This is a genomic window from aff. Roholtiella sp. LEGE 12411 (assembly GCF_015206995.1).
Lineage (GTDB): Bacteria > Cyanobacteriota > Cyanobacteriia > Cyanobacteriales > Nostocaceae > Komarekiella.
On sequence record NZ_JADEXR010000033.1, the window covers coordinates 1 to 50,898 of the forward strand.

Genomic DNA, 50,898 nt, shown 5'->3' on the forward strand with positions numbered 1-50,898 from the left:
TGACCGTCGAACAAAGATTTCTGGGGCACAATGGAAACGAGAAAATGTTCCTCAAGTCCTGGCTCATCGCTCTGCTTACCTCAATGGATTATTGTCAGTTTGAGCCACTTCAAAAAGTGAGATGCTCCCCTGCTACGTCTCTACTTAATTCCCATTCTTACTATTAATTTCTTGCAAATCAAGCGCATAATTCAAGCGGAGAACGTTGACTCCCGGCTCGCCAAAAATCCATAAAAATCTATCATCAGTATACTTATTAATTAAACGTATAATCTCGTTTTCTTCTACTCCACGCGCACGAGCAACCCGTTCCAATTGTTGCCGTGCTGCCTTTAATGAAATATGGGGGTCTAAGCCAGAGCCAGAAGTATAAATTAAATCAGCGATCGGTTGAATATTTTCTTCTCGTAATTGATTAGCCTGCTCTACAATTCGGTTCAGTAGTTCTGGATTGCTAGCAGCGAGATTACTAGCGCCAGATATACCAGTTGGTCTGGCTCTTTTTCCTTGACTATATCTAACAGTACTGGGACGAGGATGAAAATATCGCTCAGATGTGAACACCTGACCAATCAAAACTGAACCAATTGGTTCATTCTTTAAATTCGGCATAATACTGCCATTAGCTTGAAATGGAAAAAAAACTTGACCCACTACAAGGATTACGAGAGGATATATGATTGCAGTCAGTAACCAAAGCACCAGAGTTATGCAAATTGCTCTGATAGTTTCTCTAATAATAGACATAAAAAAGTTTCCACTTGTTATTAGAATTTTGTGTTTAATTTTTAATTATTTTAGAAGCGTTCTGGTTGAAAAACTACGACAAACCAGTAAATTATAAGTGCCAGCGCCATAAACCCCAAGATACCAATTGCCCAGGCAGAACATCGTTATATGGTGTTATTAACAACATAAACAGCTAGAGCAACTACCACATTCAAACACAGCAAGATAAAAATAGCGAGTGGTAAGTGTTGTTTACATCCTTGCGATCCAACCAAGGAAATTGTCTGCATCACATTTATTGGTAAAAACTTGTTTAATAAACCAACTTGTCTGATAACTCTCTTTATTCTTTGCATTCTTGCTATCTTGGCAGTTAATTTATGAGAAAAATCTGAGCAGTAAAAGCCACTACTCAGAAGTTTGGATAATTTTGAATTGCTTAAGCCAATCCCACAACTGTGATTAGCATATCTATTAACTTTATGGCGATAAACGGTGCAATCACTCCACCTAAGCCATAAATCAAGATATTGCGTTGTAAGAGCTGATTAGCTGTCAAGGGTCGAAACTGGACACCTTTCAAAGCCAAGGGAATCAAAGCTGGAATAATCAAAGCATTATAAATCAGTGCCGATAGTACGGCAGAATTAACACTGGTCAAATTCATAATATTTAAGCTTTGCAGGTTAGCAGCGGCAAAGACCACTGGGATAATTGCAAAGTACTTAGCAATATCATTGGCGATGGAAAATGTAGTCAATGCTCCGCGAGTAATCAGCAATTGTTTGCCAATGCTGACGATATCGATCAGCTTTGTGGGATCAGAGTCCAAATCCACCATGTTGGCGGCTTCTTTTGCTGCTTGAGTGCCTGTATTCATGGCTACGCCGACATTAGCTTGGGCTAACGCTGGAGCATCGTTAGTGCCGTCCCCTGTCATGGCAACCAGTTTACCTGCTGCTTGTTCTCTTTGAATGGCGCTGATTTTATCTTCTGGTGTCGCTTCGGCAATGAAGTCATCTACCCCAGCTTCTTTGGCAATAACAGAAGCTGTAATCCGGTTGTCCCCAGTCAGCATGATGGTACGCACTCCCATCCGTCGCAGTTGCTCAAAGCGATCGCGGATACCAGGTTTAACAATATCTTTAAGATAGATCACCCCGTAGATTTCGTTATCCAGGCACACTCCTAGGGGTGTACCTCCCAGTTGTGAAACTCTTTCGTAAGTGGCATCTAGTTCCGGGGTGTCGCGTCCATTGTGGGAACGTACAAACCCTTTAATAGCTCCAACCGCTCCTTTGCGTGCTTCATGTCCACCTGGTAAGTTAGTGCCACTCATGCGTGTTTTGGCAGAAAAATTCACTCCTTGGGCTTGATTGGGGTCGAAATCAAACCTAGCACCTAACCTTTCTGCCAATCGAACAATAGATTTACCTTCTGGTGTATCGTCAAACACACTAGCTGCCCAAGCTACATTAGCAATTTCTTCCATTGAGTGACCGTTGATCGGGATAAATTCCTCAGCCAAACGGTTGCCAAGAGTAATCGTACCTGTTTTGTCAAGAACTAAAGTGTTGACATCGCCACAGGCTTCGACTGCTCTTCCCGAAGTGGCAATGACGTTAAATTGGGCAACTCTATCCATACCAGCAATCCCAATGGAACTCAGTAACCCGCCAATGGTTGTAGGAATTAGCGCTACCAACAAAGCAATTAAAATTGGTATGCTGACTGGACTATTGACGTAGTAGGCAAGTGCGGGCAAGGTTACTATAACAAACAGAAACACTAAGCTGAGAACTGCCAATAACACCGTTAAGGCGATTTCATTTGGTGTTTTGCTGCGTTCTGCTCCTTCTACCAAGGCAATCATCCGGTCAATAAATCCTTTGCCTGGATCAGCAGTGATGCGAATAATCAATTCATCAGAAATAATGCGCGTACCGCCAGTCACGGAACTGGCAACATCTGAGCCTGATTCCTTGAGAACTGGTGCAGATTCCCCAGTAACTGCTGATTCATCCACTGAGGCGACGCCCATAATTACGTCTCCATCGGCGGGAATGATATCACCAGCAACGACGTAAATGGTATCACCTTGTTTAAGATTGGTGGACGCGACTTCACTAATTAAACCATCGGGAGCGAGTTTTTTAGCAATGGTTTCTGACTGCGTTGAACGCAAGGTATCGGCTTGGGCTTTACCTCGCCCTTCAGCCACGGCTTCCGCAAAATTGGCAAACCAAACTGTGAAGAATAAAATCCCTGTTAACAAACCGTTGAAAAGTTGCGGGTTTTTCTGCAAATCTGGGCCAAATAAGTTGGGATCAATAGTTACTGTTAGGGTGATGATTGTCCCAACCCAAACTAAAAACATCACTGGGTTTTTGATTGCATACTTGGGATTGAGCTTGATAAAAGCATCCCTAATTGCTCTGAGATAAAGTCCTTTAGTATTTATTTTCGCCTTTTTGCGTGCTTGGCGGCGATCGCCAGGACGAGAACTTGGGCGTCTAGCTTTCGAGGAGGTAGTTGACACCGTATTTATATATTGAGTGAGGAGGGGAGGAGTGGGGGAGTGGGGGAGTAATTTTGAATTGTTTGTTTCGTTTTCTTTCTATCTTCTTGTCACCTTATAGCAATTCTCATCTGAATGAGGTACACCGGTAGGGGCACGCCAATGCCGTGCCCTGTGATTAATTATTTTTTTGTACCTTACCCATGGGGGAACCGCTATATTTGCCTATCTTCCCTTTTCTGCTCCTCTTCTAATTGCCAGATGCTAACTTAAAACCCTCGGCTATGGGGCCTAAAGCCAAAACTGGAAAGAAAGTCAGCACTCCCAAAATTAGAGTTACTCCAGCTGTGACACCAGTAAATACCAGAGAATCGGTTTTTAGGGTACCAGGGGTTTCGGGTACTGCTTGTTTACCAGACATACTGTCAGCTAACAGCAGGATGGCAATCATCGGAATGTAGCGCCCTCCTAACAAGCCAACTAGAGTACTCAAGTTCCACCATAAAGTGTTATCCTTCAATCCCTCTAAGCCAGAGCCATTGTTTGCCCCTGCTGAGGCATATTCATAAACTACTTGGGAAATGCCGTGATAACCAGGGTTGCTAATTCCAGATAGGGAGATCGGATAAGCTAATGCGATCGCACTGGGAATCAAAATTACAATTGGGTGAATCAGTAGCACTACACTGGCGAGGACGATTTCCCGCTTTTCTATTTTGCGCCCTAAAAACTCTGGGGTGCGCCCTACCATTAGCCCAGTTAGAAACACGGTGAGAATTAGGTAAATGAATAGATAAGCTGTCCCAGTTCCCTGACCACCCCAGATAACTTGGATAAACAGGTTGAATAAAGTAGAAAATAGTCCTTGCGGCATCAAAGAATCGTGCATCCCGTTGACAGCACCACACATGGTTGCGGTAGTCATAACCGCCCACAATGCGGTTTGTGCCCAGCCAAACCGGACTTCTTTGCCCTCCAAATTGGGCTGATCTAATCCGAAGGTGGCGTTGACAAGGGGGTTTCCTTGTAGTTCTCCTACGGCTGTTACCCCAATCAAAATTACAAAAATCACAAACACCATCCAGAAAAGCAGCCAAGCCTGTTTGATGTTATTGGCAAACAAACCGTAGGTGTAAATCAAGGCGGCTGGAATCGAAATCATGGCGATGGTTTCTATTAAGTTAGAAGCGCCATTAGGATTTTCAAAGGGGTGGGCTGAGTTAACGCTAAAAAAGCCGCCGCCATTCTCGCCCAACATTTTAATCATCTCAAATGATGCCACTGGGCCTCTGGCAAGATACTGTGTCCCTCCGTCCAAGGTCTTCACAACCAGAGTTCCAGCTAATGTTTGCGGTACACCGACTATAAGCAACGCGATCGCTCCGATAATCGAAATTGGCAGCAATATTCGCGTGATTGCACGGGTGAGATCGACGTAAAAGTTCCCTAGTCCTCTACCTGTTAACCCCCGAATAAAGGCAATTCCTACGGCTAACCCGGTGGCTGCTGAGGTAAACATCAAAAAGCCTAAAGCCGCTACCTGGCTAAAATAGCTTAAGGTTGTTTCGCCAGAGTAGTGTTGCTGGTCGGTATTCGTCAGAAAGGAAATGGTGGTGTGTAGCAAAATATCCCATTTGGGCGCACCGAAACCATTGGGATTCCAGGGTAAGATTCTTTGAAAATATAACAGTAAATAGACGGAGAGTCCCATCATCAGATTGGTGTATAATACTGCCCGGATATACTGCCAACCAGTCATATCATCTTTTCTACGTACACCCGCAAGTACGTAAAGGCTGCGCTCTATTGGGTTCATTAACAGATCAAGCTGTGTTTTTTCTTCTAAGAACACACTCGCCATGTATTTTCCCAATACTGGAGTGATTGCTATAACGATACACAACGTTAAGCCAATTTGTAAGAAACCTTGTCCCATGTATTTCGTGCTCAATTAAACTTAAGTGCTAGCAAGCCAATTCTTAGAAATAACAGACTATCTAGATATTTGTTAAATTTTATGTGAAGATTATTTAACTTTTACTCTTATTCATTTATATTGCAAGTTAGTATTATTTGTTTATACAATATATTTTTAATGTTTGCTACTTTCAAAGATATAAACATCAAAAATAATTTTATTACACTTTAATAGTTTTTTGTATAAAGTTACACTATTTTTTGCACATACCTCTAACCGGAACTAAAGATAGTAAAGAATTAAATTATAGACTCAATATTCTTTATAGGAATAATTTAGATATTGGATATTTTTTCTGAGATTAGCTAAATATTGATCATATTAAATTAGCAAAAATTCATTCCACATCGAATTTATTTTAGCTAAAAATATTATCTATCTAAACAATTAGATTTTAAGTCTTAAAAAAGATATATAAAGACAGAAGTGGGGAAGTGGGAAGTGGGAAGTGGGAAGTGGGGGAGAGAATAATTAATGACTAATGACTAATGACTAATGACTAAATTGTTGATTAATTAGCAAATATAAAATTGCTACAAATTAAATTAATATCGCTACAACAACCTCTGAGGTATTATAAGCCTTTAAAACAGCTAAGTATGAGTCGATGTTATAAACCTGGCTTGGGCTATATTTAGGCTTAATTTTTGTTTAAGTCTCGTTAGCTGGTAAGCTAAAACACATTTAAATTGCACAATCATTCATGAGGGCTGTCATCCGTCATTTGTCATTAGTCGAAAGTATTTACAAAGGACGCATGACAAATGATTAATGACGGTTTTAGCCAGTGAATGTGCAACTTGGACGCACATTAGCTTATTAGATTGGGTAGACTTATGCATCTACCGATGTTATGTAACTATTGGAACTTGTGAAAGAAAGCGAAGTAGAAGTACTAAAACTCGAAGAGCGAGCAATTTTACTTCCAGTGATTGCACTAGCCCTAGCTCTTGCATAAGCTGTACTTATGGTCAAGTTACCGTAATATTTAACTCTTGCTAGGGTTTGAGCATCGGTATTAGTAAACCGACCTTCAGCCAGGGCTACTGCATCAGCTACGGCATATCCAGATCCGGTTCTTGTTATGGTGTCAGTGCGAGCAGAGATATTCCCAGCTACTACGGTACTGGCTTCGGTAACATGTTTTAGATAACTTAAGTCTTTAATCTCCAAATTCTTTACCTAAAACTAATCTTGGGCTTAATTTAGATACAGTTCTGTCTTTTTAAATCCAAATAAACATCTAGTTTCTGATACTTTAGAAACTAGGAAACCACTGGTAGCTCATAACTATTGAGCATTCAGCGGTTTTTGTATTAATAGTCTTCTAATCAATATTGATGGTTTAAGGTGTTTCGTAGTAAGGTGCTTCAGCGCTAAAGCACCAATTACTGATCAAAATTAATGAGATAGACCACTAAATTAGTTAGTTAGTTCAAATTCCAGCTTCACAATGCTCACTAAAATTTAATAGGGAAAAACATTAGTGTTACTCAAGAATTTCCCTTGAAATCTTAATATGGCAATGGCAAGAGCTTGAGACTACTAACCTGCTCGGTTGATCACAGCAGCAGAGGTGCTACTAGAGAAGGAATCACCCAAGTAGCGGGTTGCAGCTACTGTATCAGCCTTTGTGAAAGAGTATGTGGGGTCGTTAGTAAAGTTTTGTGCATCACCCTTAGCGCCAGCAGCAGCACTGTTGTTTCGGGTAAAGGGATCTATGACAGAAGTTTGAAAGCGATTGAAGGTATCGAAATTAACAGAAATGCGGTCAGTTTCGCTATAAGAGCGAGGCCGGATAGTACCACCTTGGATACTAATAGCTTCCTCAGCAATTTCTAAGATGTTCAAATCAGAAATAATCATTGTGTTTCTCCTAATGGCTATATTCTAGTTTTTCGGAAGCCTGTTGTAACCAATTTCTCTTTAATGGCTACATTTCTAATATAAACTATTTGGCGAATAAGTCAACGATTTTTAAATTGTTTCTAATAAAAATAACTAATGTTATTTTTTGATTTTTAAGGCTTTAGATAATTGTTTAAAAATTATTTCGCGACGGAAATTAGACGATAATATATAACTTTAAATCGCCCCAAAAGACTTTATATAATTTTATTTTTATTGATTAACTCAGTTCGTGCTTAATCAAAAAACAATGTTTAAAAGCGATAGGCTAAGAGTTTTTTTTGCATATACTTACAATCTCCAGTAATTTTCAGATAAAGTTACTCTGTCTAACCAGAATGTGGAAAAACTATCAGCTATAAAAATGTCTGATGCTCAATTAGCTATTGGTTGCAAATTGGCATTTGAGTCTAACCGAGTGTCTATTTCCATGAACTCAATTTGTTGCTGTAACCAAGCAGAAAACAATTCGGTAATAATTCTTTGATGTAATTGCTCATCTAATTGGGGTTGAATGATTTCATCAACTTCAATCAGATGAACTCCTTTTGTAGTCTGAATAGGTTTGAGAATTTCTGGAGCAGAAGCAGCAAATACAGCCGCTGCAATTTCCGGACGAAAATCTTTACGATGCCGGAGTCCTTGATATCCATAAGCACGGCGGAGTTCTGGTTCTTGGATGTATAAACGAGCAATTTCTGGAAAGCTGATTTCACCTTCCTCCAATGCGTAAAACAGTTCTAAAGCCAAGTCTCTATCAGTAAAAATGACTTCATAGGTGATGGCGGTAATATAATCTAGTTGGTGTTCATAGAAGAACTTTTCAACTTGATGTGAAAATAGATGATTAGCTAACTTCATTGAAAGGACTTTGTTGTAAATTAACTCTTCAAACTCTTTGAAAGAGAGATGATGTTTTTTCAGCCAAATCCAGGTGTCTTTAGCTTTTACGAGTTTCTGATCTAATCGCAGTTGATCACATTCCTGCTGTAGTTCTTCTTCATCAACTTGAATACCTACATCTTGGGCTACTTCCGTAATAATTTTTTGAGTAGCGATCGCCTCCACTACACCAGCAAATTGGCAAGAGAGTTTGAGACTGTGAATGATATCTGAATCGGAAATTTTCAGAAGTTTGTGCATGATGCAATCCATCGCCTAACTTGGTTATTTATCTCATCTATTTTCTGGCTAATGACTAAATCTCTAAACCGCCTTTTTGCAGTTTCCGAAATGGATCTAAAACAAAGTCAATCATGCGCCTCTGGCGAATAATTACTTCAGCGGTTGCTGTTTGACCGGCAGTTAATGGAATACGTTTATCGCCATTTTGGACATACTGCTGCTCTAGGGCGATTTCTAATTCAAAAGTTTCTATGTTTCCTGGGGATGTTTGGCTAACTTTAGAGTCTGGAGAGATCCAAGTAACTTTCCCTTGGACAACACCATATTCTTGGAAAGGATAAGCATCGAACTTGATTTTGACCGGCATTCCTACTTTTAAGAAGCCACTATCCTGATTAGGCATATTAGCTCTGAGTAGAATACCAACATTTTTAGGCGCAATTTGGGCAATCCTCTGACCAGGTTGTACTACTTCTCCCGGCTTTTTAGTAGGTAGCTCAAAAATCACCCCATCAATAGGCGATCGCACTATTCGTTGCTGCATTTGAAGTTTGATGGACATTATCTGGCTTTTGACTTGAGCCATTTCCGATTGCAGCCCAGCAATTTTTGTTTGTAAGTCTTTTAGTTGTTCTTGACTCTTGAGCATAGCCAGCTTCCCTGCTTGTACTACGCTTTGATAGCTACTTTGTTCTTCTTGTAATCGGAGTTTTGCTTGCTCAATATCAGACTCAAACTGATTGATTGTTGCTTGATATCGACTTATCTCTTCAGTGAAGCGCAATTCTGCCTGCTTGATGTCGGATTGGGCTTTTTGATATAGTCGTCTGCTTTCTTGTGCTTCTTTTTTGAGTTGGTCTATTTGGGTTGCAGAAACTGCGCCATCCTTCTCAAGTTGACTAAAGCGTTTGACTTGCCTTAAATCTATACTCAAACGACTTTGAGCCGAATTCTGATCATTATGAGTGGTACTAATCTGCTGCTGCGCCTGACTAACTAATGCCTGTTTCTCTAACTTTTGTAAGTTATAGCTACTCTGTTTTGCATCCAGGTTTTGTTTTGCTTGGTTCACTTGGGACATTTTTTCTAAGTTTTGAGATTGGTTTTGTTGCTCCTGAACGCTAAGCGTTAACTGTAGTTGGTTTTTGAGGACATCCATTTGCGTCCATTGATTTTGCAATCCAGAGAACTTTGTCTGTGCTTGTTGGAGTTCGGTTTGCAATATATCAGACTCAAGTTCCAGTAAAATCTGTCCTGCTGTTACTGTCTCTCCTTCTTTGACACTGACAGCTTTAACACTTCCGCTTACTTGAGTGTCTAATTTTAGTGTTGCGCCTTGAGGTTCTATGCGTCCTCTGGCGCTTCCTGTCTCATCGACCTTCGAGAGCGTCGCCCAGGGGAAGACGATCACAGCAAAGCCGATCAGCACATATAAAACACCACGTGTCCAAGCTTTCGGTAGAGCATCTAGCAGTTCTTCAGTACCGTAATACCAATCTTTAGTATTACCTTCTGTGTTCTGCTCTTTAATTTCAGGAGATTCGTCTATTGGTGTCGGACTTTGATACTCATTTATGTTTTCGTTGGAAACTGTAGATGAGAAATTGCCAGATGTGTATGGCATAGTTTTATATTCCAGAAGCTATAGATGGAGGACTTGAGGCTCTCAGTAAACGCAAAGCGTAAAAAGAGTAACGAGAAGTTTTTCCGAAGAATATATAGTGGGGATGAAAAGTTTTTGATTACCTCTTCTTTAGACTTAACCAACTTGAGTCAGTTGTTGTTGGTTTAAATAGTAGTAATGACCTTTTTTGGTAATTAATTCGTCGTGAGTACCACTTTCCACTAATAGGCCGTGGTCTAAAACTAAAATCAGATCAGCGTTGCGGACAGTGGAAAGGCGGTGAGCAATAATTACACTGCTGCGCCCTTTAAGAATTGTTTTTAGATTGTTTTGAATAATACGTTCTGATTCGGAGTCTAAGTGACTGGTGGCTTCATCAAAAAGTAGCAAACGAGGATTTCCGAGTAAGGCACGGGCAATGGCTAGGCGTTGGCGTTGCCCCCCAGAGAGCATTCCGCCGCCTTCACCAATTTGGGATTCGTAACCCATTGGCAGTTGCTGAATAAATTCATCTGCTCCGGCTAATTGTGCTACCTGTATAATTTCTTCTAAAGAAACTTCCGGGTGAGCGATCGCAATATTTTCTCGAATGGTTCCACCAAATAAAAAAGTGTCTTGATCAACAACACCTATTTGAGAACGGAGCGATCGCAGGGAAATACTTGCGACGTCTTGACCATCAATTAATACTTTGCCATCTGTCGCAGGGTATAAACCTAAAATTAACTTGCCTAGGGTTGTTTTCCCTGAACCACTTCGTCCCACCACAGCCACCATTTGCTCAGGCTGGATTTCAAAACTGATATTTTCCAGCACGTTAATCTGACTTTCTGGGTGATAGCGGAAGGTAACATTCCCAAAGCGAATATGACCGCGAAATCTCCCTAGGGACTTCCGGGGTTTATTTTGCAAATCTTCTTCTGGTTCCGCCTCTAGGACATCGTTAATCCGCTCGGTGGAAATAATGATTTCCTGCAATTCATTCCACAGGAGTGAAAATCGTTGAAAAGGACTCAAGACGTTCCCCACCAACATGTTGAAAGCAACTAATTGTCCAACAGTGAGTTCCCCTTGAATCACTTGCGTTGCTCCAAACCACAGTAATGCTGTGTTCACAAAGACTTCGATAACACCACTGAGAATTTGCAGGCGGTTGCCAATTACCTGAGCATTAAAGCCTGTTTTGATCAAATTATTCAGCAATTCTTCCCAACGCCAGCGTACTGTCTGTTCAATGGCTAATGAGCGGACAGTACGAATTCCGGTCAAAGATTCTATGAGATAGCTGTTTTCTTTGGCTCCGGCATTAAAAATATCTCTGGAGATGCGGCGCAAAATACTTGTGCTAGCCAGCGCCAAGATGAAAAATGGCGGCACAGTGAACAGCACGAATAATGCCATGCGCCAGCTATACCAGAACATCATGCCTAGATAAATTACCAATGTCAGCATATCCAGCATGATCGACAGTGTTTGTCCGGTCAAGAAGCGCTGAATCTTCTGGTTTTCTTGAATGCGCGAGACGATATCCCCAACATAACGTGACTCAAAATACGAAAGGGGCAAGCGGAAGGTATGTTTAATAAAACCCACCAATAAAGAGACGCTAATGCGGTTAGCTGTGTGATCGAGCAGATATTGCCGCACTCCGTTCATGGCGATGCGGAACAAACCAAAAATGATCATCCCTAAACCCACGGCGTTTAAGGTTGCAACGCTACGTTGCACAAGTACTCGGTCTAGTAATAGTTGGGTAAATACTGGCGTTACCAGTCCAAATACCTGAATTAGTACTGAAGCAATGAAGACTTCTAAGAGTACTGGATAGTGAGGTTTGACCAACTCAAAAAATTTCCAAAAGCTTAGACTTTCGTCCTTGGTATCCTTGAGTTGGATTGTCGGTTGTAGTAACAGTGCATAATCACTCCAACCTGCTTTAAATTCTTTAGTAGTTAGAGTGCGTTGTCCGATGCCGGGATCGCTTATGATTACTCGCTTTTTCGTGATTTCATAGACAACGATGAAGTGTTTACCTTCCCAATGTGCGATCGCAGGCAGGGGTTGTTCTGCTAATTTATCAAGACTGGCTTTGACTGGACGGGTGGCAAAACCGAGGCTCTCGGCTGTTATTGCTAGAGCATGTAAAGATGCACCACTACGGTTGACGTTGGTCATTTCCCGCAGACGATTAATACTAAAGTGCTTGCCCCAATAACTCCCTACCATCACTAAACAAGCAGCGCCGCAGTCGGAAGCACTTTGTTGAGCATAGAAAGGATAGCGCCGGGTAAGGCGTCTCCACCAATGCCCCATTTGCACTTTTGGACTAGGAAAGTAAGGGCGTTGTTTTTTTGGTTGTTGTGGTGCAATCTGGGTGGGAAAGGGGATAATTTTCCTTTGCTGACTCAGTTTTGATAGTTGCAACCGACTCGGAGGATTTTCCTGGCGAGTAGTATTGGTGGGAGTTACATCCAAGTTGGTAAATAATGCCAATTCTGACCAATGTTGCAGTGCTGTTTGCCAATGAGAATTTTTTAATATGTACACAACTGAAGGTTGTGTGACTTGCCAACCCTCCGGTTGAGATATCTGCATTTCTGTAGCTGGGAGCTTGCGCCCATCTGCATTTGAGAGTTCGCCTCGATATAGCAGCCACAACTGACAATCTTGGTCAAAGTCTGACGGTAGGGAGCCAATTTCTAGATCACGCCTTTCAAATAAAGATAATGCTTCCAGAATGCCTGGTACAGATGTCGGACGCTGGGGTGAACTGCAACAATAAGCCAGTAATAAATCCCAAAGTTCAGCGCGAGCAAACAGGCGATCGCGAAGACTAGGATACTGATTCATCAAACCTTGCAGCATTTCACCAGGAAAATAGCAAAGCTTCAAACTATTAGAAGCTCTGGCTGTGTAAGCTTGCCATTCCTCTACAAACAGCGTCCCTTCACCAAACGAAGCCCCTGTTGTCAAAGTCGTGATTAGATTATCAGCACAATCCAAAAGCCTGACTTTGCCTGCCAAGACTACGTAAATTCCCGGTCTTGCCTCTGTTAATTGCCAAAACTGTTTTGCTAAAGGTGGTTCAACGATTTCTACCACAGCCAAGCAGTTTTCCAGGTCTTTGTCTGAAAACTGTTCACCAAAAAACGAGGTAACTTCTTTACCTAACTGATGCTTAGAAAATACGGTTAACACTTCCCTCACCTCCAAAGACGCGCTATGGAATAAAAAATCCTGATCTCGGCTTTTTCTGTACCCAGCTTGCTTAGGAAAACAACGATCCCGCCTTTACTCCAGGGAAATCTCAATACTGAACAAACAATTTTCGCATCTGTCTATTTATCTTGATCAGGGTGCATGGGTTATTAATCAATTTGCAGAATTTAGGTTAGCTCGCAAAATTAGCGTGGTAAGCTTTGTAACTCTTGATGCCAATTTTGCGACTAATATCAAAAATTGCTGATTATGAGGGGATCAGGGAGATTTTTGAGCCAAAATCTGGGTAGTAGCAGTCGGAGTATAGTAAAGCCCCTGACGCAAGCTTTGTAGCTTACTAAAGCTTGCTTTCTCACCGCTTGATTATCAGTAAGACTAAATGTCATAATTGTAACCAGTTTTGTGAATGGAATAACGCAGAAGCATGAAGCTGTCGCATCTGAATCGTGAAGTCCTCATAAGCCGAGATTTCACACACAAATGCACAGTAAGTTAGCCCACAAGGGTTAACTCTGTAGTCATCTAATACAAAACTAAAGCTGGGATTCTCCCCGTGGCATTTTGGGAGTCAAGGGGAGCAACTCCCGGTTAAACTCATAACTTAATCACTACCTTCCAGCATTTGGGAAGTCTAAAAGGTAAATCTAGTTTAACTGAGATGGTATTTAGTTAATTTTTGAAACAAATCCTTTTTATTCAGATAGACATCACAGTCTTATCATCTACAAGCAATATCATGTCACTCTTAATTGAACGCAGACTTTGGGGGACTGAGGTCAAGTACAAGTGTGACACCAGATAAATTAACTGACTAGCCGTAAAAGCCGTCAAAGGGAATCTTTGAAAGAGAAAATCACTAAATCAGTGATGTTTAAACACTGATTAGCACCTGTTACATGTATATTGTAAAATTGGAAACAGTTTGTCAAGACTTTATCTTCATTTTACAAATAACTTTTATTAAATTTACTCAATCTTTAGAAAAACGCTGTGTTAAATCTATTTTTTTGTGATAAAATAAAATAATTTTTAAACTTTCAACTAAATGTGCAAAAATAAAAATTAGTCGAGGAGAAGCGATCGCTAACAAATTTGCACTACCGTTTAACCTGTTGAAAAAGGTCTAGTTAAATATTTTGCTCCCTCTGAAAATCAACGCTTAAGGGTAGTCAAAACCATCAAAAAGTTAGTTAACAGCATTCATCTATTTATAGGAATTTTTGTATTCCATACTTGTTCAAATTCTGTTTTAGTAATTTCAAACTCTTGTATATCCTTTTCACCTATTCTTTGGTCACATAACATGCCGTAATTATCAGATAAATGGCTGCCATCATAGAATAATACGTTTCCGTTTTCGTAAACCTCTATCTGTCTGACTGCATGTAAATTATGACCGATTTCCATAAAGTAGGTGCTAGTACCCCAAGTCTCAAACTCTCCTCCAAGAGATTCATCCCAGGCCCATTTACAATATTTATTTGTTTTCAGTGATAAAGACATAATTTGTTGACTCCTTTCATAAATTGCTGCTCTCAAGCTACTCTGCGAGAATATAGATTGCGTAAGTCTAGGCAGGCGTGCTTTTAAAAATCAAATATAGAAAAATGCTCTTGCAAGTCTCTTACTACCAAAAGTTGGAGGCTACAAATCTAATTTTAACGCGTTAAGATTTGCCTCCCCTTTTTTTAACCTTGTTTGCTTACAGCGGTTTTCAATTGAGTAGACTAGAGCAAATAGTTTGTTGCTTGTAAGAGGATGTTTTAAGCCCTATTTTTACTACTAGCTAATTCTCTGGGTTCGTAGTGATGGCAAGCATTACAAGGGCCGTTGGGGTTGACAGCACAACGAATGTAACCAGATTGGGCATTAAATTTACAGCTGATGTCACCAATAAGATAACCTACCCCTTCGAGATAGTAGCGATCGCCCTCAACAAGTCTGGTGTTTTGCCGTACTCGCACCATTGGAGAATTCATAGCAGCTTGCCTTATCCGTGCGCGTGTCCGCAAATGGGTTTTACGAATTACCCATAAGGAAAACAGAGACGGTAAAAAACCAAGGGCAATCACCAAAAGTGTTCTAAACACCTTCTTTTTACCTCTTTTGTGCGCTGATTGATCGTCCCTGATGTTGCACTTTGGTAATTTACAGGAGTGCAAATTTTAGGGCAGTTCCGCCTTGTTGCCACCACAGTATAGTTGCAAATGGTAGCAGTGTGGCATTTGGCAATTCTGAGTAAGAAGTACTTTCTGCCACTTTAATCAGCATAACTGTTACAACCCAAGGGGTGAGCTGTTATTGAATTTTCATAATTTTAAGATTTGTTGATTAGCACCCTTTTGAGTAAGAGCGTTGTATTAGCCTCACTCTTATTTTTTCTGTGTCGCTGTGGTGTTAATCTTTTTTTTGTTTGCTGACGGAGTTGTTGCGCTAGCTGTGCTGCTTCCCTTTCTGCTCGGAATAAATCAACTTTTCGCATTGTCAGGATAAATGATTCGTCAGATTTTTGTTTTACACAAGGAACGCCAACCACGAAATACTCACAGATATTGTTGCATGACTTTTCTTTGAGAAATGATTGAGTTTTGAGTGTGCAAGCTATTGTCTTCAATTCCAATATTGCACCCTCTAACTCCTTTGCCATCTGGTTGATAAGTTCAGTTTGCGCTACTAAACGCTCCCACCCACTGATGACCTTTTCCTCTTGGGGTTGTAGCGGCACTATGGCAGTAGTCATAGTTGCAGGCTGTAACAGGGAAACTTTGAGCGAGATGAGATTTTTGTAGTTATCTTGGATTTTTTTCATAGTTCCTCTTGCTAGGCTACCTAACTTGTAAGGCATTTTAGCAGTAAATAGTATTTTTGTACTATAGACGAGGTTTTTAGTTTGAAATTAAGATGACAAGGAATAAATCAGTAAACCAAAGAAGTAGCTCTGATGTTGATGTAATCGGGGACTGGGAAAGATTTTACTCAATACCCAATACGCCGTGCAAAGGTGCATTTAATGATTCGGCGGCAATTAGTAGAAAAGTTATTCGATGCGGAACCGGGTTGGTTGGGGCCAAAGTTATACTAATTGTTGCAGCTGGCGGCGGTATGGAACTCATAACTTTTGGTCAAGCGCGATCGCACTGGCTCCTTACAGGCGTTGACCCTTCGGCAAAGATGCTGGCGATCGCCCAGGAAAAAGTAGCGCTACATGGGTACACTTCAGATATTCACACTATATTAATCAGCCACTTAGGCTATTAGCTACATTTTTAGTGTTGGTTAATACTTAAAGATTTTATATACAGTTTTAGCAAAATAGAATGTTGCCACTATCATTAGCTGGCAACGTTCTAAAATTAAGAAGTACTAAATTAATTTGAAAACTTTATGACTGCCAAAGTAGAAATTTACACTTGGAAAACTTGCCCGTTTTGCATCCGTGCTAAAAGTTTGCTGAATAACAAGGGAGTCGAATTTGTCGAATACAGTATTGATGGAGATGAGACAGCAAGGAACACAATGGCTCAAAGAGCAAACGGAAGACGCTCTTTACCACAAATCTTCATCAACGATGAGCATGTAGGCGGTTGTGATGATATTCATGCTTTAGACCGTCAAGGCAAACTTGATGAATTACTAGCTTTCAGCAATAGCGTATAGGTTTAGAAAGTATTGCTATGTCCGAGGATAAGGTGCTATGCATCTACCAGATTTTTGCTACAAAAACTATACCTGGACGATAAAACGTTATCTGGGAAATTAAACGCTTGTATTCAGCAGTACACATGTACGTCAATTAATGAGATCATCAAGAGATAATCTAAATTGAATAACCATTAAATTTTCTGGTGATTGAGGTAGAAAGCGTGAAACTGGCTTTTATAATTGATCCCATTCATCAGCTTGACCCGTGTCATGATACCAGCGTTGCCCTCATGGAAGCAGCGCAAATTCTAGGACACGAAGTTTGGGTGACTCAGGCAAATCTGCTGAGTGTGGTGGAGGGAAAAGCTTGGGCTGTCTTACAGCGAGTAGAACTTGTACCAGTACAGTTAGTAGAGGGAAACTGGGTAGCGGCGAATCCTTGGTACCAGTTGAGCGATGCCTACGGCAAGGGCGAAGCCCTACGCTCCTTGAGTTCCTTAGACACAATGGACGCCGTATTTATGCGGACAGATCCACCCATTAATGATTCCTACCTCTATGCCACGTACATTCTGGATTACATTGACCAGAACAAAACATTGGTGATTAACAGTCCTAGTGGCATCCGAGGGGCAAACGAAAAAATGTATGCCCTCCAGTTTAACAAAGCGATTCCAGAAACGATTGTCAGTGCCGATAAGCAGTTTATCCGGCAATTTGTCGAAGCCAAAGGGGCAACAGTTCTTAAACCTCTGGGTAACAAAGCTGGGGAAGGGATTTTATTTTTGCAATCAGGCGATCGCAACTTCAATTCCATTGTCGAACTCAGTACTCTCCAAGGTCGAGTGCCAGTAATGGTACAAACTTATTTACCAGAAGCAAAAGAGGGAGACAAGCGAATTATTTTGCTCAATGGCGAACCAATTGGTTCACTCAATCGGCTTTCTAGCGGTACTGATTTTCGCAATAATATGGCCACTGGTGGCACAGTCGCTTCAACCCGAATTACTCCAAGAGAGCATGAAATTTGTGCTCAAATCGCCGAACGCCTACGCCAAGACGGCTTAATTTTTGTAGGTATTGACGTTATCGGTGGCTACCTTACTGAAGTCAACGTTACCAGTCCCACTGGAATTCGTGAGATCGATCGACTTGATAGCACCCGCCTTGGTCATCAAGTAATTCAATGGGTTGAACAGACTCTACAAACAAAAAACTAAAATAATTTATACTGCTCTTTGCTTGTTTGTTGGTGTTTTACAGCAGTAATTAATACTGATATTCAGCATAAGCAGTTGAAAAATAGTTATGTGTTTAAACTCCAGCAAAGCTAGAGAAGAGATGATTACAAACTGCATCTATTTCGACTAGAGGCAGCAATAGGACAATGGATGGCGAGGGTAGATGTAGCGATGTCTACGACGGGCTACGCCTACGCATCCGTAGTTGGGTAAGTCTTCCCGTTTTTTTTAAAAGCACAATAGGACATAAAAGTCAGCAAACTTATGCCCCAATTCATTCGGTCTATGGGTAGTGCTGGGGAGCTTTGTCACCAATTGGCTAAATCTGGGATGGTAACGTAATTGCTTACCCCTGACCCTGTTAAAACCTTAGAACTAATAGATGTTATTACAGCGCTTAGGCTGATCTAAGACTGCAAAGTTAATCTAAAATCTCAAACTTGAATTCCAAATCACTTAATTCCTTGGCTTATTTCGATTTCGCAGAAAATCAGGTATGTCCAATCCAGGTTTTTCTTTTGATTCCGGAGTTGGGGTTGGGGGATTCACTGCGGGTGGCTGAGGTGCTGATCGTTTTTGAGTTGGGGTTACTACCCGTGTGTTAGCCGCATTTTGTTGTGGTACAGCTTGCACTTCACCTGTAAACCCAGTGGCAATTACAGTAATTCTCACTTCACCCTGGAGTCTGTCATCGATCACTGCCCCAAAAATAATATTGGCGTTAGGATCAACCACTTCATAGATTGCTTCTGCGGCAGCATTGACTTCATGCAGGGTCAGATCAGTACCACCAGTAATGTTAAAGACAACTCCCCTAGCTCCTTCAATAGAACATTCTAGTAAAGGCGAAGAAATAGCAGCGATCGCCGCTTCTCTGGCTCTAGATTTCCCAGAGCTAACACCAATCCCCATCAACGCAGATCCTGCATCTGCCATTACAGCTCGAACATCGGCAAAGTCAACGTTTACCAAGCCGGGAATCGTGATGATGTCAGAAATTCCTTGTACCCCTTGGCGCAGAACATCATCTGCATAGCGAAAAGCTTCTTGCACAGGCGTTTGCTCAGGGATCACTTCCAGCAGTTTGTTGTTAGGGATAATGATCAGCGTGTCTACCCTACTTTTTAGTCCTTCAATACCTTGTTCTGCTTGGCTAGTGCGGCGACGTCCCTCAAATACAAATGGACGTGTAACTACACCAACAGTCAGAGCACCCATTTCTTTAGCTACTTCTGCCACAATCGGGGCTGCACCTGTTCCAGTACCACCCCCCATGCCAGCAGTAATAAATACTAAGTCTGCACCCTCTAAAGCCGTTGCAATTTCGTCCCGTGATTCCTCAGCTGCTTTTTGACCAATCGCAGGATTACCACCTGCTCCTAAACCTCGCGTCAGTTTTTGTCCAATTTGCAATCGACTAGGAGCACCTGCCAAAGTCAAAGCTTGGGCATCAGTATTAATTGACCAAAACTCCACCCCAGAGACATCAGACTCGATCATGCGGTTCACGGCATTACCACCGCCGCCACCCACACCAATTACTTTGATGTTGGCGACTCGGCCTGGAACAATCTCGCCAATCCGGCTATTTTCAGCAGAAATCTTCTTACTATCGTGATTTTGCCCAAAGTTCAGCCCAGAGTTATTAAAGGGATTCGTCGAGTTAACTGCCAGAGAGAACCCCGGCTGTCCCGCAGATTGGGAGTTTTTATAGGTAAGTCCTTGGTTATTATCAAGTGTCATTGGATTCAAAAAGGTAGATAAACGACTTTTTCAGGTGTTACTCACCTAAGAGTCAACTATAGTTTGACACTGCCACAATCTATGGCAGTGTTCTTTATTGTTCTCGCTACTTCCAACCCTAACAGGATTAGCAGGGCGAAAATTTGCTATGGAATAAGCCTTGAACGCAGCAGATCCCACGGTCAATTCTAGAGAAGTATAACTACATTTACTTAAAATTGATCTGTATAATCTCAACCAGACATTAATTTTTCCACTGCTATATTGTCCATTTGCTTCAGTATCCTTTTGGTATTTCCAATGCCCTCCCCCTATTTTTGTTAATGATTTAAATTGGTCATTAATTTTACAGCTATCAGTGTTGGTTATTTTTTGGTTAGCTAACACAACTACAGTGTTCATCTTGTATAAATTGCAATCTATTGAAAAATAAAAATACGGTCGAGAGTAATTCTGTTGCTTGTGAGTCAGACTTTAATGAAAAACTTACGCATTTTTTCTTTGAGTGCTGGTTTCAGTCGAAGACCATACAGACAAAAAGTGTTTTGCACACCAGATGCCATCATCAAATTGTCCAACATCTTGTACCTTATCACTAGATGTTAGGGTAACAATTAAGGGTCTTTTACTCCTAGAGAAGGTTTTATGATTGATCGTTTTACTTTTAATTGGAAATTAATGCTGATTTTTTCTTAGGTTCCTGGAAAACTGAAAATAACAAATATCTTTACCAGCATAAAATATCTTGATTTGTTGGCAGCGCTTGATATATTCAACACGCTATTAGATCTAAGGATTTTGAGAGTCAACTTTAGATTTTTTTTGGTTCACTTGTACTAATGGAGATTCGGGATTTTTCAGATCAATATACTCTATTTGGCTGGAATTGAGTTTAGCTGGTAAATGGCGCATTTGGGCGAGTAACTTGATTTGTTCAGGTAACTGGATACTTGGAACACCAAGATGCACTTTTCCTAATTCTGTTTTCAAAATTAAATTCGTTGGATCTTCGCAATCAATTTCTGTCACCTTCACAGAACTGTGGCTGACAGCTTGATAAAGTTGAGTCCAATAAGGGCTGTATTGTTCTGGCAAACCAATAACTTTGAGAGTGGGCAATTTCCCGGTGGGATTCAGCGATTTGTATTTTTCTAAGGGCATCCAAACTCCACTGGCATCTAGCAAGCCTACAGTCGCTTTTTTGTTAGTGGTGTTGCGATTTTGCTCTATGCGTTTTTGAGCGATCGCGACAGGCACACGTTGTTGAATTTCAATGTTTAATCCAGGTGGAAACAGACGACGGCTAACTGTTGCTTGTGCAATAGTTGGTTGTTGCTTCAAAGAATCGGCGATCGCAGACGGTCTAATTCGCCACAAAGACTGGGGATAGGATAGCACTAGCAGTGACTTCATTGCATCATCCGACAATAATTGATTGCCTGATTTCATCACTATTTGTTTGGGAGCACTTAGCACCCATATTGGTTGGATTGCTACCCACAGCAATCCAACCGCCAGACCACTAATGGCAAAAGTTCGCCAAATAGCCTGGATAATTTTCATCTGCCGCTGGCGACGTAACTTTTTACGGCGCTGGGCTAAATCCGTGCGGGAAACTGATACTATGCCAGCCATTTAAACTCCTTTCTGGTTTCAGTTCAATTCCTTGATGCGCTCGTATCATCAATTAATCTCAGTAAACCCTGTTGGCATATATTAGCCACTTTAATTTCAGGATTTTTTAGTTTTAGTAACACTCTACAGTAACCACAAAAGGTATTGTGGCGCTACTAATTCTTCTCGTTCAAGTTTCCTGTGTCCATTTTCATCCGACTGTAGCCTCTTTACTGTATGGTGACAGCCAATATAGCTGCTAAAAGAGCTACAAAGCATCTATTGACAAATACTATTTCTTGTGCTGTTTGAACTTAATTATTGAGTACTTTGCTAAAATTAATACCAGTCCTACCACATCAGCCATATAAACTGAGAACGATACAATCAAGTAGCTTTTTAGCTCAGCTATAAGGGTTTATACCAGGTCAATTAAAAGCCAATAGATTGTCAAAAACTCAAAAGCAGCTGTAAAAAGGACAGATATGCTTAATCTTATCAGGGTCAATTAGATCTCTACCATACTACTGACAGTTCCTGGCAGTAATTCTGTCGCTAGTGCTGTCACTTGCAAGCAAGATAGTACCAACTTGCGGTTTAGTCGTGTGCCTAAATCTTGGCTAGAGATTCTTTGTATAAAAAATACAAATTAAACTGCATCTACATACACATCTACATACACATCTACATACATGAGAACGACACTAAATCTGTCACGTTTTTACAAGGCTTGTAATCCAAGTTACACATTAAATATAAGTAATGTGATAGATCGGCAGTACTACATAGATTTTGCTGATGTACGTGGTTGCAAAATTGTTGAAGAATTGCAACGGACTATTACCCGTATTTCTCCGGACGAGCCGACCTGCCAGTTATTTACAGGTCATATTGGCTGTGGTAAATCAACAGAGTTGCAGCGCCTTAAAGCAGAATTGGAATTAGCGGAATTTCACGTAGTTTATTTTGAGTCAAGTCAAGATTTAGACATGGCGGATATTGATGTCAGTGATATTTTGTTGAGTGTAGCCCGTCAAGTCAGTGTCAGTTTAGAAGGGATTGGCATCAAACTCAAACCTGGTTACTTTACCAATTTATTTAAAGAAGTTGGTGATTTTTTGCAAACCCCCATAGAGCTTTCTGGACAAGCAGAGTTGTCCTTAGGTATTGCCAAAATTACAGCCAAAACCAAAGATAGCGCCCAGCTACGTAATCAACTAAGGCAATATCTGGAACCACGTACCAATAGTATTTTGCAAGCAATTAACGAAGAGGTTTTAGAAAAGGCTGTCGAACAGCTAAAGCTGCGAGGTCAAAAAGGATTAGTAGTGATTGTAGATAACTTGGATCGAGTGGATATGCGCCCTGTTGCATCCGGGCGATCGCAACCAGAATATCTTTTTATCGACCGAGGTGAACAATTACGCCGACTCAAATGCCACCTAGTTTACACAATACCCCTAGCGTTAATTTTCTCCAACGAGTACGAGACACTGAAAAATCGCCTTGGGGGAGGTATTGCGCCCAAGGTACTGCCGATGGTATTAGTACGGCAAAGAGATGGCAGTGATTACGAACCAGGGATGTCACTATTGCGCCAGTTAGTACTAGCAAGAGCTTTTCCAGAAGTTTCTTGGAATGGAAGGCTGTTAATAATCACAGAATTATTTGACCACACCGAAACCCTGGATCGTTTATGTCGCGTCAGTGGTGGTCACATTCGTAACTTATTAGGTTTGCTTTATAGCTGCTTACAACGTCAAGATCCACCTTTTTCTAGGGATTGCTTAGAAGCCGTGATTAAGGACTACCGAGATGATTTACTATTGGCGATTGATGAATACCAGTGGGAATTATTGTTTGAAGTAGTGCAGCAACAGAGGGTGAAAGGCGAGTCTGACTACCAGAGCTTACTGCGAAGTATGTATCTGTTTGAATATCGCGATCCTTTGGGGCGCTGGTTTGGTATAAGTCCAGCATTGGCAGAAACAGAAAAAGTCCTTGCTTGGCAACAAAGTAAGTAGCTGAGAAAGAGCTTCAAAAATTTGAAATTCAAAATTCAGACAATCTTTAATTTTGAATTTCTGATAATTAAGAATTTTGAATTAGAGTGGAAACGGCTGTAGGTTATCTTCAGGCGAGATAGCGACATGCATAAAGTATTAGCCAGGAAAAATCCAAAATTTAAAAGGCTCCTAGCCTCTTTTTAATGTGGTATTTTCTCTATTTTCTTTGTAGCTTGATTTTTAGTTATGACAAAGTGGCAACTCACAGGCGCGATCAGCAATGAAAATCAACATTCTCTGCAAAGACTGATTCGGGCGATCGCGCTTTCCAAAGGTCAATTTGCTTTGATTTTAGTCCGATGTAACTATGGGCAATTACGCGAGCAAATGTTAGAAAATGCCCGTTCTATCACCAAAGACATCAATTTACGAGAAATAGTTATCAATCCATCAACCACCTCTTTACATAGCACAATAGCTTCAGAATTATTCCTAGACAATCCTGTAGTTGTTACAGATTCTTTACCATCAGCTGTAATGGTTTTTGGTCTAGAGTCAATTACAGACCTAGACGGCTTACTTACCAGCATTAACCAAGCACGAGATATTTATGCCACAACATTTCAATTTCCATTGGTGTTATGGTTACAAGATGACGTGGCGTCATTGCTTTCCAGATTAGCACCCGATTTTAAAAGCTGGGCTGCGACCACTATTAAATTTGAAATGGCAAAATCAGATTTAATTGCTTTGATCCGCCAAGAAACAGAATCTCTGTTTGCCAAAGTTTTAGAAGCAGGTGCCGAAAGGTTTTTATCCAATGCTTCCCTAGATTTAGATCCCAGATCTCAACACCGTCATAAGATAGAATCAGCTCGTAATGATTTACTACGTCTGTATGGTGTCAAATTAGAACCAGGATTAGAAGCCAGTTTAGAAGTTGTATTGGGGCGAGATAAGTACGCCAACGATCAAATTAATGGTGCTTTAGCTCATTATCAAAGAAGCTTGGCTTTGTGGCAGCAAGAAGCGAGGAGATTGGGAGACAAAAAGAGGGTAAAAGAGGGAGAGGCAAAGAAGGGGAGAGTGGGGGAAGTAAGTGAACAATTACTCTTGTCTTCTGGTGTTGTTTTGCCTTCATTTTTACTGTGGCAGGCAATAGTATTATTCCACCTAGGACTATGTTATCGCCGGATGGCAGATTTACATCAGAGGGCTAACAGTAACTATTGGCAAAATGCTCTTTTATGGTTTAAGCAATGCTTGGAGGTATTAGAGGAGGCACAAAGAGAAGATTTAGTTGCCAAATTTATTTTGCCTGCTTGTGAAAGTATGCAACGCTTACAAGCTTGGGAAGAATTAAAAGAATTAGCTCAGAAGTCATTACTGCTGCATGAAACTTACGGAACCCCAGCGCAAGTTGCTCAAGATTATGGCTTTTTAGCGTATGTGGCGGCTTCTGAGTCCAATTGGATACTAGCTCATGAATTAGCGAATACAGCACTTTCTATTTCAGAAACAGCAACAGAAATTTCACGGGATCAGGAAAGTTGGTACCTTTTATTATTAGCACGTACACAGCGGCATCTAGGTGAGTGGGAAGAAGCTATCAACAACTTAGAATGGGCGAAGGTAGTATGTGAGCTACAACATGAGCCGTCACTTTACTTGGAGATTTTAGAAGAGTTGCGATCGCTCTACTTTTGTGAGCGTCGTAATTATACAGAAGCCTTTAGCCTCAAACAAGAAAAAATTCAAATAGAACATCAATACGGCTTTCGTGCCTTCATTGGGGCAAGTCAATTACAACCGCAACGCTACAGAATTAACTCAGTCCTAGAGCCGCAACAAATACCCTCTATTCCTGAGGAGGTTGCCCAAGAAATATCTGCTTCTGGACGACAGCAAGACGTCAACCGCTTGATTGAAAGAATTACTCGTGCTGACTACAAACTCACAGTAATTCATGGGTCATCAGGTGTTGGTAAAAGTTCAGTTATCAAAGCTGGTTTAGTACCAGCTTTGAAAGGAAAAGTTATTGGTGATCGCATTCCTATACCCATTGTTTTATCTGTTTATACTGATTGGGTTACAGCCTTGGGCAGCATTGTTGATAATGCGCTGACAGATATTGAAATATCTAAAAATATAGAAAATACATCTACTATAATAATTGAAAAAATTCGCTTTTTCGTTAAGCATAATTATACAATAGTTATTATTTTTGACCAATTTGAAGAATTTTTCTTTATTAGTAATTCTCCAGCCGAAAGAATACAATTTTATAATTTTTTTAGTGAATGTTTAAATATTCCATTTGTAAAAATTATTCTTTCACTAAGAGAAGATTATTTGCATTATTTATTGGAATTTGAACGCTTAAACAAAGAATATAGTAGTGGAATAAATGATTTAGGAATAATTAATAAAAACATTCTAGATAAGGATCTACGCTACTACATAGGTAAATTTTCTAGTCAAGATGCAATAACTATAATTCACAGTCTGACTCAACGCTCACATTATGATCTGAGTGACGAATTAATTAATCAATTAGTAAAAGATTTAGCAGGAAAAATAGACGAGGTACATCCAATTGAATTACAAATAGTCGGAGCTCAGCTGCAAGCAGAAAATATTACCACACTTAAACAATATAAGCTTTGCGGCGGCTCGATAAAACTAGTGGAACGCTGGCTCCAGGAAGTGATCCAAGATTGCGGTCAAGAAAACGAAGATTTCAGTTGGAAATTATTATTTGAGTTAACTCATGAAAAGGGCACAAGACCCCTAAAAACCAAAGCAGATTTAGTGATTGCATTAGGAAACAATAATCATAGTGATCCAATATCGAACTTTGACCCAGCTTGGGAATTGATTTTAGAAATTTTGGTGGGTTCAGGGTTGGTGTTGCGAGTACGAGAAGAGTCAGGCGATCGCTACCAGTTGGTTCACGATTATTTAGTTGAACCAATTCGCCAAAAAAATAACTATGGTATGGTTGCTGAATTAGAAAAAGTAAAAATTGAAAAAACTAAAGCTGAAGTAGCCCAAAAACTTAGTCAAGAACATCTCAACTTAGTATTACAACGGCGACTAAGAGAAGCACGTATAGCAGGCGCCATTTTAGCAATGATGGGGGGGACAATAGCGGCATTATGGTGGCAGGCCGACTTACAAAAAAGAGCAGCAATCAGCCAAACTCTCCGAGCTGAGCGCAGCGAAACCAACTTTAAAATTAGTGCGATCGCCGCAGCTAGTGAAGCTCTTTTTGCTTCTAATAAGGAATTTGATGCCCTGTTAGAAAGTTTACGGGCTTGGAGAAGACTTAGACAAACAGATAAAGTCCAACCAGAAACCCGAATGCGAGTGGTAACAGCCCTCCAGCAGGCAGTTTACGGAGTAGCGGAGGTAAATCGTTTAGAAGGGCATACTGATACTGTCTGGGGTGTAATTTTCAGCCCAGACGGTAAATTATTGGCATCAGGTAGTCGAGATCAAAGTGTAAAAGTATGGCGTCCTGACGGGACTTTACTCCAAACCCTCAAAGGTCATACTGATGCTGTTACCAGTGTAAGTTTCAGCCCAGATGGCCAAAGCCTAGCTTCAGCCAGCCTCGATAAAACCGTGCAAATCTGGCACAAAAACCCAATTACAGGAGAATTTGATTCACAGCCATCTAAAACCCTTTCAGGACAAGGAGATTGGGTTTATAGCGTCAGTTTTAGCCCTGATGGAGAGTTGCTAGCTACTGGTGGTAAAGATAAAACCATCAAACTCTGGCGCCAGGATGGTAGCTTAATCAAAATACTCAAGGGGCATCAAGGATGGGTTAACTGGGTAAGCTTTAGTCCTGACGGTCAATTCATTGCCTCAGCAAGTGAAGACAAGACAGTAAAAATCTGGCGACGGGACGGTAGCTTGGTCAAAACTTTACATGGACATCAGCAGAGTGTGACCGTTGTCACTTTCAGCCCGGATGGTAGGCTATTAGCGTCCACAGGCCGAGACAAAACAGTCAAGCTTTGGCAGGTGGAACACAGTAGTAAAGATATTTTGGACTTCCGTGCCTATAAAAGCTTACAACAGCATACCAGTACAGTTTGGAGCCTGAGCTTCAGTTCTGATGGCGAAAAGTTAGCTTCCGCAAGTGAAGACAACACCATTAACCTCTGGAGTACCACTGGCATATTACTCAAAACTTTCAAAGGACACAGCGATGCCGTTGTCAGCGTGGCTTTCAGCCCCGATGGTAAATTATTAGCATCAGGAAGTCATGACAAAAGCGTGAAACTGTGGAGTCTGGATGCCCCAACACTACCAATTCTCAAGGGGCATCAAGACCGAGTTTTGAGCGTCGCCTGGAGTCCTGATGGTCAGATGTTGGCTTCTGGTAGCCGCGATCGCACGGTGAAACTCTGGCAAAAAGACACTGGTAGCGGCGAGCTGAAAACCCGACTATACAAAACCTTAGCAGGGCATACAGATAGAGTTACTAGTGTCACCTTTGACACACAAGGAAAAATACTGGCTTCAGGCAGTTATGACAAAACAGTCAAACTTTGGCGGCGCGACGGTACTTTAATCAAGACTCTCCAAGGGCATAGCGATGGCGTAACGAGCGTTAATTTCAGCCCGGATGGTCAACTATTGGCATCAGCTAGCTTGGATAAGACAGTGAAACTTTGGAACCATGATGGTCGCTTGCTAAAAACCCTAACGGGGCATCAAGCGCGGGTGAATAGCGTGAATTTCAGTCCTGATGATCAAGTTCTAGCCTCAGCAAGTGATGACCAAACAGTCAAACTTTGGCGACGGGACGGTACTTTGATCAAAACTTTTTCGCCCCATGAGAGTTGGGTATTAGGTGTGAGCTTTAGTCCCACTGACCAGCTGCTAGCTTCTGCTAGCTGGGATAACACAGTTAGGTTGTGGCAACGAGATGGTACGTTATTAAAAACTTTGTTAAAGGGATACAGCGATAGTGTAAATGCTGTTACTTTCAGTCCCAATGGTGAACTGCTTGCCGCTGCAAATTGGGACAGTACAGTCAAACTCTGGAGCCGTGAAGGTGAATTAATTAAAATTCTCAACGGGCATCGCGCTCCTGTATTAAGCGTTAGCTTTAGCCCTGATGGTCAAACACTTGCATCAGCTAGTGATGACAACACCATAATTTTGTGGAATCTAAATCTTGATAACCTACTTCTTCAAAGTTGCAACTTAGTAGGTAATTACCTAAAGCATAACCGCAATATTGCAGGACGCGATCGCTTTCTTTGTAATGACATTACCCGCAGTTCCTAAATTAAATTTTTTTTGTGAACTATGTATCAATTCTTACGTAGCAATGAACTCTGAAGCCTCAACAAGCAACTGCTATTGGTTTAGCGGCTGATGAGGCGCTCAGAGTTGTTAATTCACATCTCGAAACAAGTTTCGAGCTTACCACTCAAAAGAGCGATCGCTAATCAACACATCATCACTGTTTTTGAGATCGCTGTTTTCCTCACTAGCTTCTTGGGTAAAATTCGCTAAGAATGCTTGTAGTCTCATGCGCTCAATATAGGGCCAGCCCCCTTCAGACTCAATATCTTTCAGTAGTGAGTAGAGTTGCCGACGGTTATCAGGCAAACTCTTCTGAAAAGCCCCATCTCGGATTTCTCGGTGTAACTGCTCCAACTGCCGTAGCAAAGCCAAAAGAGATACAGTATCTCCTTGACAACTCTGAGCCGCGTCGTATACCACAGTTGCGATCGCTTGCACTTTACAGGACAATTTTCCTGATTCAAAACTTTTGTTGTTGCTCATGCCACCCTTTCCGTGTAAATGAGGTCAACTCAAATTTACAAGAGATTGTTAATTTTCCCTTTGTAACTTTAGACCAACAGCAAAACTGACGCAGCAAAATTATCTTTTGAGACTGGGTGTAGGGTATATTGTTTTTCGGATATTTTACACCCTACGCCAAAACCCTGCCCAAGCCCTTGCTTTGCCAACGACATGCATGAGTCTCCTAAAAGAGCAGAAGAAATGAACCTTCAGCAGCCTTCTAGAGGGTTCTGGAGAGATTTTTCTTGGTTCACCTTACTAACCGATCTTCTAGTTCGCTATCGCTTACTGTCTTAGTCAGGGCTGAACATAATCAGGTCTGTATCGATTTGAAAGGCAATATGCGATCGCTCCCTTTTAGAAGCGATGATGTTTAATAAACCGTCCAAGTGAGCTAGATGCGATCGCAATGTTCTTTGTCAAGACTAGATTGCTTTGATTTTGAGTTAAAAAAAATCGTATGATCTGGCTGATTTCCCCATCAAACAATGGGTTGTATGTATTGGCAACACATACATAATACAGAATGACTTGGGCGACACCGCTTTTGTCACAAGCAAGAGCAAAGCATCAAGCAGACACTCTGTTCGCGCTCTTAAAGGCAAGCACTTACACCGCTCTGTGTCGAAGCTTACTCATCCACGCGCCCAACTCCAACAAATGCCACCAACAGTGAAACTGCTGGTTTTTGCTCCCCTAGGAAACACAGCCAAAGCAGTTTTACAACTTAGATATTAATTTTTGAAATTGAGGTTGATCATGAGGTATCGCGCTTTAATTGTTGGATTCTTGGCTTTATGCCTGGGGCTACTAACTGCTTGTAGTGATGGTTCTTCCACTAATAGTGGTAGGGATGTACTTACTTATGAACAAATTCGAGGCACTGGCTTGGCTAACAAATGTCCTCAACTAGCAGAAACAAGTCGTGGTTCCATTCCCCTTGATGCTAGCCAGTCATACGCCATTAAAGAACTTTGTTTGGAACCAACTAGTTTCTTTGTGAAAGAAGAACCCGCTAATAAACGCCAAGAAGCAGAGTTTGTTGCTGGGAAATTGTTGACCAGATACACTTCCACTATTGACCAAGTGCAAGGCAACCTGAAAATTAACCCAGATAATAGCTTGACTTTTGTGGAAACTGATGGTCTTGACTTCCAAGCTATCACTGTGCAACTTCCTGGTGGTGAGCGAGTACCTTTCCTCTTCACCATCAAAAACTTGGTTGCTCAAACACAACCAAATTTGACCAGTCTTAATACCTCCACGGACTTTGAAGGTACTTTCAAAGTTCCTTCCTATCGTGGTGCTGCCTTCCTAGATCCCAAAGGTCGCGGTGTTGTCAGTGGCTATGATAATGCTGTGGCTCTACCTGCCCAAGCCGATGATGAAGAACTCACTCGTACTAACGTCAAGCGTACTGAAATTCTCAATGGCAAAATTTCTTTACAAATAGCTAAAATCGATAGCTCTAGTGGTGAAATTGCTGGTACTTTCGAGAGCGAACAGCCATCTGATACAGATTTAGGTGCTGGCGAACCGAAGGAAGTCAAGATTCGCGGTCTATTCTATGGCCGGGTTGAACCGACTCGTGGCTAAATTCTCTTGAGTAACTCAACTGACTGGCACTTCAGAAATACCAATTCTGTAAGCATCAGGTTTCATCACAAAACTTAACTCTTTTACTTCTCTGAAAAACTATCCATTACTCGGATCTTCATTAACATTTGCGATCGCTCCTATAGTTCTGAGCGAAGTAAGCCGATCCTCTGACTTCTCTTTAATCTACGCTCACCAATAATCAAACCTTTATATCTTCGTTTTCAATTCTCAATAAAATTGAGTTTTTGTCCGGAATAATCAGGTCTGATTTTTCAAAATAGTGAGATAATTTCAGCTTTACAAGCTCTATCAAACAGGGGTTTCAAGATTGTTAAGAAAGATGTGACTAATGGACAGGTTTTTTACCAAACAGCTATGAACTGAAGTACAAAAAAGGGCGAGATGCCCTTTTTTTTATTTGCTTAAGTGAATGTACATAAAAATCGCTTTAAATTAATAGTTTATAAAGACTGGATGAATATTATCTAAGTAAATACGTAATTTTACAGTGAATACAACTTTTATTCATCCAACAAAATTTTAAGCTATAGAATTCCTATTTGATTTTTGAAAGAACTGCGTACACCTCTAACTCCCTTTTTTCCCATTCCCTATCCCCTATCCCCCATTCGGTGTCTCTACAAGTCAGTTCACGAATCAAATCGGATTACTGTAATTTTGTATTTATCATAATTAACTAATTAAATTAAGTACAATCCCGGTTTGATATTTAGTAACTAATTTTATACTTTGTTCCTATGTGGTTTTAAAAAAACTACAGGTCATACCAAAGAAAAATAACAAACTAAATATCAATTTCGTCCATTTAAATTTTGCTCAATGTCAAGTCACTTATGGCATTTTTTGTACATAAAGTTTTGATTTGTCATAGGATTTTTCAGACATTTAACGCGATATTTATTTATCTCGTGCAATCAGAGCTTAGTTTAAAAGCCAGAAATTGACTATTTATTTACTTAATAAATATGGTGCTATGCCTACCACAGTCACCAACGAACTGAAACATGAAATTTGGCAGTTGTTGCGAGAATATCAGCAATCTCGGTCAGAAAATGTTCGCAATCAACTGGTTAAACTCAATTTTGGACTCGTGAGAAAAGAAGCTCACTACTGGCTAAATCAATGTCATGAAAGCTACGAGGACTTACTTCAGGTTGGCTGTTTGGGTTTAATCCGAGCTATTGAAAGATTTGAAATTTCTAAGGGACATGCCTTCAGTTCCTATGCCATTCCCTATATTCGGGGTGAAATTCAACACTACCTTCGAGATAAAGGTGTTACCGTACGAATTCCCCGACGGTGGTTAGCGCTGCAACAGCAAGCAATAGGGGTTTCACGTTCTTTGCGTGAAAAATACAATCGCCAACCTACCGACTCGGAATTGGCAGCAGCACTGGAAATTTCTCCAAACGAATGGCAAGAAATTAAATTAGCATGGATCAATCGCGCCCCTTTGAGTCTAGATGTGCCAGTGCAAGATGGAGAAGAAGGTTCTACCTGTTTAGGAGAATTAGTTCCAGATCCTCACTACCGCAGCTTTCAACTGGCACAAGAAGATCAACTCCGCCTACAGCAAGCACTATTGCAACTAGAAAAACGCACTCGTGAAGTATTGGAATGTGTGTTTTTACAGGATTTGACACAAAAACAAGTAGCAGAACATTTGGGGATTAGTGTAGTAACTGTTTCTCGTAGAGTCAAGAAAGGCCTGGATTTGATGAAACACCTCATGGGTGTAGCAGAGGATTAACTACAAACAAACTAAAACCGCATTTATGCTGGACTGGCAGTGATAAGAATAACCTTTACAATCCAAAAATTAGGTTATAAAGGGAACAGACTTCGCCTTGGATAGAAATTTCAGGCATGTTGATTTCCACAATTAAATTTTCTAATAGCTTTTGAGAAGAACTCATGGGCAAAAATTCAACAATTGCAGTTGTAGCCATTTTAACTTTAGCGATCGCTGGATGTGCTTCTGAAGATACACAAAAAGCAATTAATCCTACATCAATTCCTACAATTGCAGCAAAATCGCAACCAGCAATTCAATCTTTTAAAAATCCAGTAGTGCCTGCCAAACAGGTTTCACAAGTTGCTTCTGCAACTCTTAACTTGATTCAACCGACTAATGCCGCAGAGCGAGTAGTCGTGGTATCAAAAGGGCGGACTGACCCGTTTGCACAAATTACCGGACAGACAGTTTCCACAATGCCCTACAACACAGTTGTAAGACCTGTGCCTGTGTTGCCTCGCCTACCTACTGCATCGATAGTAGGACGAAAACTTCCAGCAAGCAGCACGGCTTTAAATCAACAAAAAAAGCAAATCTCTTCTGCACAAATAGCGAAAAGACCTAGTGCTAACTTGACTTCGGTTCTGCCTAAGATTTTGCCTCAAGTTGTCCCCAACCCTACCCTAGTATCTGTATTACCACCACCAGCACAGCCTGAGTTAGCAAAGGCAGTTGTTGTAACTGGTGTAGTTCTAATTGGTAAAGAACCCCAGGCAATTATCAAAGTACCGAATGAGCCAACAAGTCGCTATGTACAAGCGGGACAGCGATTGGCAAACGGTGTGCTGATTAAACGTATTGAAATGAATGAAGGCTATAATCCTGTGGTAATTCTGGAACAATATGGTATTGAAGTTGCCAAAATGGTAGGGGAAAGTCCTGCTAACTCAACGCCATCAGCCGCATCTGCTAACAATAATTCTGTTTCAATGGCAATACCGCTTTAAAATCTTGTTACTGCTGGAGCTTTATAAAGATGGAGAACAAGGAAAAAATTGAATTTGCTGGTTTGCCTTTAGCAGTCTATAGAGAGATAGCAGTTCATTTGCGTCAAGTCGAAGGGGTAGAAGTGGATTTGATTCCTCAGTCATCCCAACAATTTGATTACAATCAAAGTCAAATTGGTGGCTTGTGGATCTCGTGGACAGCAAACTCTTGTTTAGAAAGTAGGCAACGCGTCAACGAAATTTTGACTTACTATCAAAATCGCTATCTTGTCTTCTGATAATGATTTCAGTTAATATCAATTTCTTGAAATAATCCAGAGAAGAAACCCACAAAATGGCGTTACACGCAGTTGACATTCCCCGTCTCTAACCGAGCGGGGATTCTTGTTTCCAATCAGAGGGTTATGAATTAGCTTGCTACACTTAACTCAATTTTGCCCTGATCTAAATCAAAGCATCATAATTAGGTGATGCAATTATAAATTGCTGAGGTAAACTTGCAAGCAAGGTAATGCAAAATATTACTCAGCGGCTCTTCGGTCTGGGCATAACTCATAATGGAACACTGGCAATTTCTGATACAAAAACAGGGCGATCGCTCCTGGCATACCCTAGAATCGCCAAATGTCGAAATTTCGGAAGGTGAATATAGAGTTTTGGCTCGTTCCAACCTTCCTGATACAGATGTGGAAGTGCGGGTTTCTCACTCTTCAACCCAAGAAATTCCACCAAAGCAGCGAATTTTCAGGCGATCGCGCCGCACTAACTCTGAAGGACTAATGGCGGTAATTCCCTTTACCTACTTCCATCCAGGAGTTTGGGAGTTGCGTTGCTCTGGCGATTTGATGTCTGATCTACTGGGTAAATCCTGGCAATACACGGTTTTACTCCAAGTATTACCCCAGAAAATAGAGGAGCAGAGAAGAAGAAGCAATGAGAGGGAGAATATAGAATCAAATTCTGCCCATCGCTCCATGACCCCATTGCTCCCTAGTTCGACTACTCTGCGAGAATCCACGTTACACGCTTCTACGTGGGAACCCTTAATACCCGAACACTCTGATATTATTACTCATGCTAACTTGGTATCCACAACCCCAGCAGCAACCACAAGTACGCTAGATAATGCTATCACCTCTACAGAACTGGTAATTGCTACCACTGCTCTAGATGAAACCAAAGAAATTGATCAGCCAGTCAGCCCTGTCTGGCTGAAAGGTGAGACGGCAGAACAGATTTTACAAAACTTGATAGAATTAGCTTTACCCGCTTCTGAACCCTTACTTGCAGAGCAAATGGTAACGGATTTTCTGGTAACAAAATCATCGCCACCATTACTGCTAACTTTGGATCAAGAAACTTATATTGCTCGTAGGGGGCAAGTTCTCACAATCAATGGGCACATTGAATTAAAGGAAAAGACTAATTTAGATCTAGCTGAAACATTATCCCCCAAAAGCCTCTATGCCCTCGAACTAGGAATTGAACTGCGATCGCCTCTAGAATCGAAAATTTTGACCAAGGTACGGCAACTCTTGCCCAATCAGGTACTGCCCTTCACTATCAACACCTCAATTGATATTCCTGCTGACTGTGAATCTAAGCTGATTTTGGCAGATATCAGTTTGTATGGTGGGCTTGCTGATGGTAGTGAAGTCATACAGTTAGCCAGTCAGTCCTTCAAAATTACAGCAGACATCACAGAATTACTGGCAATGACAGCAGTGACAAAGCCTAAGCATAGTACACCAGATGTGTCCGAATCTGGCGCATCAATGCAGCCTGCTAGCTTCACAGAGCCAGAGGCATCTATTAGCCTTGATTTAGAACTTTTCAATCTGGTCAAGTCCCCAAAAACAGAACAGTCTCAGATATTTAATCCATCCCCAAATAAACCCCTGCCACCACGAATTAACCCGCGAGTTTTGCGAGAAGCTGCCCTCCGGGCATCTATGCTAAAGAATTCAGCAACAGAGCATTCGCCTCAATTGCCAAAATTGCCTCTGAACCAAACTGCTGCGATCGCTGTCACTGCTGTTGCAGAAATCAGTACACAGGATGAGCCTGTAAATAAGGATACTACTATGGCTGCCATCAATTTGGAGCAGTTAGTCATCAGGCATCGTCGAATACCAATGCTCAACTCCACTTTTCCATACTTAAGACGGCTAAAAGTTTTACCAGATCATAGGGAAGAAGTAAAAAGTAATGTAGGTGGCGAAGAATTGCCGCAGTTAGACACGGCTATAGCAGAGGATAAAAATACACCTGAATTACTGACAGGCGATATCCAATTCCAGAATGCATCTGTAACAATTCCAGAAGTATCAGCTCCGTCGAGTGCAGAATTCATTGATGAATCTGTTGCCGAAGTAATAGCCTCTTCAAGTGCAGAATCAATTACAGCGGCTAACCCACATTCATCACCCCTGATCAAGAAATGGATGCAAAGTCAAGGATATTCACCTGAATCGATCAATTTGCAATACCAAGACGACGATACCTATATTCCAGTCCAAGAGACGCCGCTTTCGCTTGCTGCTGAAACTGCGAGTGTTGATGTGAAATGGTCATTAAATTTAGATACTGAAACAAAGACAAAGGCAGACACTAACTTGGTGGAAGTACAGGAGATAGAGACACAAGGACACGAGGATACTTTCGACCTTGAGAAGACTGCGCTGGATCCTTTCCAGGCGACTGCTTTAGTGGGGAACGAGCATCACCTGAAGGGGTATCTGGAGAGTCCATTACCACAACTAGCGCCTTCTTCTGTGATTGAGGCGCCGTCAGCTTGGTTAGCGCAAGAAATTGTTATGGATGATACACATAATGAATTGGAAGTCAATGTGACAAACAGTTACACCTCTGAACAAGAGGCGCAACCATTGTCAAATTTACCCCGTTCTCTGGCTATAACTGAGGCAATCATTGAGCCTTTACCAATTCCACAACTGCATGTCCCAGATGGTGAACTGATTGCTGGGAAGTCTCTAACAGTGCGCGTAAAAATGCCTGATGTGCCGCCACAAGTTGTTATTAAGTTATGGGTTGAGGATTACCAAACTCGCTGGCTGCTAGATGGCCCCCATTTGTTGACCAATTTGCTGCCTAACTCCTTGGGAGGGTTGGAAGTGATGACTCAATTAAACATTCCCTTTGGCTGTTTAGAAATTCGCTTAGAGGCGATCGCTCTGGATATGGTAACTCAACAAGAAAGTCACAAAATCACAATAGTGCGGACTGTGATTCCTCCCGACTTGCCAACTTTGCAGCTAGATGAATTACTGGGTATGTGAAGACGTCTCAAACAAAACCTGTGTTAAAAATCTTTAGAATTTCAAAAATCAGGCGGGATTTGCAGTAAGCTCATTTTGAATTGTAGTGTATTTGAACAGGAATCTTTACTATGGCAGCTTCATTTTTGCCTTCTATCTTAGTACCCATAATTGGTTGGGTTTTACCCGGTGTAGTCTTCGCATTTCTATTTTTATACATGGAAAGCGATGATATCAGCAATGTCAGCTGATTTAGTTACGAGTCATTAATCAAGTTGTCGAGTAAGCGATTGTGATCAGGTCAATCGTATACTTTCCTAAACTGTTGACTAAAACTAATACCGCCTATCTCATGGAGACAGGCGGTTTTTTTTACGCTGATTTTTCAACAAGTGCTAGAAAATTCAGACTTACTTATATTATTCGGTTCAGACTATTGTTATATCGAAGAACCGAGTCCGGCGTAGGCACCATAAAAGAAAATGCCTAAAACAGTAATTACACCTAAACCTGCGACCGTAGCGACGACCCACAGGGGAATTCTCCCACTTCCAGACACAGCTTTTCTCCTCCCTTAACAACAAATCAACAGATGATCAATAAACAAAGATGGTTCTTCAGTACTTCTAGTTAGTTAAAGAAGTAACTGGAAAACAGTATACCCAGAACAAAAACTAGTAGTAGTCCTAAGTACAAAGAAGTCCGATTTAGTTCAACCGGCTGATTATTAGGATTGGGCGATCTTTCCATAAATTACTCCTAACGTTGAATAAACTGCATTGCGGCGATCGCGCCTAGAAAGAACACAGTTGGCACACCCAAGGTGTGAACTGCAATCCATCTAACCGTAAAAATTGGATAGGTAACTGGTTGATTATTGATGTTATTGCCGCTAGTCATGATCTCAAACTACTTTCCAATAAATTGTTCAACTTGCTTTTTAGCTTCAAAACGATTTTTCACAATAGGCACTTCTTGCCGCGCTGGTGTGAAATACTCATCGGGACGGGGTGTGCCAAACGCATCATAAGCCAGCCCTGTGCTGACAAATAGCCAACCTGCAATAAATAATGCTGGGATGGTGATGCTGTGAATCACCCAGTAACGAACGCTGGTAATGATGTCCGAGAACGGACGTTCTCCAGTGGTACCTGACATTTAGATGCCTACCTTCACAAAGAGTGTTATTGAGTTTATTATCCTACAAAGTTTAGAAACAGTTACAAGTTGCAACGTCCTTCTCAGAAATTGGGCGTTGGGCATTGGGCATTGGGCATTGGGCATTGGGCGTTGGGCATTGGGCATTGAGCATTGGGCATTGGGCATTGGGCGTTGGGTGTTGGGCGTTGGGTGTTGGGCGTTGGGTGTTGGGCGTTGGTTCATTCCGTTTACCCTGCTGTTTTGCCTGTTTGGTCATTAAGCTGCTTCTGGTGGAGAAGTTGTTTCAGGGTTGGGGATATATTTGAGCAATGCACCGCGATCGCCAATGATGAATCCTTGCTCTGGCTTCAAGAAAATAATCTTGTACAAATTAGCAGCTACTTCTTCCACTTCGCGGTCTTTTTCCCAGGTTTTGCCACCGTCGCTACTCCGCAGCAAATTACCGCTACCGCCACCTATCCAAACTTCGTTGGGTGTGCGATATGCCAAATCCAGTAAACCCCAACTTGTGGACAGTTCCGGATATTGTGGTTTTTGCCATTCATCAGGTTTAGTAGGGTCGCTGAACTGAATTTGACCTCCCCTGGCTAACATCCACAACTGACCACCGTCAGCAAAACCCATATTTTCTACTCGTCGAGAACTATTGCGGTTATGAGGAACCCAAGCATTTTGTCCTGGTTCCCAAGTTGAGTAAAAGTTACCTTTAGCGGAAACAGCAACATATTTGCCATCAGCAGAACGTTCGATGTTACGCACTACACCAACAGCTGATTCCACCTTAGCTTTCCAGTTTTTACCGCCGTCTATAGTTTGATATATTGCTCCAACATCAGTAGCGATCTCAGCTGTGTTCTCGGCCAGTGCCTTAATAGCGATCGGGCTACCGGGTAGCTTTTCGCTCAGGGGAATGCGTGACCAAGAACTACCTTCATCAGTAGTATGCAGCAGCAGCCCTGGCTCTCCGGCAATCCAGCCTTCTTTACCCACAAAACTTACTGAGTCAAAGCGGTACTTTTGCTCATCAAGTTCTAGTGTTAGGGGTTTCCAAGTATAACCACCGTCATTTGTTTCTAAAAGTGTGGCGTTGCTACCTACTAAGTAGCCATGCTCAGGATTACCAGTAAAAGAAATATCCAGCAGATTCGAGTCTGTCGGCACAGAAATAATTTTCCAAGGATTGTAGCTAACGGAGGGAACTTTGCTACAACCTATACACATGAAGACTACGATTAACAAGGCAAATATTCGCTGCCAACTTCTCACAATTGAATGCATCAGTATCTCTTAGTTGTTTCTAAATTTGTGTAAGGGTTCTCTAAAAGGTTTACCTTAAGGCAGTGGCCACCCTCCGAGGTAGATGAAAAGTCCTGAGTACCTTTAGCGGTAGCGGGGCTTTTAACCCGTGCTAAGTTAAAATACCGCTCACTTTAAAAGTGGGGCATGTAGCAAGCACAGAGTGTATTGAGTACTTTTGCTCACTCAAGACTTAGCACTGACTAAGGTCAAAAAGGTAACGGGTGTCATTGTAAGCCGTAGAGACTGATAAAAAACAAGAAGCCAAGAGCCAAAGCACCAAAAATCAAAATATTCTTTTGGGTTGGCGTTAGGTTGTTGACACCAAGACCGTAACCGAGATTTTCTTTGAAACCGGATGCTGTACCTGCCGGGCCGATGTTGGCAAAAGCAGTCTTCTTAGCACTACAAACTGGACAGCGCCAATTTATAGGCAGTTCTGCAAAGAGTATCCCTGAAGGGATGTCATGCTTGTCGTCTCCTTTTTCAGGTTCGTAAACATAACCGCAGGCGCGACACTCGTAGCGGTCTAGCACTGGAGTCTCAACAACTGGTTCGCTCATGGCTAAGGCCTCGCAGAGAAGAAATCTTAAATATACGTTAAAAATTATGACATAATTGTTAGGCTTTTCTATCATTAGCCAAAACGAATCGAATACCTGAAGTGCGTCTGTTTCCCAGATTTCAGAAAAGTCAAAAAGATATAATGTAAAAGAAAGTAACGTAATTAAGGGATGGGGATTGGGCATGGGGCATGGGGCATTGGGCATTAGTTATAATTCTTCTCCCCCATGCTTCCCGTGCTCACTCATCTCCCGACTCCCCAGTCCCCACTTAAAATACTCCATAAGCGGTAGATATTCATTGTGTTTGTCCTCAGCGGTTACGAGTACCTTCTAGGCTTCTTCATAATCTGTAGTCTAGTGCCTGCCCTAGCGCTCTCAGCGTCCAAGCTTCTACGACCTAGTGGTTCCAGCCCGGAACGGCGTACCACTTATGAATCTGGCATGGAACCCATTGGGGGAGCCTGGATTCAGTTTAATATCCGCTACTACATGTTTGCCTTGGTCTTCGTCGTCTTTGATGTGGAGACTGTGTTCTTGTATCCTTGGGCGGTAGCTTTCCATCGTTTAGGGCTATTGGCATTTATTGAAGCGCTAGTCTTTATTGCAATTCTTGTAGTCGCTTTAGTTTACGCATGGCGTAAAGGAGCTTTGGAATGGTCTTGAATTCTAACTTAACAACCCAGGACAAAGAGCGAATCATCAACCCCATTGAGCGTCCTACAGTCACTCAAGACCTTTCGGAAAATGTTATCCTGACTACGGTTGATGACCTCTATAACTGGGCGCGGCTTTCTAGTCTGTGGCCATTGCTGTTTGGCACCGCTTGTTGCTTTATTGAGTTCGCAGCTTTAATTGGCTCGCGATTTGATTTTGACCGTTTTGGACTAATTCCTCGTTCTAGTCCCCGCCAAGCTGATTTAATTATTACAGCTGGCACAATCACTATGAAGATGGCTCCCCAACTGGTGCGTCTTTATGAGCAAATGCCAGAGCCGAAGTATGTAATTGCCATGGGAGCTTGTACGATTACTGGCGGGATGTTTAGCGTTGATTCTCCCACAGCAGTGCGTGGAGTCGATAAACTGATTCCTGTAGATGTGTACTTGCCTGGTTGTCCTCCACGTCCAGAAGCAATTATCGACGCGATTATTAAGCTGCGGAAGAAAATCACCAATGATTCGATGCAAGAGCGGGGTAAAATCAAGCAAACCCACCGCTACTACAGCACGACTCATAACCTGAAGCCAGTTGAGCAAATTTTAACTGGTAAGTATATGCAGTCAGAAACTCGCTCTGTACCGCCGAAGGAATTGACGGAAGCGATTGGTATGCCAATACCACCTGCGCTGCTAACGGCAAAGGCACAAAAGGAGGAACAAACCCGTGGCTGAAGAAGAATCCAAACCAGTACCAGCAGCCAAAGAAGAGTCCTTGGTAAAAGCGGGTAAAGTTTCTCAGTGGTTGACGGAAAACGGCTTTGACCATGAGTTTTTAGAACCAGACAAGAACGGGGTAGAGATAATTAAGGTGGAGCCAGATTTCTTGCTCCCCACCGCTACAGCCCTGTATGCTTATGGGTTTAATTATCTCCAGTTTCAAGGTGGTATTGATCTGGGCCCAGGACAGGAATTGGTCAGTGTATATCACTTAACTAAAGTCGATGATCATAGCGATCGCCCTGAAGAAGTACGGGTGAAGGTGTTCTTACCACGAGCAAATCCTAGAGTGCCTTCTGTGTACTGGATCTGGAAGACTGTAGATTGGCAAGAGCGCGAGTCTTACGACATGCTCGGCATTATCTACGAAGGACACCCAAATCTTAAGCGGATTTTGATGCCGGAAGATTGGGTAGGTTGGCCTTTGCGAAAGGATTACATCTCGCCTGATTTCTACGAGTTGCAAGACGCTTATTAATTAGTACTGTTAGCTTAGTAGGGCGTAGCCCGTCCTGAGTTTCAACAGTGAGAATTTTGATCATCTCACCCTTAACCCCTCTTCGTTGACGGAGAGGGGTAATGTTTTGAACGTTTTACCCAAAGGCTCAGAGGAGAGGGGGAGTATGTCAAAATATCATACCTCTCCCCGTCTTCTTGCTGCGACAGACTATAAAGTTAATGAAAATACTAAATCGAAATTTGACTAGATCCTTTACAACAATTTTTACTAAACACCGCGTAATTTTGGCTATTTTACTCCTTGGTACAGCACTGGTGATCACGTTAGTGCTTTCCCTCTCTCAAGGAGCAGTACCCTTTAGTATCTCCGAATTTTGGCAAGCAATTCTTCACGAAGGCGATAACGTTAAACAGACAATTCTCTGGGATTTGCGTCTCCCGCGGATTATTGCTGCTCTCATTGTCGGTGCAGCGCTGGGAATGTCAGGAGCATTGCTGCAAGGTATGTTACGCAATAGTCTTGCTGATCCATTTATTCTTGGCATTTCAGCGGGTGCAGGACTAGTTGTAATTCTCATGATTGTGTTGCAAGTATTCCCAGTAGCGATTCCTCTAGCGGCGTGGATGGGAGCAATTTTGACTTCAGCGATCGTCATTTTGCTCGGTCGTGCAGGGTCGGGAATTTCGGTTGAGCGATTAATTTTAGGCGGAGTGGCTGTAAGCGCTTTATTTGGTGCAGTACAAAGTACATTACTCTTACTAGCTGAAGACGGTCAAATTCAAATTGCTCTTAGTTGGCTAGTTGGTACTCTTAATGGGCGGGGTTGGAAAGAAATCTCAACGGCTGGCCCTTATATTATTGTTGCATTGTTGGGCGGATGTTTACTGGCGCGGTCGGTGAATGTGCTGGCATTGGGAGATGATATGGCTGTTGGTTTGGGGGTTTCATTAACGCGATCGCGTCTTTTAATTGGTGGTATCGCTACCTTATTAGCCGCAGGTGCAGTTAGTATTGGCGGCTTGATTGGATTTGTCGGTCTTGTCGTCCCTCACGGTGTCCGCCTCATCGTCGGTACAGATCACCGCTTTGTTTTACCACTTTCCGCGCTGGCGGGTGCATGGTTACTCACCTTTGCAGATTTACTCTCCAGACTGGGAGCAGTAGAACTACCAGTAGGTTCCGTCACCGCCTTGCTAGGTTCCCCATTATTTATCTGGTTACTTTATCGTCGTTCTACTGGCTTAAATAAGTTATGAGTTGACAATCATATTGCATTAAATTTTGTCTATATCTCTTAATTACGAATTACGAATTACGAATTACTAATTAGTAGAAAATGCCCCTTGAACTACAAAATCTCACTGGTGGTTACGCCGCAGTACCAATTATCCAAGATGTTAACCTGACTTTGCAAACAGGAGAATGGTTAAGTTTAGTCGGTGCTAATGGTTCTGGAAAGTCTACATTACTCAAATTACTAAGTCGTATTCTCTCGCCTCAGCAGGGAACAGTGCTACTTGATGGTAAAGCAATCCACTCTCAGCCTCCAAATATAGTTGCACAAAAACTGGCATTGTTACCGCAACAACAAACAGTTCCTGTTGGGTTGACAGTGCGGCAATTAGTAAGTTTAGGACGCACGCCACATCAACCTTGGTGGCAATGGGAATTAAACGCCGAAGATTGGCAAACAGTTGAAGCTGCAATTCAAAAGACGCAACTAGAAAAATTGAGCGATCGCCTAGTCGAACAACTTTCCGGCGGTGAAAGACAACGCGCTTTTTTAGCTTTAGCATTAGCGCAAGAACCAAAGGTATTACTGTTAGATGAACCTACAACTTATTTAGATATCAACTATCAGTTACAACTTTTAGAACTACTGAAAAATTTAAATCATCAGCAAGAATTAACCATTGTCACAGTTTTACACGAATTGAATTTAGCGGCTCGCTATAGTTCCCGCATCGCTTTATTAAAACAGGGTCATCTTTGGGAAGTTGGCACACCTGAAAAAGTGCTGACACCGCAGGCGATCGCGCAAGTATTTGGTGTAGAATCTGTGATTATTCATACACCTGTTGGTTTACAAGTTTGTGCGATCGCTGCTGTGTAAATTCAACAGACTAGGGACAGACTTGAACTTTAGTGATTGAAAATCGCCCTAATGCTGGGTTTCCTGTGTCTGTGTATCGATAATTGCACTCCAGTCATCGTTGTTCACAGCAGCTTCGAGTTGACGCCGACGTTCGGCTTCAGTCCCATCTATTGTTTCTGGCTCTTTAGAGAGGGTTGAGTCAGCCATTGCTTTCCGCAATTTTAATTTTTTCTCCTCGTAGGCTTGACGTTCCGCCTCTGACATAGCCGCCTTAGCAACTTCGCCTACTGTGCTAGCCCACATTCCGCTTTCGGAAGCATTACCAGGTGGTGTGCTGTCAAGTTCTGCTATCCACGTATCTCGCAAATCTTCCATTTCTTGACGCTTTGGAAACTTGAATGTTTGCACGCGCACAAAAGCACACTTTTGCTCACCATTTTGGGCGATATGACCATTTAGAGATAGCAACACATTCCGGGAATAACCGATGTACTGCGTACAACTTTCTGTATCCAAAACTGCGTAAACACCTGCAATTTTTGCATTTTGAGCAGCCGCACACCAAACCACAAGGGGCATGATTTCAATCCCATCATTTACCAATTCAGGAGTTATGCTCACCTCCGTGGTGGTGTGTTCATTGTCGGAACTATACAAAAAATCATGTAGTCCACGGTGATTTGTGGGGACATTTTGATGTTCAATTGGTTGATTGTGCTGAGTTTCCATTGCAGTTGTTCCGTATGCAAATAATTAGGCGATCGCAAATACAAATATATGCCTTTAAAATATTGAAGCTTAAATCTACTCATATCCCCAAGTCCTTTATTCTTGAGGATTTTTCCAGAGCAAAAACACCAACATGCGTTACTTTAGTCTAAAAAAGCCCCTATGAATCAATTAACTTCTAAAGATTGGATATTTATCAAACAACGACTGACTCCTTATTTGTTTTTGCTACCCGCCTTAATTATTTTGGGATTAACTGTCTTTTGGCCTGCACTGCAAGCGTTTTACCTCAGCTTTACCAGCTACGAAGATCTTGCTCAACCGCCGCAATGGATAGGTCTTGCTAACTTCCTTCAGCTTGGGAAAGATGCAGTTTTTTGGAAAACTTTAGAAAACACTTTTTTATATCTTGTGGGTGTAGTGCCGATTTTGGTAATTGCTCCTTTAGGACTGGCAATTTTAGTTAATCAGAAACTGCGGGGGATGAATTGGTTTAGATCTGCATACTACACCCCAGTAGTGATTTCAATGGTAGTTGCGGGGATAGCTTGGAAATGGCTGTATGCAGAAAATGGCTTACTCAATCAGTTGCTGAAAACTTTGGGGATTTTTCCAGAAGGTATTCCCTGGCTAACCAGTCCAGCGAAAATTTTTGGCATTGTACCAATTTCTCTAGCCAGTGTGATGGCTGTGACTGTGTGGAAGGGACTAGGATACTACATGGTAATTTATTTAGCGGGATTGCAATCAATTCCTGCTGATGTGTACGAAGCCGCTGCAATTGATGGCTCTGATGGTATCCGCAAACACTTGGATATCACCATACCCTTGATGAAACCTTATTTAGCATTGGTGGCGGTAATTTCAGCGATTTCTGCTACCAAAGTGTTTGAAGAAGTATACATTATGACCCAAGGTGGGCCATTGAGTAGCTCGAAAACAATTGTTTATTATCTATATGAGCAAGCTTTCAATAATTTAGAAATTAGCTATGCATGTACAATTGGGTTAGTGCTATTTCTAATAATTTTAGGGCTATCGATTTTGCGATTATTGATTAGTCAGCAAGGAAGCGATAATATTACAATCTAAATGCCCAAAAACTCCACCCCCTTGTGGGTGAAGTTTTTTATCTAAAACCGCGTTTGATACTCCACAATTGCACGACTGTCATCAGATAAATTAGTAGAAGCACGCGCCCGAAATTCGTCGTTTATCCGGTAATTTATACCCCACTGAAAGGGGTCATCTGCGGTCAAAATCTTAATGCTAGAAACGGAAACTTTGGGAGAAATATCAATCCCAGCCTCTGCTGCTAACTCCAAAGTTGAACTGTTCCTTCCAGCTTCGGGATTATTGGAGATAACGGTGGGAAAAACACGCAGTTCACTTAAACCCAAAGCACCACCAATCTGATTAAAAGCTGACTGAAAATTGTTAAATACAGCTGAGCCTGCTATGTTTATCAGACCCAAAGTACTGTCACCACGTCCCTGAGTGTCTACAAACCCACCCCCCAACAGAGCCACAATTTCTGTTTGACCACGTGACGGACTGCTAGTTAGTTGAAGATTTTCGTTGAGTCTACTGGCGGGGCCTTTGATATTAGCTTCTACTCGCACAGTTTCTAAGGCTGCTAACCCGGTGGAATTTGAGCGACTAAAGTCACTACTCTGAATTACATCCAGCACCTTAGCAAATAGCTGAATATCTAAATCGGGGTCGCGGGGTTGATTGGCTGTAAAAGTTGCAGTATGGTCATAGCCACGAGCGAGGCTAAATTGGGTAGTAAACAAATTTACCCCACCTGCTTTTAGCCGGATAGTGCCATCGGGTATAGGTTGACTGAAGGAGCCGTTAACTGTCAAATTACCAGTTGCTCGAAAGCTGAGTATAGGTGGACGAGTGATTTGGACGTTTTTTCCTAGCTCTAGTTCTAGATTATTAAACCTTGCATTCTCATTACCCGTTTCAGCTTTACTTTGCTTGTTGGCTTTGGTAGGTGACACACCGATACTACTATTTGAAGTTTGCCTAGTGTTGGTATCTGCCAGCAAAACTTGACCATCAAACAAATCTACTTTACCGCCAACTAATGGGTTAAGGGCAGAGCCAGTAATCTGTAAATTGCCATTAGCGCCTCCTTGGTACAATCCCTTAAAATTCACCTTTAACTGATCGAGATTAACAGTCAGAGGATTGTTGATACTCACTTTCTCATTGTTAAAGATGGGAATCTCTCCAGCAGCTTCTACTTTACCCTGGCTAAATTTACCTTGAAGATTTTCTACTAAAATACGGTCAAAATCAAACCGTACCTTACCTGTGACACGTCCTACCTTTTCTGGCAAAGCTTGTGCTGAAAAAATAGCATTATTAATAGTGGCAATTCCATTCACCTGTGGCTGCTGTCTCGTCCCGCGCACTTGAATATCTATTTGCCCTTCTCCCTTCTCAAATACTAATTGGTTAGTCAACAGGTTTAACAGTGCTAATCCTTCATTTTCCACTTTCACATCCAAACTGATTTGCTCGCTGTCTGGCGCTACGGAAGCAAAAGGCAACTGGTAAGGTATGCTGCCCGTAATATTTACAGGTTCTGGCCCAGCAATTGATACATTGCTGCCAAAATTCAAGCGTCCATTGGCATAACTAAAACTTGCCATCGCTGACTCTACTGCTTTTTGATTTAGTGTTCCTTGTGTGATTTGCAATTCGCCTTGAGCTTGAGGATTGGCAATGCTCCCTGCTAAAGCAGCTGTAGCATTAAGATTACCTGTTACGCCAATTGGAAGTTTGACGAAATTATTTAGTACCTGTAATGGAAAATTATTTACCCGTAGTTGACCAGATTGTTCATTACCGCCAATGTTACCTGTGAAGGCAATCAGTCTATTCTGAGACTCGAATCGTAAAGGTCGCAACCTCAAAACCCCGTTCTCAAAGTTACCTTCAGCAATTACTCTATTGGCTCTGTAAAAACGACCTGGTTGTTCTTCTTTACCCCAGACAAAGTTTTGACCACTCAAATTAAATTGCACTGAAAGTCCGTTAGTTGTGGCAGTATCTACAGCTACTTCACCGTTGAAAGTTCCCTTTAAGTCTGCCAAATCTGGTATGGGAGTGGATATCTGCTGTTGTTCCTGTTCTGCAAGCAGGGCGTCAATTTCATAAAGGCGCTGGAGTTGGTTCAGTAAAGGCTGATTTGGCAATCCTTGCGGGTTGGTAGTCAAATCTGCTGCTTTCCCGTAGGTTGGCTCTGCCGAACCGCGTTGCAAATCTTGTAATTCAAATACCTGTGCTACTGTCAGGACATCTTGAATATTGCCCTGGTTGACGTTAAGTTTACCTTGTAATTGAGGCCCTTTGGCGGTTTGACCAAAAGTACCAGCAAAAGTATAACGACTGTTGCCTTTGACAAATTCGCTACTGGTGAGTGTTGCTTGACCATTACCGTAGCGGAACTGAGCAGCTAAACCATCGCCTTTAATATATCCAATTTGCGGATTAGCGATCGCTAAATTCCCATTTGCTGCTAATGTCTGCGGATTAACCAGCAAATCCCCAGTTAACAACCCAGCTATTCTACCAGCACCTAAACGCAGATTTGGCGGTGCAGTCAAATTCAATATTTTTAAGGGGAAGTTTTCCACTTGAAGCGCCAAACTATCCCCTTGAGCTTGACCTGATGCTAATGCTTGCTGCCACTTGACTAGGAAGGATTGGGGACGATTATTCGCATCCAAGTTTAGGGCAATGCGATCTCTGTTACCAGTCAAGTCTAAATTCAAACCGCGTCCCTGCGCTGACTGAATATTTCCAGTTAATAACGGCTCAAAAGCAATATCTTGAACTACAAAGTCTCGCAACCTGATTTGCCCTGTTACATTCGGCAAGGGCAGCTTACCAGTGATTTGTCCATTAAAATCAGCTTTACCAGCTACAGTTACCTGATTAGGCAGATTAATCGGTAACTGTTTGAAATCGTAATTCTGTGCTTGGACATTAAGATTTAAAGCAGTAATTTCCGGTATACCTGCTCGCTGTGCATTAGCTAATATGTCACCAGTGATATTTAAACCTGGAGCAGTTGCTTGTTCAATGGTAAGCTTTTCACCATTCCAAGCGATCGCAGCGCTTAGGGGTTGTTCAAAACCAGGGATACCTTGAGACAACTGCACCTGACCAGCAGCACGCACATCAGCTAACTTAGACGCTCCTAAAGTGCCTACTACTTGCATCTTCCCGCCAAACTGACCCCGTAACTGCTGATTCAAGCGACCTAATTCCACGCCTGAAGCATTGACTACAGCTTGATAGCGACCATTCACTAATTGAATGTTAGAGGCTGTAACTATGCCACCTGCAACATTCACCTGTCCTTGACCGCTGGCTTGGATATTTTGCGGTTGGAAAGCCTCCACAGACCCCGCCACGTTTAATTGACCATTTAACGCTCCCTGAAACTGCGGAGGTATTGCTGTTAACTGCTCCAAGGGCACGTTATTTGCCTGAACTTGTGCCTGATAGCGACCATTAGCCAGTTGGATATTTTTGGCTGTAACTATGCCATTTCCAATATTTACCCGTGCTTGACCGCTGGCTTGGATATCTTGCGGTTGGAAAGATTCAATAGAACCCCCCACATTAAAATTACCATTTAAAGCTCCTTTTACCCGTGGCGGAACTGCTGTCAACTGTTGCACAGGTACGTTATTTACTTGGATTTGTGCCTGATATACACCATCAGCAACTTGAATATTTTTGGCTGTAACTGTACCACTAGCAACAGCAAGGCGGGCCGTACCATTACCGCGCAGGGTTTTGAGACTAAAATTATCTCTGCTACCTGCTATTTGAAACGTACCCGCCAATGGCCCAGTTAAAACTGGGGGAGACTTTTTCAATATTTGCCCCAGCTTTACACCATTTGCGACTAATTGAGCAGAAAAACTTTGGTCTTGCAACTGGACATTAGATATTGCAATTGTGCCACCAGCAACTTGAATTCCTGCCCCTTCAGTGCGAATCGTCGCCACTTGGAATGGCCCTGTAGTTCCTGAGAGAAGCAGACGACCATTGAACTGCGCCCCCGCTAAAGAGACATTTTGCAGTTGATTTTTGTTGACAAAAGGTTCCACCTGGACACCAGAGGCTTGAGCAACGGCTTGCCAACGTTGATTAGCGTAACTGCCAGTTCCCCGAACTATACCACCAGCGACATTAAGGGCTACATTGCGGAAAGAAACGGTACGATTTGGAGCGATGCCTGCGGCAACCCCAGAGGGGAACGCAACTTCGCCAGTTCCGGGATAAGTCCCACCAGGAGCTTGAAATCTTACCACAGTCTGGACACTGTTAGGAGCACCTCGCAGTTGAGCTGTAGCAGAAATAGTGCCGATTTGAAATTTAGGTTTAGTTTCGTAAACTTTAGCGATCGCATCCCCAGGAAGGTTCCTGGCAGCGAAATTCAAATCCAGTTGGGGAGCTTTACCAAGTTGGATTGTACCAGCACCCGTAATTTCACCGCCAACTGTTGCTTTACCTTGAATATCTTTTAGGATAATCCTGGAAGAACTGCTATAAAAATCAAACTGGCTACTAATACTATTAAAATCAACTTTGTCAATTCGCGCAGGTTTAATCGTGGCAACCGTGCCTGAAAGAATTGGCTTAGTGGTTGCGCCCACCAGCTGCAAATCTGCTTTGACTTGCCCAGCTACAGGCATAGGTAGTGTTACATTCAGAGCCTCTTGGGCGTTTGCCAAGCTCACCGCATTTACACGCCCTACCAACTTAAACCCGGCTTTCGAGTCGATAATACCCGTAGCAACTAAGGGAATTTTACCGTAATTAGTAGCAACATTGTCTAGCTGTACTTGCGTTCCCTGGAAGCGGATGTTGCCTTGGATATTATTAAATAGTTTTGGTACACGGGGCACTTGAAGCGTCACCCCTTGTAAACTGGCAGTGCCAAACAATAAAGTCGGCTGTCCTGGTGCTAGTTGAATCTGCTGCAAGTCGCCATTAACTCGACCCGCCTGTAAGCTAAACGGTAACTTGATTAAGCGGGTAACATCCGCAGCCAGCAAACCTTGTCCTTGTAACTGTAAGTTGCCAGCTAGTACCTTGGAACGTGTTTCCCCCTGGATGGAAATATTACCACCACTATCCGCTTGACCTACAACGTTAAACTTTATTTGCTGATTGTTTTCTAAGAGTTGAGCAGTTCCGTTGACTTGCGAAAACTCTATAGGAGAGTCCTGAGTCCTGAGTGAAGAGTTAGAATTTCTCTCCCCTGCTTCCCCTGCTTCCCCTGCTCCTTTGCCCCCCTGC

At 42.0% G+C, this 50,898-nt stretch carries 42 protein-coding genes; 18 read left to right on the top strand and 24 right to left on the bottom strand.

The genetic code is table 11. The annotated features are described in order from the left end of the window. Positions 1-144: 144 nt before the first annotated feature. The 13 genes from kdpC to IQ246_RS10140 all read right to left on the bottom strand — a co-directional run bounded on the left by kdpC (position 145) and on the right by IQ246_RS10140 (position 15,910). Entirely contained in the window at positions 145-747 is a 603-nt protein-coding gene (gene kdpC, locus IQ246_RS10085) for a K(+)-transporting ATPase subunit C (protein ID WP_194002558.1), read from the bottom strand. A 50-nt stretch (positions 748-797) separates the two neighbouring features. Then, positions 798-866 carry a potassium-transporting ATPase subunit F gene (locus IQ246_RS30250; RefSeq protein WP_255515516.1) on the bottom strand — a complete coding sequence of 23 codons (69 nt, stop codon included), beginning with the start codon at positions 864-866 and terminating at the stop codon, positions 798-800. A 302-nt stretch (positions 867-1,168) separates the two neighbouring features. Then, positions 1,169-3,277: a potassium-transporting ATPase subunit KdpB gene (kdpB, locus tag IQ246_RS10095; RefSeq protein WP_194002621.1), complete on the bottom strand. Its 2,109-nt coding sequence runs from the start codon at positions 3,275-3,277 to the stop codon at positions 1,169-1,171. Between the two features lie 220 nt (positions 3,278-3,497). After that, complete coding sequence (kdpA, locus tag IQ246_RS10100) at positions 3,498-5,183, bottom strand: potassium-transporting ATPase subunit KdpA (protein ID WP_194002560.1); 1,686 nt, start codon at positions 5,181-5,183, stop codon at positions 3,498-3,500. Between the two features lie 876 nt (positions 5,184-6,059). Then, positions 6,060-6,398 (bottom strand): hypothetical protein, encoded by a 339-nt coding sequence (locus IQ246_RS10105; RefSeq protein ID WP_194002562.1) that lies wholly within the window; start codon positions 6,396-6,398, stop codon positions 6,060-6,062. Between the two features lie 372 nt (positions 6,399-6,770). Next, positions 6,771-7,091 (bottom strand): hypothetical protein, encoded by a 321-nt coding sequence (locus IQ246_RS10110; RefSeq protein WP_194002564.1) that lies wholly within the window; start codon positions 7,089-7,091, stop codon positions 6,771-6,773. A 417-nt stretch (positions 7,092-7,508) separates the two neighbouring features. Then, complete coding sequence (locus tag IQ246_RS10115; RefSeq protein WP_194002566.1) at positions 7,509-8,276, bottom strand: peptidylprolyl isomerase; 768 nt, start codon at positions 8,274-8,276, stop codon at positions 7,509-7,511. A gap of 55 nt (positions 8,277-8,331) precedes the next feature. After that, the gene (locus IQ246_RS10120; RefSeq protein ID WP_194002568.1) at positions 8,332-9,882 is read right to left on the bottom strand and encodes an HlyD family efflux transporter periplasmic adaptor subunit; all 1,551 of its coding nucleotides are present in this window, start codon (positions 9,880-9,882) and stop codon (positions 8,332-8,334) included. 135 nt (positions 9,883-10,017) lie between these two features. After that, a complete protein-coding gene (locus tag IQ246_RS10125; protein WP_194002570.1) occupies positions 10,018-13,080 on the bottom strand; it encodes a peptidase domain-containing ABC transporter in 3,063 nt (1,020 codons plus the stop codon). Between the two features lie 1,221 nt (positions 13,081-14,301). Next, complete coding sequence (locus IQ246_RS10130; RefSeq protein WP_194002572.1) at positions 14,302-14,604, bottom strand: hypothetical protein; 303 nt, start codon at positions 14,602-14,604, stop codon at positions 14,302-14,304. Positions 14,605-14,864: 260 nt separating this feature from the next. Then, positions 14,865-15,191 carry a DUF6464 family protein gene (locus IQ246_RS10135; RefSeq protein ID WP_194002574.1) on the bottom strand — a complete coding sequence of 109 codons (327 nt, stop codon included), beginning with the start codon at positions 15,189-15,191 and terminating at the stop codon, positions 14,865-14,867. Between the two features lie 58 nt (positions 15,192-15,249). Further along, positions 15,250-15,372, bottom strand: coding sequence for a hypothetical protein (locus IQ246_RS30825; protein ID WP_255515513.1), 123 nt, complete (start codon positions 15,370-15,372; stop codon positions 15,250-15,252). Positions 15,373-15,418: 46 nt separating this feature from the next. Next, the gene (locus tag IQ246_RS10140; RefSeq protein WP_194002576.1) at positions 15,419-15,910 is read right to left on the bottom strand and encodes a hypothetical protein; all 492 of its coding nucleotides are present in this window, start codon (positions 15,908-15,910) and stop codon (positions 15,419-15,421) included. 92 nt (positions 15,911-16,002) lie between these two features. Between IQ246_RS10140 and IQ246_RS30255 the strand changes: the two genes are divergently transcribed. From IQ246_RS30255 to gshB, 3 genes are all read left to right on the top strand, one after another. Beyond that, the gene (locus IQ246_RS30255; RefSeq protein WP_244141978.1) at positions 16,003-16,359 is read left to right on the top strand and encodes a class I SAM-dependent methyltransferase; all 357 of its coding nucleotides are present in this window, start codon (positions 16,003-16,005) and stop codon (positions 16,357-16,359) included. 126 nt (positions 16,360-16,485) lie between these two features. After that, positions 16,486-16,758, top strand: a complete 273-nt coding sequence (grxC, locus tag IQ246_RS10150; RefSeq protein ID WP_194002578.1) for a glutaredoxin 3 — start codon at positions 16,486-16,488, stop codon at positions 16,756-16,758. Between the two features lie 206 nt (positions 16,759-16,964). After that, complete coding sequence (gene gshB, locus IQ246_RS10155; protein ID WP_194002580.1) at positions 16,965-17,963, top strand: glutathione synthase; 999 nt, start codon at positions 16,965-16,967, stop codon at positions 17,961-17,963. A gap of 477 nt (positions 17,964-18,440) precedes the next feature. Here gshB and ftsZ read toward each other — a convergent pair whose 3' ends face one another. Then, entirely contained in the window at positions 18,441-19,727 is a 1,287-nt protein-coding gene (gene ftsZ, locus IQ246_RS10160; protein ID WP_194002582.1) for a cell division protein FtsZ, read from the bottom strand. Between the two features lie 789 nt (positions 19,728-20,516). Further along, a complete protein-coding gene (locus IQ246_RS10165) occupies positions 20,517-21,362 on the bottom strand; it encodes a cell division protein FtsQ/DivIB (protein WP_194002584.1) in 846 nt (281 codons plus the stop codon). Between the two features lie 671 nt (positions 21,363-22,033). On the opposite strand from IQ246_RS10165, the gene IQ246_RS10170 reads away from it, so the two are divergent. Both IQ246_RS10170 and IQ246_RS10175 read left to right on the top strand, forming a co-directional pair. Beyond that, positions 22,034-23,365, top strand: a complete 1,332-nt coding sequence (locus IQ246_RS10170) for a P-loop NTPase fold protein (protein WP_194002586.1) — start codon at positions 22,034-22,036, stop codon at positions 23,363-23,365. Positions 23,366-23,593: 228 nt separating this feature from the next. Then, positions 23,594-28,654, top strand: a complete 5,061-nt coding sequence (locus IQ246_RS10175) for a hypothetical protein (RefSeq protein ID WP_194002588.1) — start codon at positions 23,594-23,596, stop codon at positions 28,652-28,654. A 138-nt stretch (positions 28,655-28,792) separates the two neighbouring features. Here the strand turns inward: IQ246_RS10175 and IQ246_RS10180 are convergent, their stop codons facing one another. Continuing rightward, positions 28,793-29,158: a hypothetical protein gene (locus tag IQ246_RS10180; RefSeq protein WP_194002590.1), complete on the bottom strand. Its 366-nt coding sequence runs from the start codon at positions 29,156-29,158 to the stop codon at positions 28,793-28,795. A 780-nt stretch (positions 29,159-29,938) separates the two neighbouring features. Between IQ246_RS10180 and IQ246_RS10185 the strand changes: the two genes are divergently transcribed. The 6 genes from IQ246_RS10185 to IQ246_RS10210 all read left to right on the top strand — a co-directional run bounded on the left by IQ246_RS10185 (position 29,939) and on the right by IQ246_RS10210 (position 37,070). Then, positions 29,939-30,775 (top strand): photosystem II manganese-stabilizing polypeptide, encoded by an 837-nt coding sequence (locus IQ246_RS10185; RefSeq protein WP_194002592.1) that lies wholly within the window; start codon positions 29,939-29,941, stop codon positions 30,773-30,775. A gap of 997 nt (positions 30,776-31,772) precedes the next feature. Beyond that, positions 31,773-32,549 (top strand): RNA polymerase sigma factor SigF, encoded by a 777-nt coding sequence (locus tag IQ246_RS10190; protein ID WP_194002594.1) that lies wholly within the window; start codon positions 31,773-31,775, stop codon positions 32,547-32,549. 164 nt (positions 32,550-32,713) lie between these two features. After that, positions 32,714-33,541 (top strand): hypothetical protein, encoded by an 828-nt coding sequence (locus IQ246_RS10195; protein ID WP_194002596.1) that lies wholly within the window; start codon positions 32,714-32,716, stop codon positions 33,539-33,541. Positions 33,542-33,570: 29 nt separating this feature from the next. Beyond that, positions 33,571-33,819 (top strand): hypothetical protein, encoded by a 249-nt coding sequence (locus IQ246_RS10200; RefSeq protein WP_194002598.1) that lies wholly within the window; start codon positions 33,571-33,573, stop codon positions 33,817-33,819. A 279-nt stretch (positions 33,820-34,098) separates the two neighbouring features. After that, positions 34,099-36,840 (top strand): hypothetical protein, encoded by a 2,742-nt coding sequence (locus IQ246_RS10205; RefSeq protein ID WP_194002600.1) that lies wholly within the window; start codon positions 34,099-34,101, stop codon positions 36,838-36,840. A 110-nt stretch (positions 36,841-36,950) separates the two neighbouring features. Further along, positions 36,951-37,070 carry a photosystem I reaction center subunit VIII gene (locus IQ246_RS10210; RefSeq protein ID WP_194002602.1) on the top strand — a complete coding sequence of 40 codons (120 nt, stop codon included), beginning with the start codon at positions 36,951-36,953 and terminating at the stop codon, positions 37,068-37,070. Positions 37,071-37,258: 188 nt separating this feature from the next. Here IQ246_RS10210 and IQ246_RS10215 read toward each other — a convergent pair whose 3' ends face one another. The 4 genes from IQ246_RS10215 to psbE form a co-directional block, all read right to left on the bottom strand. Next, a complete protein-coding gene (locus IQ246_RS10215) occupies positions 37,259-37,378 on the bottom strand; it encodes a photosystem II reaction center protein J (RefSeq protein WP_073644363.1) in 120 nt (39 codons plus the stop codon). A 71-nt stretch (positions 37,379-37,449) separates the two neighbouring features. After that, positions 37,450-37,569 carry a photosystem II reaction center protein L gene (locus tag IQ246_RS10220; protein WP_015209609.1) on the bottom strand — a complete coding sequence of 40 codons (120 nt, stop codon included), beginning with the start codon at positions 37,567-37,569 and terminating at the stop codon, positions 37,450-37,452. Between the two features lie 9 nt (positions 37,570-37,578). Further along, a complete protein-coding gene (gene psbF, locus IQ246_RS10225) occupies positions 37,579-37,719 on the bottom strand; it encodes a cytochrome b559 subunit beta (protein WP_194002604.1) in 141 nt (46 codons plus the stop codon). A 9-nt stretch (positions 37,720-37,728) separates the two neighbouring features. Beyond that, a complete protein-coding gene (gene psbE, locus IQ246_RS10230; RefSeq protein ID WP_162399775.1) occupies positions 37,729-37,977 on the bottom strand; it encodes a cytochrome b559 subunit alpha in 249 nt (82 codons plus the stop codon). A gap of 4 nt (positions 37,978-37,981) precedes the next feature. On the opposite strand from psbE, the gene IQ246_RS10235 reads away from it, so the two are divergent. Beyond that, the gene (locus IQ246_RS10235; RefSeq protein ID WP_194002606.1) at positions 37,982-38,239 is read left to right on the top strand and encodes a hypothetical protein; all 258 of its coding nucleotides are present in this window, start codon (positions 37,982-37,984) and stop codon (positions 38,237-38,239) included. Here IQ246_RS10235 and IQ246_RS10240 read toward each other — a convergent pair. After that, a complete protein-coding gene (locus IQ246_RS10240; protein WP_194002608.1) occupies positions 38,236-39,258 on the bottom strand; it encodes a photosynthesis system II assembly factor Ycf48 in 1,023 nt (340 codons plus the stop codon). The genes IQ246_RS10235 and IQ246_RS10240 overlap by 4 nt on opposite strands. A 245-nt stretch (positions 39,259-39,503) precedes the next feature. Then, complete coding sequence (locus IQ246_RS10245) at positions 39,504-39,839, bottom strand: rubredoxin (RefSeq protein WP_194002623.1); 336 nt, start codon at positions 39,837-39,839, stop codon at positions 39,504-39,506. 303 nt (positions 39,840-40,142) lie between these two features. Here IQ246_RS10245 and ndhC point away from each other — a divergent pair, with 303 nt between their 5' ends. From ndhC to IQ246_RS10270, 5 genes are all read left to right on the top strand, one after another. After that, positions 40,143-40,505 carry a photosynthetic/respiratory NAD(P)H-quinone oxidoreductase subunit C gene (gene ndhC, locus IQ246_RS10250; protein WP_162399779.1) on the top strand — a complete coding sequence of 121 codons (363 nt, stop codon included), beginning with the start codon at positions 40,143-40,145 and terminating at the stop codon, positions 40,503-40,505. After that, positions 40,496-41,233, top strand: coding sequence for a photosynthetic/respiratory NAD(P)H-quinone oxidoreductase subunit K (gene ndhK / locus IQ246_RS10255; RefSeq protein ID WP_162399780.1), 738 nt, complete (start codon positions 40,496-40,498; stop codon positions 41,231-41,233). Before ndhC ends, ndhK begins: the two co-directional genes overlap by 10 nt. Further along, on the top strand, positions 41,226-41,756 hold the full coding sequence (locus tag IQ246_RS10260) for an NAD(P)H-quinone oxidoreductase subunit J (RefSeq protein WP_194002610.1): 531 nt from the start codon (positions 41,226-41,228) through the stop codon (positions 41,754-41,756). Before ndhK ends, IQ246_RS10260 begins: the two co-directional genes overlap by 8 nt. Before the next feature lie 200 nt (positions 41,757-41,956). Beyond that, positions 41,957-42,994, top strand: coding sequence for an iron ABC transporter permease (locus IQ246_RS10265; RefSeq protein WP_194002611.1), 1,038 nt, complete (start codon positions 41,957-41,959; stop codon positions 42,992-42,994). A gap of 80 nt (positions 42,995-43,074) precedes the next feature. Continuing rightward, positions 43,075-43,851 carry an ABC transporter ATP-binding protein gene (locus IQ246_RS10270; RefSeq protein WP_194002612.1) on the top strand — a complete coding sequence of 259 codons (777 nt, stop codon included), beginning with the start codon at positions 43,075-43,077 and terminating at the stop codon, positions 43,849-43,851. A gap of 48 nt (positions 43,852-43,899) precedes the next feature. On the opposite strand, the gene IQ246_RS10275 is transcribed toward IQ246_RS10270, so the two are convergent. Further along, positions 43,900-44,562 carry a GIY-YIG nuclease family protein gene (locus tag IQ246_RS10275; protein WP_194002613.1) on the bottom strand — a complete coding sequence of 221 codons (663 nt, stop codon included), beginning with the start codon at positions 44,560-44,562 and terminating at the stop codon, positions 43,900-43,902. A 162-nt stretch (positions 44,563-44,724) separates the two neighbouring features. On the opposite strand from IQ246_RS10275, the gene IQ246_RS10280 reads away from it, so the two are divergent. Continuing rightward, entirely contained in the window at positions 44,725-45,654 is a 930-nt protein-coding gene (locus IQ246_RS10280; protein ID WP_194002614.1) for a carbohydrate ABC transporter permease, read from the top strand. Positions 45,655-45,695: 41 nt separating this feature from the next. Here the strand turns inward: IQ246_RS10280 and IQ246_RS10285 are convergent. Further along, a partial coding sequence (locus IQ246_RS10285) for a translocation/assembly module TamB (protein ID WP_194002619.1) occupies positions 45,696-50,898 on the bottom strand: 5,203 nt, incomplete at its 5' end.

What these genes read in the sequence shown, in the direction of transcription:
- IQ246_RS10165 (WP_194002584.1), bottom strand. Translation starts at nt 21,362, where the DNA reads ATGGCTGGCATAGTATCAGTTTCCCGCACGGATTTAGCCCAGCGCCGT.
- IQ246_RS10110 (WP_194002564.1), bottom strand. Translation starts at nt 7,091, where the DNA reads ATGATTATTTCTGATTTGAACATCTTAGAAATTGCTGAGGAAGCTATT.
- IQ246_RS10280 (WP_194002614.1), top strand. Translation starts at nt 44,725, where the DNA reads ATGAATCAATTAACTTCTAAAGATTGGATATTTATCAAACAACGACTG.
- IQ246_RS10175 (WP_194002588.1), top strand. Translation starts at nt 23,594, where the DNA reads ATGACAAAGTGGCAACTCACAGGCGCGATCAGCAATGAAAATCAACAT.
- IQ246_RS10240 (WP_194002608.1), bottom strand. Translation starts at nt 39,258, where the DNA reads ATGCATTCAATTGTGAGAAGTTGGCAGCGAATATTTGCCTTGTTAATC.
- IQ246_RS10265 (WP_194002611.1), top strand. Translation starts at nt 41,957, where the DNA reads ATGAAAATACTAAATCGAAATTTGACTAGATCCTTTACAACAATTTTT.
- IQ246_RS10270 (WP_194002612.1), top strand. Translation starts at nt 43,075, where the DNA reads ATGCCCCTTGAACTACAAAATCTCACTGGTGGTTACGCCGCAGTACCA.
- IQ246_RS10245 (WP_194002623.1), bottom strand. Translation starts at nt 39,839, where the DNA reads ATGAGCGAACCAGTTGTTGAGACTCCAGTGCTAGACCGCTACGAGTGT.
- IQ246_RS10220 (WP_015209609.1), bottom strand. Translation starts at nt 37,569, where the DNA reads ATGGAAAGATCGCCCAATCCTAATAATCAGCCGGTTGAACTAAATCGG.
- IQ246_RS10275 (WP_194002613.1), bottom strand. Translation starts at nt 44,562, where the DNA reads ATGGAAACTCAGCACAATCAACCAATTGAACATCAAAATGTCCCCACA.
- IQ246_RS10210 (WP_194002602.1), top strand. Translation starts at nt 36,951, where the DNA reads ATGGCAGCTTCATTTTTGCCTTCTATCTTAGTACCCATAATTGGTTGG.
- IQ246_RS10120 (WP_194002568.1), bottom strand. Translation starts at nt 9,882, where the DNA reads ATGCCATACACATCTGGCAATTTCTCATCTACAGTTTCCAACGAAAAC.
- IQ246_RS10190 (WP_194002594.1), top strand. Translation starts at nt 31,773, where the DNA reads ATGCCTACCACAGTCACCAACGAACTGAAACATGAAATTTGGCAGTTG.
- kdpC (WP_194002558.1), bottom strand. Translation starts at nt 747, where the DNA reads ATGTCTATTATTAGAGAAACTATCAGAGCAATTTGCATAACTCTGGTG.
- psbE (WP_162399775.1), bottom strand. Translation starts at nt 37,977, where the DNA reads ATGTCAGGTACCACTGGAGAACGTCCGTTCTCGGACATCATTACCAGC.
- IQ246_RS10140 (WP_194002576.1), bottom strand. Translation starts at nt 15,910, where the DNA reads ATGAAAAAAATCCAAGATAACTACAAAAATCTCATCTCGCTCAAAGTT.
- IQ246_RS30825 (WP_255515513.1), bottom strand. Translation starts at nt 15,372, where the DNA reads ATGCTGATTAAAGTGGCAGAAAGTACTTCTTACTCAGAATTGCCAAAT.
- ndhK (WP_162399780.1), top strand. Translation starts at nt 40,496, where the DNA reads ATGGTCTTGAATTCTAACTTAACAACCCAGGACAAAGAGCGAATCATC.
- IQ246_RS10235 (WP_194002606.1), top strand. Translation starts at nt 37,982, where the DNA reads ATGCCTACCTTCACAAAGAGTGTTATTGAGTTTATTATCCTACAAAGT.
- IQ246_RS10195 (WP_194002596.1), top strand. Translation starts at nt 32,714, where the DNA reads ATGGGCAAAAATTCAACAATTGCAGTTGTAGCCATTTTAACTTTAGCG.
- IQ246_RS10200 (WP_194002598.1), top strand. Translation starts at nt 33,571, where the DNA reads ATGGAGAACAAGGAAAAAATTGAATTTGCTGGTTTGCCTTTAGCAGTC.
- IQ246_RS10170 (WP_194002586.1), top strand. Translation starts at nt 22,034, where the DNA reads ATGAGAACGACACTAAATCTGTCACGTTTTTACAAGGCTTGTAATCCA.
- ftsZ (WP_194002582.1), bottom strand. Translation starts at nt 19,727, where the DNA reads ATGACACTTGATAATAACCAAGGACTTACCTATAAAAACTCCCAATCT.
- grxC (WP_194002578.1), top strand. Translation starts at nt 16,486, where the DNA reads ATGACTGCCAAAGTAGAAATTTACACTTGGAAAACTTGCCCGTTTTGC.
- IQ246_RS10205 (WP_194002600.1), top strand. Translation starts at nt 34,099, where the DNA reads ATGGAACACTGGCAATTTCTGATACAAAAACAGGGCGATCGCTCCTGG.
- IQ246_RS30255 (WP_244141978.1), top strand. Translation starts at nt 16,003, where the DNA reads ATGACAAGGAATAAATCAGTAAACCAAAGAAGTAGCTCTGATGTTGAT.
- IQ246_RS10180 (WP_194002590.1), bottom strand. Translation starts at nt 29,158, where the DNA reads ATGAGCAACAACAAAAGTTTTGAATCAGGAAAATTGTCCTGTAAAGTG.
- IQ246_RS10115 (WP_194002566.1), bottom strand. Translation starts at nt 8,276, where the DNA reads ATGCACAAACTTCTGAAAATTTCCGATTCAGATATCATTCACAGTCTC.
- IQ246_RS10185 (WP_194002592.1), top strand. Translation starts at nt 29,939, where the DNA reads ATGAGGTATCGCGCTTTAATTGTTGGATTCTTGGCTTTATGCCTGGGG.
- kdpA (WP_194002560.1), bottom strand. Translation starts at nt 5,183, where the DNA reads ATGGGACAAGGTTTCTTACAAATTGGCTTAACGTTGTGTATCGTTATA.
- psbF (WP_194002604.1), bottom strand. Translation starts at nt 37,719, where the DNA reads ATGACTAGCGGCAATAACATCAATAATCAACCAGTTACCTATCCAATT.
- IQ246_RS10130 (WP_194002572.1), bottom strand. Translation starts at nt 14,604, where the DNA reads ATGTCTTTATCACTGAAAACAAATAAATATTGTAAATGGGCCTGGGAT.